The organism is Mesorhizobium sp. J18 (assembly GCF_007829525.1).
In the GTDB taxonomy this organism is placed as follows: Bacteria; Pseudomonadota; Alphaproteobacteria; order Rhizobiales; family Rhizobiaceae; genus VLJP01.
Genome location: NZ_VLJP01000002.1, coordinates 1 through 57,671 on the forward strand (window position 1 = coordinate 1; position 57,671 = coordinate 57,671).

Sequence of the window (57,671 nt, forward strand, 5' to 3'; positions counted from 1 at the left end):
CCCCAACCAGCAATGCCGCCCGCGCTGGCGCCGCGACCATCATTGCACTAACAATCAAATTGGACCCGTCCGTGGGGGCCGATCAACCAGCCTGAGCTTCCAGGGCCAGTGCCGCGAGGCATTCGAGTACTATGCCAAGGTCCTGGGCGGAAAGATCACCGCCGCCATGCCCTACGGCGATGCGCCTCCCGGTATGCCGATAACGGATGAGAAGTACAAGACCTGGCTGATGCACTGCTGGCTCGATGTGGGGGACCAGGCACTGATGGGCGCCGACATGGACACCGGATGGGCACCCAACGTCGACAAACCCAAGAATGGTTTCGACGTCACGCTGCACACCGAGGACAAGGCCGAAGCCCAACGCTGGTTCGATCAACTCTCCGAAGGCGGCAAGGCTGTCATGCCATTCGGCGAGACCTTCTGGTCTCCCGGCTTCGGCTCTCTGATCGACAGGTTTGGGGTCCCTTGGATGATCAACGTCATTCCATCGGCTGACTGGAGGCCGTCGCAGGGCTGATCCCGTGCCCAAGCCGATAGAAGAATGCAACTGGATATCTGCGGCGTCGGTGGCGCCGCGCGTTCTTTGGGCGTTAACGAGGTCGTCACGGAACGGCTGCTGTTGGTAACTTCGTTACAACAAAGGACGGGCGAGTTTCGGCCCCCAGGCTGCCAATCAGCAACACGCCGCTTTCCAAACGTTCGGACCCAAACGCTGCCTTCCAGGAAAAAAGTCCACACCAGAGCCGGGGCACTGGCCGAACGGCGCCGGCTGCCGATGTTCAAGGGTCGAGTTCAACTCATCGCCTACTTCCACTGTGGCACACCGCCCGATCCGCTCACATTCAATCCTCCGTTGCTATCTCGGGCCTATGAGGCAGTGGGCGGTCGCGACCATGGCGAGGATCGCCGGTCCGTACTGTTATGATGATGACGGATAGCTTCATCGGTATCGGAAAACCTGGATCCTTCCTTGGGCTGGGGCGGACCGCTTCTCCTGGCGCCGTCTGCGGTTTCGTCCCTGAGCTCATCCAGGTAATCCGCCCACCATTGCATCATCCTGACGCGCTCGTCCCAGTGCTCCGCGCGGGCATAGGCACGTCGAACGTCGTTGCTCTCGACGTGTGCCAGTTGGCGCTCTATGGCGTCCGGGTGCCACTTCCCGCACTCGTTCAGCAGGGTTGATGCCGTTGCCCGGAAGCCATGTGCCGTCACTTCTTCCTTGCCGTAGCCCATGCGACGCAGGGCGGCGTTGAGCGTGTTGTCGGAAATCGGACGCTTGATCGACCGCACGCTTGGAAACAGCAGCGTTCCGAAGCCGGAGATTTGTCTGAGCTCGGTCAGTACGCCGGCGGCCTGCCTCGAAAGCGGAACCCGGTGGGGTCGCCGCATCTTCGTGCGCGCGGCCGGGATGGTCCACACCGATTTCTCGAAGTCGAACTCGTTCCACGTGGCCATGCGCAGCTCGCCGGGCCGGGGGAATAGAAGTGCCATCAGCTGCAGACCAGCTCGTGTCGCCGGCAGTCCGTCGAACACGTCGATCGCGCGCAGCAAGCCACCCAGAGCCTCCGGATCGGTAATCGCGGCCCGCGGCGTGACTTTTGGCCTGATGAGCGCGTCCCTCAGCGCGTATGTCGGATCCGCATCGGCGCGTGCGGTCGCGACGGCGTATCGGAAGACGCTGCCGATCGTGGAGCGTAGGCGCCTCGCCGATTCGTAGCGGCCGCGTGCCTCCACGCTCCGAAGGGCGGCAAGGATCGTCGCCGCATCGATCTCCCGGATGCATTTGTCGCCGATCGCCGGATAGGCGAAGTCGAGCAGCCATCTGACCTTGCTTATCGTCGCGTCGGCGCGCCCCTCCTTCCTCAGCTTGCCGACATATTCCTCCGCGATCTCACGAAAGGTGTCCTTCGCCAGGCCGGCCTTGCGGAACTTGCGTTCCTCCGCGGGGTCGATGCCGGCCAGGAGCAGGCGCTTGGCGTCGTCACGCGCCTGACGAGCCTCGGCGAGAGAAATGAGAGGATAGCTGCCCAGCGCCAGAAGCTTCTGCTTGCCGCCGAACCGATAGGCGAGGCGCCAGAGCCGTGATCCGGAGGGCTGCACCCACAGCTGAAGGCCCCCGCCATCGGACAGCTTCCGAAGCTTGGGAGCGGGGCGGGCGTTTCGGCATTTCACGTCGGAGAGAGCCATTTGCGGAACCTCCCATGGCTGGTTTCGATACCATCAGGATGCCAGATACCAACTGAAACGCCATCCCTCTGCCTTTTTTGACCGAGTTTGACCGAGCCCGCCGGAACACGCCAGAATGCGCTGCCGGCCCGAGAAAAGAATGCGAATTCAGCAAGTTATGTGGTGCAAGGCGTAGCAGCTTCGGTGGAAGGGAATGTCGGGAGAAGAGGGGATGGTGCCCAGGGGCGGAATCGAACCACCGACACGCGGATTTTCAGTCCGCTGCTCTACCAACTGAGCTACCTGGGCCTTGAAAAGGGATGCAGCCGGCGGGCCCCACCCGAGCTTCGCCGGCGATGTTGGCAGGCGCCGGAAAGCGCGTGGGTTATAGCACGAGAATTGCGCCTGTCCAGCACTGTAAGGGATGATTTCAAGGTCTCTGAACACGTTGTGAAGGTGGCCCTTTTTGCCGATCTCCGGCTGACCGCGTCAGCACACCGCCTCAAAGGAGAAGGGACGAGTTCAATAGACGGGATGCCGCCTATCTCCGGCGCCTTGGCCCGAGAAGTTTGATGTGCCAGTGCGTGACGAGCAACTTGGCGAAGCGGAGGCCGGCCGGGAGCGCCGGCTTCCAGGAGGGGTGCACGTCCCGAACAGTATCGGACAGCCGCAAAAGGGGATTCCTGCCTTTTGATCCAATGCGCTGGTCTGACTACACGGTCAGAATCAAGATGTCCGGATGGAATTGGTTTCTCATCAAACAAAGAGCGCCGAGGCAGAGAGGCGTACCGACGGGTACGGCCGGGGTCTTGCTGTCCGGTAGGCACTATTCCGGAGGCTTCTCTCCGCCATTCTCATCGGCAGGCGGACCAGGAATCACATAGACCCCCGCSAGCCAACGGTTGAGGTCGATGTCCTTGCAGCGCTTGGAGCAAAAGGGATAGGTCTCGCGCGCTGAGGGTTTGCCGCATTCGGGGCAGGGGCGCCGAGGCCGCAACGGCGTTATCTTTTCGTGGTTGTTCTGTGTCATCGTTCTTGCATCGAAACAGGCTTTCCTGGTGGATCCTCTTTGTCTTTACCCGATCAAGCTCTTGGAATCTTAGGGGCAGCCGCTCCTCTGGCAAGTTTTGGCTGTGCGCGCGGCTGCGCTTTAGCACCGAAGTCTGCTCGCAGATCCGGCAAAAATTGCACGAATCTTTCGGGTCAATGCATTAACGCGAACCGGAGCGCCAGTTGGGATGCACTTTGTAGCCTTCGGCCGTAAGGAGGCCGACAGTTTCGTAAAGCGGAAGTCCCACGATGTTGCTGTAAGAGCCGACCAGCTTGACGACGAATGTCCCGGCCAGCCCCTGTATGCCGTAACCACCGGCCTTGTCACGCCATTCGCCGGAGGCGAGATAGGCGTCGATCTCCTCCCTCGAAAGGCGCTTGAAGCGCACGCGGCTTTCGACAAGTTTCTGCCGCAGCTTTCCCTTCGGTGTCGCCAGGCAAAGGCCGGTATAAACGCGATGCGACCGGCCCGAAAGCAGGCGCAGGCAACTCGATGCTTCTTCGATCATTTCCGCCTTTGGCAGGATGCGCCGACCGACCGCCACTACCGTGTCGGCGGCGAGAACAAAGGCTTCCGCACTGTCTTCCCCTTCGGCCTTCAATCTTTCAAGCGCCTTCTCCGCCTTGCTGCGTGAGAGCCGCTTGGCAAGCGAGCGGGGATGCTCCGCCTTCAGGGGAGTTTCGTCGACATCCGATGGCAGCAACCGATCGGGCTCGATCCAGGCCTGTTGCAGAAGCTCGATGCGCCGTGGCGAGCCGGAGGCAAGCACCAGTTTCTGGGGAGCGCTCATCGGTATCCTGTCGGAGTGAACAAGGGCGGGCGCCCTGGGTGACGCTATTTGAAGCGATAGGTGATGCGACCCTTGGTCAGGTCGTATGGGGTCATTTCCACCAGCACCTTGTCGCCCGTCAGGACGCGGATGCGGTTCTTGCGCATGCGACCTGCCGTATGGGCGATGATTTCATGTTCGTTTTCGAGCTTGACCCTGAACATGGCGTTGGGCAACAATTCCGTCACCACGCCTGGAAACTCCAAGACTTCTTCCTTCGGCATCCGATACCTTCGGTTTGAGAGACATATCCGGCCCCGGCCGGAATCCGCGCGGAACCTAGCCTATTGCCGCCCCTTTGTGAACAAACTTATTCGCTTTTGCCGGTCTTGGCGGATGTGAACCGCTCTGCGATCCGCGAAGCCAGCCGGTCGCGCACATCCCGATAGGCGGCAAGGATCTGCGCACGCGTGCCTGTCACCATGGTCGGGTCGGCCATCGGCCAGTATTCCACGTCCACTGCCATATGCCGTGTAAGCTCGAGTGCGGCATGATGTGCTTCCGGCGCCAGGGTGACGATGAGGTCGAAATAGGCATCGTCGAGCTCCTCGAGTGTCTTGGGGTGGTGCTCCCCCAGGGAGAGATTGACCTCGGCCAGGACAGCATCGACGAAGGGATCGCGTTCGCCGGCACGCACGCCCGCCGAAGCGAGAAAGACGGATTTCGGCAGTTGCTGCCGGGCAAGCACCTCGGCCATGGGCGAGCGTATGGCGTTCATGCCGCACAGAAACAGGATCGAGCGTGGAAGCGCAGTGGTCGCTGCTGGTGCCGGCCGCACATCCGGGGCAGCCTCGTCCGACAATCCGCGATTCATGCCTCAGCCCCGCCAATGAAGAACGCAGACCAATGTGAAAAGCCTGCGGGCAGTGTCGAAATCGACCTCGATCTTGCCTTTGAGCCGTTCCATCAATGTCTGTGAGCCTTCATTGTGGAGGCCCCGCCGGCCCATGTCGATCGCTTCGATCTGGCTCGGTGTGGCCGATCGGATCGCTTGATAATAGCTCTCGCATATAAGGAAATAGTCCTTCACGATGCGGCGGAACGGCGTCAGCGAGAGAATGTGCGTCACCACCGTGGTTCCGTCCTCGCGCGAAATGGCGAAGACGAGCCGCGAATCGACCAGCGAGAGCTTCAGCTTGTAAGGGCCGCCCAGCTCATCGCCGACTGGCCGGAAACTGTTCTCTTCCACCAGATCGAAAATTGCGACGGCGCGCTCGTGTTCGATATCCGGTGTCGAACGGCCGATGGATTCGTCGAGTTCGACATCGATGAGGCGCGCATTGTCTGAACGTCCCTCGGGCATGAAGCGGCGCTACAAATTGAGCCTTATGGCGACCGATCGACCGTGCGCGTCCAACCCTTCCGCCTCCGCAAGAGCCAGCGCGGCGGGCGCCAGCGCCTTCAGCTGGTCGGGGCCGAGCTTGAGGATCGAGCTCCGCTTGACAAAGTCCAGGACGGACAGGCCTGAAGAGAAACGGGCCGAGCGGGCTGTCGGCAGGACATGGTTCGAACCCCCCACATAGTCACCGATCACTTCCGGCGTATGGCGGCCGATAAAGACGGCGCCGGCATTGCGAATGCGTGACAGGAAGGATTCTGCGTCTTCAATGGCGAGCTCCAGATGCTCGGCCGCAATGCGGTCGACGAGAGGCACGGCGTCCACGATCCGCTTCATGACGATGATCGCACCGAAATCGCGCCAACTCGCCTCGGCAATCTCTCGCCGGGGCAGGTGCTTCAACTGCCTTTCGACGGCCTCCTCGACACGCCTGGCGAAGGTTTCATCGTCGGTTATGAGGATCGATTGCGCTGCGGTGTCGTGCTCGGCCTGGGCAAGCAGATCGGCGGCAATCCAGCCGGGATCGTTGTCGGCATCGGCCACGACCAGCACTTCCGAGGGACCAGCAATCATGTCTATCCCGACCTGGCCGAAAACCCGGCGCTTGGCGGCCGCCACATAGGCATTGCCGGGGCCGACGATCTTGTCTACGGGTTGAATGGTCTCGGTACCATAGGCAAGCGCGGCGACGGCCTGTGCACCGCCGACGCGGAATATTTCCGTCACACCCGCAATATCGGCGGCCACCAGCACGAGCGGATTGATGACGCCCTCCGGCGCCGGCACCACCATGGCAATCCGTTCAACGCCTGCAACATGCGCCGGTACGGCATTCATCAGCACCGAGCTCGGATAGCTCGCCGTCCCGCCAGGAACATAGAGACCGACCGCGCCGAGCGGGGTCCAGCGCGAACCGAGCTCGACCCCGATGGCGTCGATATAGCGGTCGTCTTGCGGCTTCTGCCGCTGGTGATGCGCCTTTATGCGGTCATGGGCGAGTTTCAGCGCGTCGAGCGTCTTCTTGTCCACCGTGGCATAGGCATCGTCGATCTCACGCCGCGTCACTTGCAAACCCAGTTGAGAGAGGTCGCAGCGATCGAAACGCAGCGAGTAGTCGGCGAGGGCGGCATCGCCTTCGGCGCGCACACGGGCGATGATGTCACGCACCGTTGCATCGACATCCTCCGAGACTTCACGTTTCATCGCCAACAATGCGGCGAAGCGATCCTCGAAACCGGCCTCTGATGCTAGAAGTCTGATCGGCATTTCTTGGCCCTTAATCTTTATGCGTCGGGCGCGAGGCTGTTTCCCACGCGGCGCCGAGGTCGGTCAGGCGCGCTTCTATGCATTCGACGTCCAGGCGGATCGTCGCGCCGCCGGAAAAGAGCAGTTCGATTGTTCCGGCAGGCATTTCGCCGGGTATGAAACGCAGCGCCAGGAGCGACAGGATATGGTCAGGCTTTTCGCGGTCGATGCCGGCCGCCTGCGCTGAAAGAACGCGGTCGAAATGCAGCACGCTCCGCCGTCTTTCGTTCGACCGATTGAAGAATTGCTGCTTCTTCTCCCAGACGAAACGATTCATGCCCCCTACGAAGCGTTTCTCCCGCGGCTGGAAGACCAGGTCGCCGGCTTTCATGACGGCGTCCTGCACATGCGCGGAAATGATCTTGAGGTCTTCCTCGTCGAGAGCCGCAAGCTTCAGAAGATCCATCGGGCCAGCCCTGGTTGCGCGATCTGCCTGCCCGTCTTGTTAGGCGCTCTCACTTTGCTGCGCAACCGAAAGAGCGCTGGCCAGAGCCGGTCAGACCGAGACGCGCTCGATAACCGCGCCGCAGCCGGAAAGTTTCTCCTCCAGCCGTTCGAATCCCCGGTCGAGATGATAGACGCGATTGACCTCCGTCTGCCCTTCTGCTGCAAGACCGGCAATAACGAGCGATACTGAAGCTCTGAGGTCCGTCGCCATGACAGGGGCGCCCTTGAGCTGCGGGACGCCTTCCACGATGGCCGTCTGGCCTGAAAGGGAGATCTTTGCGCCCAGCCGCACCAGCTCCTGAACATGCATGAAGCGGTTCTCGAAGATCGTTTCCGTGATGCGCGACCTGCCCTTGGCCATGGTCATCAGGCCCATGAACTGTGCTTGCAGGTCGGTTGGAAACCCCGGGAAGGGCTCCGTCGTCACGTCGACCGGCGCAATGCCATTGCCGTTTCGCGTCACGCGAATGCCGGAATTGATCTGCGTCACCTCCGCGCCGGTGCGGCGCACGACGTCGAGGGCCGTTTCGAGAAGGTCGGAGCGCGCGCCCTCAAGCAGCACATCGCCGCCGGTCATGGCGACGGCCATGGCATAGGTGCCGGTCTCGATACGGTCCGGAATGACGCGATGGCGTGCGCCGGAAAGCGAATCGACGCCCTGAATCCGGATCGTGGGCGTGCCGGCGCCGGTGATTCTGGCGCCCATCAGATTGAGGCAGTCGGCCAGGTTGACGATTTCCGGCTCGCAGGCGGCATTCTCCAGCACGGTCTCGCCCTTGGCGAGCGAGGCGGCCATCACCAGAACATGGGTGGCGCCGACGGAAACCTTGGGAAAGGTGAAACGGTTTCCGACGAGCCCCTTTGGAGCCTTGGCGACCACGTACCCGCTTTCGATGTCGATATTCGCGCCGAGTGCTCTCAGACCATCGATGAAAAGGTCGACCGGCCGTGTGCCGATGGCGCAGCCGCCGGGCAGGGAGACGCGCGCCTGGCGCATGCGGGCGAGCAGCGGGCCGATGACCCAGAAACTGGCGCGCATCTTGGAGACGAGTTCATAAGGCGCCGTGGTGTCGACGATGGTGTGGGCCGTGAAATGTATGGTGCGCGAATAACCTTTTTCCTGATTCTCCCGCCGGCCGTTGACTGAATAGTCCACGCCGTGATTGCCCAGAATACGGATCAGAAGCTCGACATCGGCCAGATGCGGCACATTCTCTAGCGTCAGTGTGTCGTCCGTCAGCAGGGAGGCAATCATCAGCGGCAATGCCGCGTTTTTTGCCCCCGAGATCGGTATCGTGCCGTTGAGCTTGGCCCCTCCGGAAATGCGTATGCGGTCCATGTAAAAAATCACTTTCCCGGGAATTGCCCGGTTCTTGGTGCGGCAATCCAGACGGCCCCTCTAGACGATGCATGTGGCCGGTTCAAGGAAATGCGTTCCAGAATGGGCTATAAGCGGTTGCGATTTTGTTGCTAATCTTCGTTCGCCGGCTTCTTTCCGGCTTTGCCAGGTTCCGTTTCGCCGTCGCGCAGCAGACCTTCCGGCCTTTCGTCGGCAGCGCCGGCCCGACGGGAACGCGCCTGCGCCTTACGGCGGGCCAGATTCGCACGCAGTTCGGCGGCAAGCCGCATCTTGCGTTGGTCTGCACTCCTGTCCTTGGTTTGCGATGGCGCCATCTGAGCCCTCCTTTGCAGTTGACCCCGCTGGCATCTGTGCCGCGCGCACCCGGCCCGGCGCAAGCATTCCAGCTTGTTCGGCGCACTTTGCCACAGAAGACAAAAGCGGTCACTGCGCGGCTTGCGCTCCGGCGATCCTTGTGGCAGAAGTCCGCCGCATCCCGACGGCGCTGCGGTAGCTCAGTGGTAGAGCACTCCCTTGGTAAGGGAGAGGTCGAGAGTTCAATCCTCTCTCGCAGCACCAGTTTCATCATTCACTGACAGACGACGTGCACGCGGCCGCCTCGGCGGCCCGCCGGCCTGCAGGCGAGCGCACCCTCTCTTTTCGTCACGGCCGGCGCTCGAGCAATAGTCCTCGGCGGCGGGCCTAGTGCGGGCGGCGGTGGCGGCGGCGGAGGTTCCGGAAACCGATAGATCGGCTGCGCATTCGCCGGCTCTACTGGCGTCGGAGCAATCGCGATCCTTGGCAGGGCGGACGTCCGCACCATTTTGACCCGATATTTGGGAACAACCGTCCCATCATAGGTACGTGTACAGGCCACAACGGCAAGCAGTGCTGCCCCGGCAAGCGAAACGCGAAGAAAAAGACTCCACATAGCAATCCGATATCGCCTTGGTAGGGCGAAATGAAGTCGGATCAGGATATGGCTGGTTCCTTGTGATCGCTCTTCAGCTGCACGAACGCATCTCGAAGGCGATCAAAGTAAGGAGGAAGGTGATGGCGCTACAGGATCGCGCCCTGTTCCACGAGACGTGACCTGACGCTTTCGATATCGATGCGCTGATTGCCGTCGACGCTGTCGGCGGCGGCAACGCCCGCCGCCTGGCCAGTGGCGAAGGCCGTGCCCATGACGCGGATCGACCCATAGGCCTCCGGGTCGGCGCCAATCACCCGGCCGCCATACCAGAGATTGTCTAGCGAGGCGGCACGGATGGCATCGTAGGGTACGTGGAAATAGCCGTCGCCACCGATCGAGGTATATATTGGCCTGCCAGCTTCGCCGTGCAGTTCCACGGGCCATGCCGCACGGGCGATGCCCTCTTTGCTCTGTCGTCCGGCAGCGACTTCGGCTCCGGTCAATTCCAGGCGGGCTTGCGGATGTCTTGTCTCGCGAATGCCGACCTGCGGACCGGTGGCAACGAGATAGGCATCCTCGAAGCCCGGCATTTCGCGCTTCAATAGCCCAACATATTCATGCGCCATGGCGCGACCGGCCATCTCGGCCCTGGTGAAGCTTTCGGACGTCAGGTCCTTGATGTCGAGATCGACTGTCATCCACCACATGTCGCGCGACACAGGCAGGCGGATGATGATGCCGCCGTCTGTGCGGTGGATCGGATAGGCGCCGCCCTCGTTATAACGGGCGATGACCTCCTGCAGGCGCTGGCGGTCGATTCTGAGGTCGGGCGCTATGCCCCCGATGCGGATGGGCAGGGTCAGCGCCTGCAGCCTGCCTTCATAGTCGCCGACGCGATAGGTTTCGCCGCCCAGCATGGCAAGGTTTGCATCGCCGCTGGCATCGACGAAAGCTTCCGCCACTACATGACGCCGCCCGTCCATGCCGGCCAGCGTGACGGCCTCGAGCCGTCGGCCGGTGCGGGTCGCTGCCGCAACGCGCGTATGCAGCACGACATCGATGCCGTAACGTGTGACCAGCCGGTCGAACGCGAATTTCAGGACTTCGGGATCAAGAAGCACGATCCAGTTGCCGGTTGTCTCGGACCGGTAGGGCTTGCCGTCAAGACCGAGCGCTCGCAGTTCCTCTACAACTTCCTGTGCGACGCCGCCCACTGCCTGCACCGGCTCTTTGCCTTGCTGGAACAAGCCGCAATAGGCCAACACCTGCGATGTGGTCGCTGCTCCGCCGAGGAAGCCGTATTTCTCGGCCAGACAGACGCGGGCTCCCGCTTTGGCCGCGCCGATCGCAGCTCCGATACCGGCTGCGCCGCCTCCGCAAACGACCACGTCATAATCGGCTTCGATGCGTCTCTTCATGTGCGCCAATTCAGGAAATAGCGTTCGGCCCGGCCGATGGCCCAGCTTATGATGAGGCCCATGACGGAAAGGATGGCCACGCCGGCGATAAGCTGATCCAGGGCGAAAAGCGAACCTGCCATCAGAATATAGGAGCCGATGCCGAATTCGGCGCCGATCATCTCGGCGGCGACTAGAAGCACGATGGCGATGGAGGCCGAAATGCGGAAGCCGGAAAGGATCGCCGGCAGCGCACCGGGAATGATGATCTTGCGCACGATCGAAAGCCATGAAAGCCCGAAGGACTGGCCCATGCGGATCAGATTGCGGTCCACATTGTCGACACCGCCATAGGTGGCGATCACGGTCGGAAAGAAGGTGCCGAAGAGAATGGTCGCCACCTTGGAGCCTTCACCGATGCCGAACCAGATGATGAAGAGCGGCAGAAGCGCGATCTTGGGGATCGGAAAGAGCGCGGAGACGAGCGGCAACAGGCCGGCGCGGGCAAGCGAGAAAAGTCCGATTGCAAGTCCGAAGGCGACCCCGAGCAGGCTTCCCAGCGTCCAGCCGAGGACAAGGCGATAAAGGCTGGCGCCGAGATGCTTCCACAGCATGCCCGTATGGACGAGGTCCATGAACGCGGCAAGCGCCGCTGACGGGGCCGGCAGGGCGATATCGCTGATGATCCCGCTGCGCGAACCGAGTTCCCAGAGAGCTATGATGACGGCGAAAACGATCGGCGAGACGATGCCGAGCTTCCGGTGGCGGAAGCCGCCACCACGGAACGGCACCGGGCGGGCATTGGCGGCATCGATCGGGCGCTGTATCGGGGAGCCGCCATGAGCAAGGTCATGCGACATCGGCAATCTCCAGGTCTGCCTGACGCGCTTCTTCACGCATTATCTGCCATACCTGACGTTGCAGCCGGTCCAACTCGGCAATGCGGTCGGGGCGTTCGGAAAGCGGCATGTCGATCTCGACCACTTCCCGGATGCGTCCTGGCCGGCGCGAAAGGACGATGATCCGGTGTCCGAGGCGTACAGCTTCGGCCAGATTATGGGTGACGTAACATGCGGAGAAGCGCTCGCGCGTCCACAATTCAACCAGATCATCCATGAGAAGCTCACGCGTCTGGCTGTCCAGGGCGGAAAGCGGCTCGTCCATCAGCATAACCGCCGGATTGACGCTCAGCGCTCTGGCAATAGCCACACGCTGCTTCATGCCGCCGGAAAGCTGGCGCGGCAGCGCCTTGCGGAAATCACTGAGCTTGGTGCGGGCGAGCACGTCGTCGATGATGGCCTTTGCGCGCTCTCCCCGAATGCCGTGGTCTTCCAGAACCAGGCTTACATTGCCCTCCACCGTGCGCCAGGGCAGAAGCGCGAAATCCTGGAAGATATAGGTCAGCGGGTTGAGCGAACCGGAAGGCGGGTCGCCGGCAAGCAGAACCTCGCCCGAATCCGGACGCTCCAGACCACCGATGAAACGCAGCAGCGTGGATTTTCCGCACCCCGACGGACCGATGATGCAGACGATCTCGCCATGCTTGAGGTTGAAGGAGATGCCTTCCAGCACCTCCGTCTCGCCGTAGGAATGGGTGATGTTGCGAAGGATGAGTTCCATTTCGCAGCCCCTTGCGGGCAATCGGCGCCCCGCCGGCTGGTGGAGCACCGATGGCCGATCAGAAGGTTTCGACGAAGCTGGTGTCGACGAGCTTGTCCATGGTCACCCCTTCCGGCACCAGACCTTCCGACTTGAACCATTCGAGCTGGTCTTCGATGCTCGCCACATTCATGCGGGCGTTCTCATTGAAACGCATGGCGCCGGCACGGATCTGCGGATCGGCCTTTTCCAGCGGTTGGTCGGTGTAGAGATATTTATGGATCGCCTTGACCAGTTCGGCCGTGTCCTCCTCGCTCATGGTCTTGTCGACGAAGGCGGCATTGTAGTCGGCAATGCCCTTGGAGAGCGCAGCCAGGAAGCGCTTCACCAGATCCTGCTTGTCGGTCGCGTTGGCTGTGGAAGTGAAGACGGTCGTGACCTGATAATTCGGGATATAGTCGGAGATGCTGCCGATCTCGACTACATCCGGACCGGAGGTCAGGTTGTCAGCGATGTTGGGCTGGATGGACCAGGCGTCGATCTGGCCGCTCTTCAGGGCAGCGATCACGGCGGGCACCTTCTGCAGCGGCTTCAGCTTGATCTCGGCGCGGTCAAAACCTTCCTTGTCAGCGATCTTGTGCGCCATGTAATGGAAGGAGGAACCGGTGGTGGTGATGCCGAAGGTGCGGCCCTTGAGGTCCGCCGGCGTCTTCACACCCTCGTCATGGGCCTTTTTGGATACGATGACCTTCTGGCCCTCGATATCGTCATATTCCTGCAGCGCACCGCCGACCACCTTGATGACGCCCTTGTCAGCGAGGCTGATCAGGCCACCCGAAATGGCTGTGAGGCCGAAATCGACGTCGCCCGAGGCGATCGCCACGGCCATGGGCTGGGCTGCCTGAAAGCTGACGAATTCCACTTCCAGACCCTGCTCGGCATAGTAGCCCCGCTCCTCGGCGATGATGCTCGGCGAGTGCGAAGCCAGCGAAAGGATGCCGACATTGATCTTGTCGGCGGCGACTGCCGGCGAAAGCGTCATCGCTCCGACAACTGCCGCCGCGGTGCTGGCGAGCGCCACCGTTCCGAATTTCCTGCGTGTAAGCTTGAGCATGATGTCCTCCCTGCTCCTTGGGTTTTTCCTGCTTCCCGCGTTTCTCCGGCGGGTATCGGATTCCGTGCCGCCTAAATTTTCAGCGTACCCAGAATGTGGTCGGAAAGGTGCCGGACGGCACCCTCCGCGTCATGCGCCAGGATGGCGCTCATGATTGCTTCATGTTTCTTCCTGCCGGCAGCAAGATCGATCCGGCCTTCCCGCAATTCGGCAAGGCGGAAGCGCCGGCTCTGATCGAACAGCCGCTTCTGTATGGCAATCAGTCGCGGCGAGCCGCAGACCGCGACCAGCTTGGCGTGGAATTCGCGATTGGCCTCATCCCATTCGAGGGCCAAGGATTCGGTATTCTCGCTCAATCTGTCCTCAGCCCGTGAAAGGGTGTGCAGGGCGGCCATGACCTCGCCTTCCCAGCGAACATCGCCATGCTCCATTGACCACCGCAGGCCGATGCATTCGATCTCGGCACGCAGGCGGGTGATATCCTCGAGATCGGCCGCCGTCGCTGATGCCACACGGAAACCGCGCTGCGCATTGGCTTCGACAAGGCCGTCGCTGGCAAGCAGCGTCAGCGCCTCGCGCAGGGAATGCGCGCTGCCGCCGTAACGCTGGCGCAGCTCCTCGATTTTCAGCTTTGTATCGGGTGCAAGAATGCCAAAGGAGATATCACGGCGAACCTGCTCCGCCAGCAGGCGCACCACCGTCGCACTGTCGTCCTTGCCAAACCCGAACAAATTTTTCTCCAATGCGGCGAAAAATCTTCAATATTTTTCGCTTAGTGCATCGGCAAGGCAGGAGTCAATGCCGGGGGTACTGACGTTAAGTTATGGCGAACGCCGCCATCCGGCTGTCGAATTCCGCGCGGATGCGCCTTGCAGCCTCCTCCTTCACCGGCCCATAGCCACGGATCTGCATCGGCAGCAGGAAGGTTTCCGCCAGCAGGTCCAGCCTGTCCGCCGAAAGGTTGGGCAACGCCTTCTCCACCTGTTCTTCGAACCAGCCGATCAGTTCGCGTTCCATCCGCCTCTCCGCAGTGTAGCCGAAGGGGTCGAATGGCGTGCCGCGCAGGCGCTTCAGCTTTGCAAGCACTCGGAAAGGCATCCTGATCCATGGCCCGAAACTGCGTTTCAGGGGCATTCCCCTCGCATCGCGGCCGGAGGCAAGCAAGGGTGGTGCGAGATGGTGCACGATGCGGAACTCGCCATCGAACTCCTCCTTGAGGCGCTCCGTGAAGCCAGTTTCCATATGCAGGCGGGCGACCTCATACTCGTCCTTGTAGGCCATGAGCTTGAAGAGCGAGCGGGCGACGGCTTCTGTCAGTTTCTCCGAACCGAATGGCGCTTCCGCGATACGGACTTTCTCGACCAGCCGCTTGTACCGGGCAGCATAGGCTGCGTCCTGATAATCCGTCAGGAAGGCTTCGCGACGGGTCACGATCTGGTCGAGCGTCCGGCGCGGCTCCGGCTTCGAGCCCAGCAGTCCGGCGAGGCGGTCCGGGTGTGCGAAGGCGACGCGGCCAAGCAGGAAGGCACGATGATTGGCCTCCACCGCCACCCCGTTCAGCTCGATTGCCTGCCGCAGTGCTTCCAGCGAGACCGGCACCAGCCCCATCTGCCAGGCGAAGCCGAGCATCATCACATTGGCAAAAACAGTATCGCCAAGCAGCTTTTCGGCAAGGGCATTGGCATCGACGGAAGCCACATTGCCCTTGCCGGCAGCATCCGAAATCGCCGCGAGCCTGCGTTCGACCGAAAGGCCGGCATCGCGTATGCGTACGACATCTCCGGTCGGCATTTCCGCCAGATTGAGCGCAGCCCTCATCCCTTCCCGATAAGCGGCCGAAGCCTTGGGCGAGGAGGAAACCACGATGTCGCAGCCGATCAGCGCATCTGCCGCGTTGCGGTCGATGCGTACCTGATTGATTTCCTGCGGGCTGGCGGCCAGCCGCACGAAGGAAAGCACCGGCCCGAATTTTTGCGCGAAGCCGGTGAAATCGAGCACCGAGGACCCCTTGGCCTCCAGGTGAGCAGCCATGGTCACCAATGCGCCGACCGTCACGACACCGGTGCCGCCGACACCGGTGATCAGGAGATCGTAGGGCTTGTCGAGCTCCGGTAGATCGGGATCGGGTAGCTCGGCTGCGAGAGCTGCAAGATCGACTTCCATGCCGGAGCGTTTCTTCCGTGTCGCGCCCTCGACGGTGACGAAGCTCGGGCAGAAGCCGTTGACGCAGGAGAAATCCTTGTTGCAGGAGGATTGGTTGATGCGCCGCTTACGCCCGAATTCGGTCTCGATAGGCTCGACCGAAAGGCAATTCGATTCTACCGAGCAATCGCCACAGCCTTCGCAGACGAGCTCGTTTATGACGACGAACTTCTTCGGGTCCTCCATCGTGCCGCGCTTGCGGCGCCGGCGCTTCTCCGTCGCGCAAGTCTGCTCGTAGATGAGCACCGAAACACCCTTCACCTCGCGCAACTCGCGCTGCACGGCATCCATCTCGCGCCTGTTATAGATGGTGGTGCCGACCGGCAGGTCTTTTGGGTCGAACTTGGCCGGATCATCCGAGACCAGCGCGATCCGCTCCACGCCTTCCGCCCGAACCGAATGAGCGATCGCTGCAACGCTTACCGGTCCGTCCACAGGCTGTCCGCCGGTCATGGCGACGGCGTCATTATAGAGGATCTTGTAAGTGATGTTCGTCCCGGCCGCGATTGCCTGGCGGATCGCCATCGAACCGGAATGATACCAGGTTCCCTCGCCGAGATTCTGGAAGATATGGCCGTTACCGGTGAAGCGCGACGAGGCCGCCCAGTTTACGCCTTCTCCGCCCATCTGGATCAGCGAACTCGTTTCGCGATCCATCCAGCTTGCCATGAAATGACAGCCGATGCCGGCGAGTGCCTTCGATCCTTCCGGGACCTTGGTTGAGGTATTGTGCGGGCAGCCGGAACAGAAATAGGGCGTGCGGGTCGCGCCCTCTACATTGATGGAGACGGCCGGGGCCTGCGTGATGGCCGCTGCCTTTTCCATGAAGCCCATGCCGGGAAAGATGCCTTCCAGGCGCTTCGCCACGATCGGCACGAGCAGGCGCGGGGAAAGCTCACCGGTCCAGGGCACCAGCCGCTCGCCGTTCTCGTCGTTCTTGCCGACCATGCGCCTAGGCTTATGGCCCGGCCAGTCGTAGAAATATTCCTTGAACTGGCTCTCGATGATGCCGCGCTTCTCCTCGATGACGAGGACCTCTTCCTTCTCGCGCACAAAGTCCAGCGCATCGCGTCGCGCCAGCGGCCAGACCATGCCGATCTTGTAGATGTCGATGCCGAGCTGGCGGCATTCCTTCTCGCCGACGCCGAGCAGGCGCAGCGCCTCCATCAGGTCGAGATGGCCCTTGCCTGTGGTGACGATGCCGAAGCGGGCATGCTTCACATCGTAGATATGGCGATCGATGGGATTGGCCTCGGCAAAGGCGAATACCGCATGCTTCTTCGCCTCCATGCGCTCTTCGATCTGCGGGCCTGGAAGGTCCGGCCATCGATAGTGAAGCCCACCGGGCGGCGGCGCGAAATCTGGCTTGGCGAAAATGCGATCCCCCTTCAGGTCGAAAGAGGCGGCCGATTCCACGGTCTCGGAGATTGCCTTGAAGCCGACCCACATGCCGGAAAAGCGCGAAAGGGCATAGCCGTATTCGCCGAACTCCAGATATTCCGAAACGCTCGCCGGATTGAGCGTCGGCATGAACCAGGCCATGAAGGCCACGTCCGACTGGTGCGGCATGGATGACGATACGCAGCCGTGATCGTCTCCAGCCACGACGAGTACGCCGCCATTGGGTGAGGAGCCATAGGCGTTGCCGTGCTTCAGCGCGTCGCCGGAGCGATCCACGCCCGGCCCCTTGCCGTACCAGAGGCCGAAGACGCCATCGACGGTGCGATCGGGATTGCTCTCGACCTGCTGCGAGCCAAGCATGGCGGTGGCCGCGAGATCCTCGTTGACGGCGGGCAGGAATTCGATGCGGTTTTCCTTGAGCAGCTTTCCCGCACGCCAAAGCTCCAGATCGACCCCTCCCAGCGGCGAGCCGCGATAGCCGGAGATGAAGCCGGCGGTATTCCGGCCCGCGGCGCGGTCGCGGCGAGCCTGGTCGAGCACGATGCGTACGAGGGCCTGTGTGCCGGTCATGAAGACGCGGCCCTTTTGTTGACTGTAGCGATCCTGAAGCTGGTAGCGGGCGAGTTCGCGAAGCGGCTTGTGCGCTGTCATGGCTGCCTCCCGGGTGGCTTTGAATATTCTAACCGAAAAGGCCGGGAAGAACTTGCCAGAACCGGGACATGAGAAGGCTCTCTTGAAATGATCTGCCGAAATGACATAGAAAAATGAGAAATCCTACCGAAGTAAAGCGCTGGCATGATACTGGAAGATCAGGATCGCCGCATTTTGGCGGTGCTGCAGAAGAATGGCCGCATCTCCAACCAGGAACTGGCCGATGCAGCAGGGATGTCGCCTTCGGCCTGTTGGCGGCGGGTCCGGTCGCTGGAGGCGGCAGGGATCATTCGACGCTATGCTGCGCTTGTGGACGAGGAAAAGGCGGGGTTGTCATATCACGCCATCGTGCATGTGACGCTGACCCGGCACGACCACGGCCATGTCGACACCTTCATTTCCGAGATTCGTAGCCGCAGCGAGGTGCTGGACTGTTTTGCCACGACCGGCGAGGCGGACTACCATTTGCGCGTGGTCTGCGTCGATCTTGCGGCCTACAACCGCTTTCTGGAAGGATTTCTCTTTCGTCTGCCTGGGATCGCGAATGTCCGCACCAATCTCGTGCTCAAGGACATCAAACACGAAAACGCCATCCCTCTCTGACAAAGCCGATTGAGCGGCGGCGTTGACAAATGGCCGCTGCATCTCTCTATCTCCCCGGCAATCAGGCAAGGAAAAGACGAAATGACCAATGTTGCCCTGACGGGACTGGCCCGCGACCTCGCGCGCCGAGCCGAGGAAGGCCGTCCTGTGCGTGTCGGTGTGATCGGATGCGGCGAGATGGGGACAGACCTCGTCACGCAGATCGCGCAGATGCGGGGCATCACGGTGGCGGCCATAGCCGACCGCAGCGGTTACCGCGCCCGGGAAGCGATGGAGATCGCCCGCCGCGACCCGGAGAGTGCCGCAGAAGCCGACACGTCTGCTGAGATCCTCGCAGTGATAGAGGCCGGCAAGACGGCCATCGTCTCCGACGCCGAGCGCGTCATCTCCTGTGACCTCGTGGATGTGGTGGTGGATGCGACAGGCAAGCCCGCTGCCGGTGCCGAGATCGGCATGGCGGCCATGGAGCATGGCAAGCATCTGGTCATGATGAATGTCGAGGCTGATGTGACCATCGGCGCCTATCTCCGGCAGGCGGCCGATCGGCTTGGCGTCGTCTATTCGGTCGGCGCCGGAGACGAGCCATCCTCCTGTATGGAACTGATCGAGCTGGTCTCTGCGCTTGGCTACACCATTGTCGCTGCCGGCAAGGGCAAGAACAATGCCTTCAATATCGATGCTACGCCCGACATGTATCGCGAGGAAGCCGAGCGGCGAAACATGAATCCGCGCATGCTGGTCGAGTTCGTCGACGGTTCCAAGACCATGGTCGAAATGGCGGCCATCGCCAATGCGACGGGACTCGTGCCCGACAAGCCGGGCATGCACGGCCCGGCCGCCACGCTGGATGAACTGCCGAAAGTGCTCTGTCCGGTGGCGGATGGCGGTGTCCTGGCCCGCAAGGGCGTCGTCGATTTCTCGATCGGCAAGGGCGTGGCGCCGGGCGTGTTCGTCATCGCCGAGATGGCCCATCCGCGCCTGCGCGAGCGCATGAACGACCTGAAGCTCGGGGAGGGGCCGTATTTCACCTTCTATCGGCCCTTCCACCTGACCAGTCTCGAGGTGCCGCTCACCTGCGCTCGGGTGGTTCTTTACGGCAAGGCCGATATGGTGCCTCTCGACAAGCCGGTGGCGGAAGTATGTGCGGTGGCCAAGCGCGACCTGAAGCCGGGCGAGACGCTCGACGCCATCGGTGAATATACCTACCGCTCCTGGATCATGACGGCAGGCGAAGCGCGCCAGGCCGAGGCGGTGCCTTGCGGCCTGCTTGAGGGAGGCAAGGTGTTGCGGGCTGTCGCGAAGGGCGAACTTCTCACCTATGCCAATGCGGCGCCGAAGGAAGGCTCCAAGCTTGTGGAGCTGCGCAGGAAGCAGGACGAGATGGTGTATGGGACGGAATGACGGGCTATGTCTTCTGTCTCGACGGTTGATGAAGGACGCCGGCGATGCGACGAAGCCACCGGTCCCCGCCCGCAGGGGGAAGCAGAAGGAAACTACTTCCCCAATTCCACCGACCGCCTCTTCGCCGCTTCAACCGCCTTCGTGACCAGATCAAGCAGACGGTTGTCGCCCATCAATACGCCGAGCGCAGCAGCTGTCGTACCGTTCGGGCTGGTCACCTGCTCGCGCAGCCTGCCGGGTTCTTCGTTGCTTTCCGCAGCAAGAGTGGCGGCACCGTAGACGGTCTGCATCGCAAGCAGCTTGGCCGTCTTGGCCGGGAGGCCGGCCTTCTCGCCGGCGGCTGTCAGGCATTCGATGAAATGAAATATATAGGCCGGCCCGGAGCCGGAAACCGCCGTCACGGCATCCATCAACTCCTCCCGTTCGATGGTGGTGACAGCTCCGCTCGTCGCCAGGAGTTCGTTTACGAAGGTCTTTGCCTCGTCCGAAACATTGGGGTTTGCGAAGACGACCATCATGCCCTTGCCGATGGCGGCCGGCGTATTGGGCATGCAGCGGATGACCGCCGCCTGCTGTCCGAGGATTTCTTCGAAGGTCGCAATGCCCGTTCCTGCCGCGACGCTGAGGAATGCCGTTCCGCTTTCGGTGAAGCGCCGATAGGCGGGAACGACATCGCGGATCACTTGCGGCTTGACGGCGAAGATCACGAGATCCGGCGTGGTTTCGCTGAGCGCCTCCGGGGTCGAGTGAACATTGACGCCAAGCTTTCCGGCGCGTTCCCTGAGCTCCGCCTTCGGCTCGACCACGCTGACGGTCGATGGCTCGAGCTTTTTGGCTGCCACCCAGCCCTTGAGCATGGCGTAGCCCATGTTGCCGCAGCCAACCAGAACGACCTTCCTGTTCATTCGCAATCTCCCTGTTTGCCGCCGCCACCAATACGCCTTGCGGCAAAGCTTGCAAGAAGGGCGAAGAAAATTCAGGGCGCGGTGACAGGCCGACCGCCGCTGAGGCTGAGACTTCCATCTGTTTCGGGAATGCGCCAAAAGGCGGCGTAATGGCGGGATCATGCGCCGATTTTCCAGGCAATATGCGAACCGATTCCTGCAAGTTTCAACAGAGGACAGGTGAATGGCCGAGATCATCGACGGAAAGAAGGTCGCCGCGGAGGTGATCGAGAAGGTGAAGAGGCAAACCACCGAGCTTGTCAGTTCCGGCACGAGGCCGGGGCTGGCGGTGGTAATCGTGGGCGAAGATCCCGCAAGCCAGGTCTATGTCGCTTCCAAGTCGAAGATGGCCAAGGAATGCGGCTTCCATTCCGTCCAGCATTCGCTTGAGGCCGATACGAGCGAGGAGAAGCTTGTTGCGCTCGTGGAGGAACTGAATAGCGACCCGGCGATCCACGGCATCCTCGTCCAGCTTCCGCTGCCGGATCGCATCGACGCAGGTCGGATCATTCAGACCATCGCTCCCGAAAAGGATGTGGATGGCTTTCATTTCATCAATGTAGGCAAGCTTGGCACCGGAGAAACGGAAACGGCTTTCGTTCCCTGCACGCCCACCGGCTGCATGCTCCTGATCGAGCGTGTGCGCGGCAAGGACCTTTCCGGTTTGAATGCCGTTGTCATCGGCCGTTCTAACATCGTCGGCAAGCCGATGGCCAATCTGCTGCTGGCGGCGAACGCGACCGTGACCATCGCACACAGCCGGACGAAGAACCTTGCCGAGATCGCCCGCAATGCGGACATTCTCGTCGCGGCGGTCGGACGGCCGGAAATGGTCAGGGGCGACTGGGTGAAGCCGGGAGCGACTGTCATCGATGTCGGCGTGAACCGTATTCCGGCGCCGGAGAGGGGTGAGGGCAAGACACGGTTGGTCGGCGACGTCGCTTTCACCGAAGCGGAAAAAATTGCCGGCGCCATTACGCCGGTACCCGGCGGGGTCGGACCGATGACGATCGCCATGCTCATGGCGAACACCTTGCGTTCGGCCGCGCAATCGGTCGGCAGGAAGTCTCCGGAGCTTTGATGCCAACGCCGGCAGCGACATCGCCGCGTCTTCCCGCAAGCTGCCAGTTCCTGTAGAAGCGCCCGCTATGGCCGACGCAATGCAGGGGGGCCGGCAGTTCGCGTTTCTGCTGGTCGACAAGTTCTCGATGTTCTCGCTGGCCGCCGCGATCGACACCTTTCGCGCGGCGAACCGCTTGCTCGGCCGCGACTATTACGGCTGGACGACGGTTTCAGCTGATGGCGAGGCTGTGATGGCCTCCAACGGCCTGCCGCTCAAGATTGACTATGCCATAGCCGATCTTCCGTCCGCCGACATCCTCTTCGTCTGTGTCGGACTGACGACCGAATTCCCGCAGAAGAGCAAGGTGCTGGGCGCGCTTCGCTCATGGGGCCGTCGCGGCGGCGCGCTCGGCGCCCTTTCGGTCGGCTCCCATGTCCTGGCCGAGGCGGGACAGCTCGACGGCCACCGCTGCACGATCCATTGGGAGAACCGGGCCGGCTTCAAGGAGCGTTTCCCGGAGATCGAGTGCACCGGCAACGTCTATGAGATCGACCGCAAGCGCTACACTTGTGCCGGCGGCACCACCTCGATCGACCTGATGCTGGAGATCGTGCGCTCGGATTTCGGACCGAACCTTGCCAATGAGGTTGCCAACCAGTTCCAGCATGAGCGTATCCGCTCGGCAGGTGATCGTCAGCGGGTCGGCCCGGAGCGCGACTTGACGGGAAAATCGGAGAAGCTGCGTAAGATCGTCGAATTGATGGCCGACAATCTCGATGAACCTTATTCCGCCGTCCAGCTCGCCAAGGCTGCCGGCCTTTCGGTACGCCAGGTGGAGCGGCTTTTCCTGCGTCATCTGAACATGACACCTGGCCGCTACTACATGCGACTGAGGTTGGAGCGCGCCCGCGAGCTCCTGCGGCAGACCAATATGCCGATCCTCGACATAGCGATCGCGACGGGGTTTACGTCGCATTCCTACTTCGCCCAGAGCTACCGGTTGCAGTTCGGGCGCCCTCCGAGCGAAGAGCGCCGGACGACATATTGACCCCTTGGTTGCCCTGCTGATTTTTCTGGCGATGCCCTGTTTCTCGAAGGAGAGGCGGCGCGTTCTCGATATTTGAAAGAAGTTCGGCCGAGCTCAAGAATCGCTTTGGATTATCTCGTTCGGATTCGTATGAGTTCCAATTATTAATAAAAGTAATATTTATCGAAGTCTCTTCGGTTGAATTCGATCAGGATGGATTGATATTATTTGGATCACGAAAATTTTCAATAAATAAAACTAATTTATATTAAGGCCATTGAACCTTAAGCAAACAGGTTCCAGTTCGATGCCATAATCCCGTCTGACTCGATTGGCAAGCTGCGCAGAAGCGGGCGAGGTTCACGAATAGGCTCAGAACATGAAGTCGATGGTAATCACCCTGCTCTCTGAACGCCTTCCGAACGAGCCGGGAGATTCCGCGGCATGAGGCCAAAAGACATGTCAAACAGGGATCCGGAGGTCGCCTACGAGGAGCCGAAGAGTACTCCTTCCGTTCTTGATAAGGTTTTTCATGCCGCTTTTGTCATAGCGCTTGGGATGCTTCTTTTCCTTGCCGGGTCGATCCTGACGATCGGCAACATATTTCCCGGTCCGCAGATCACGCGTGCTGTCGAGGGCGGCGCGGCGCTCTACACCAAGCTCACCCAGTACCGCGACGTCTATACCAGCGATCTGTGGTTCGAGGAGCGGCGCAAGGAGAAAGCCGTGACGGTCAACAAGTCCGGCCGCGCGATGAAAGGCGTCACGCTCTACACGTCGGGGGATCAGGCGGCTGCCTATCTGCTCGATATGGACGGAAAGGTGCTTCATAGCTGGAAGAAACCCTACAGTTCCGTGTGGACCAAACAGCCCGGCGGAGTGCAGAATCCGTTACCGGACGAGCATGTCTACTTCCGCAAGGCCCATGTCTTCCCGAATGGCGATCTGCTCGCTCTCTACGAAGGGTCCGGCGATACACCCTATGGCTATGGCCTGGTCAAGCTCGATCGCGATTCCAATGTGATCTGGAGCTACATGGGCTATGCCCATCATCAGTTCGACATTGCGCCGGACGGAAAGGTCTATGTTCTCACGCATGAACTGGTCAATGACGAGATCGACTATTTTGGCCATTTGGCCAGGCCGCGCCTGGAGGACTATCTCGTCATATTGTCTCCCGACGGAAGGGAGCTGAAAAAGATCCGGCTTTTAACCAGTTTTACCGAATCTCCCTTCAGGCAGATACTCTATACTGTTGCGGGGTTCGCGCTCGAAGATCCCCTTCACACGAACACGGTCGAATATATTGACGGTGAATCGGCCAGAAACTTCGCTTTCGGCAAGGAAGGGCAGGTTTTGCTGTCATTCCGGGAATTGCACAGCATCGCCGTTATTGATCCTGAAAGCGAGGAGATTACCTGGGCGACGCGAGGTCCATGGATCGGTCAGCACGATCCTGACATTCTCCCGAACGGGAACATTCTGCTGTTTGACAATTTTGGCAACCATCGGCGCCCTGAAGGCGTTTCCCGAGTCATCGAGTTCGATCCGAAGACCATGGAAATCGTCTGGCAATATGCCGGCACCGCGAAGGATCCGCTGGACAGCCACATCCGCTCCGACCAGCAGCGGCTGGCGAATGGTAACACGCTGATCACGGAATCGGATGGCGGGCGGATTGTGGAGGTGACGCCGGAGGGCGAGATCGTTTGGGAATATGTCAATCCGGTACGCGGGAAAAACAACAAGATCCCCATCGTCTCGTGGTCCGAAAGGCTGGATCCGTCCGAATTGGACCCCGCCCTGCTCGACGTGCCGCAGGCGCGGCTGGAATCGCAAATGGAGGCTTCCTTATGAAAAGACTTGCCGCAATCTGCAGTTTCGCAGTCGCTATATTGGCTCCTACGGCCGCATTTGCCTATGTCGGACCTGGAGCAGGTCTGAGCCTGCTTGGCGCGCTTTGGGCTCTGGTCGCTGCCATCGCCACGGCGGTTCTGTTCATCGTCGCCTGGCCGATCCGCAAGGCCATGCGGCGGCGCCAGAATTCGCGGGTATCGCAGCAGCAGGGACAGGACGAAAAACCGCCCCTTGAGTCCGTAGGGGGAAAACCGAGCGGACAGCGGCAGTAAGGCATGTCCATGGGCTTCTTCGACCTGCCTTCCCCCTTTCTCTCCCTGATCGACGGCTGGATCGGAACTTTTTTGCCGGCTTGGATCAGGTTGCTGCTGTGGGCCGCATTGGGGGCCTTTGTCTCCATGGAGCTGTATAGGCTCACCTCGCCGCAGAAGCGGATCGCCGCGATGAAGGTCGCGCTCCGGCAGGCCCAGGAACGTGTATCGAACTTTGATGGGGAGTTCGAGGACGCATGGCCGCATATCCGCAGGATGCTCTCCCTTGCCTTCCGCCGCGTGGCTCTCGTATTTCCGTCGACCATTCTGGCTTCCCTGCCGCTCCTCTTCGTGATCCTCTGGCTCSACAGCCACTACGGTAACATGTTCCCCCCTGAAAACGAGCCCGTCGAAGTGGCAGTTGCCGAAGGCTATGAAGGCCGCTGGATCAACAATGGCGGCAGTGCGCCCCGTGCCGAGATTCTGGATCGCGAGGGCACCCCCGTCGCCGAAGTGCCCGTGCAGAATCCCGTGCCTGTCATCCACAAGCGCCAATGGTGGAACCTGCTGATCGGAAATCCCGCCGGCTATCTGGACGATGCACTGCCGTTCGACCGCATCGACATCGCCCTGCCGCGTCAGGAGGTCCTACCCTTCGGACCGTCCTGGCTGCGTGGATGGGAGATACTCTTTCTCGGCTCGATGGTACTGTTCGCACTTCTTCTCAAACGCGTACGCGGCATCGCATGACCGGTACCGAAAGCACGGCGAAAGCGGGTGAGAGCCCTGCCGGTCTGGAGGTCGATGCCTGGACCGACAGGTTCGGCCGTCTGCTCGAACGTCACCGGGGCTTTTGGGTAAGGGTCGGCAATTGGGAAACGCGTCTGCTCGAAGATCAGCTTGACGGCGTGGTCATCGACAGGCCGATCTACATTGCGGGTCTTGCTCGCTCGGGCAGCACGATCCTGTTGGAGATGCTGGCCCGCCATTCCGACACCGCCACCCATCGCTATCGCGATTTCCCCATCGTGCCGGCGCCCTGGGCTTGGAGCTGGTTCGTCGACCGTGCAGGCAAGAAAGAGCATGTCCTGGCCGAGCGCGCCCACCGGGACCGCATCAAGGTGTCGCCGGAAAGCCCGGAAGCCTTCGAGGAAGTGCTATGGATGACCTTCTTCCCCGGACTGCATGACGGTTCGTGGAATGCCGCCCTTGATGAACACACGGACAATCCGGAATTCGAGGTTTTCTACCGCGACCATATCCGCAAGATGCTCCGGCTGCGCGGGGCCTCGCGCTACCTCGCCAAGGGCAACTATAATGTCACCCGGTTGCGCTATCTCAGGGAACTCTTCCCTGATGCGCGCTTCGTCATTCCGATCCGCGATCCTGTCTGGCATATCGCATCTCTGGTGAAACAGCACCGGCTCTTTGTTGCGGAGGAAAAGGCGGACGCGCGGGTGCGAGATCACATGCGCCGCAGCGGGCATTTCGAATTCGGCCTCGACCGCCAACCGATCAATGTCGGCGGAGCAGAAAGGGTGGCGGAGATTCGCGAGCTTTGGAGCAAGGGCGAGGAAGCCGCCGGCTATGCCGAGCTTTGGGCGTTGGTCTATGGTCACGTCGCTGACATGCTTGACCAGGGCCCGGCACTGGCGGACGCCACGCTGGTGATACGCTACGAAGATTTGTGCCGGTCTCCGGTGCGAGGTCTTTCAGACGTCCTCGACCATTGTGCCCTGGAAGACCAGGGGCTGCTCGCTGCCGCGCGCGACGAGATCAGCCCGCCAGATTATTACGAACCGTCCTTCACGGAAGCCGAGCGCGAGGATATCCGAAGCCGCACCGCCGAAGTGGCGGCGCGTTTCGGCTACGGCTGAATAAGCCGCTAATTGATGCCTCCGGTGTGCCGCGTAGGCGGCAAACCGTCCTCCTTGGCTCCTGTCGCGTGCAACATCATCACGGTTACGAACCAGAGCACCACCCCGAGTGCCAGAAGCACGCCGGCGATCACATACTGGATGGGATCGCGCCCGGTCCAGGGACCGACAAGGAAGGCGCAGGTGATAGCACCCACGACAGGCACCCATGTAGGCGCGCGGAAATGCTCGTGCTCCACCTTGTCCTTGCGTAATACCAGGACGGCTATATTCACTACGGTGAAGACACCGAGAAGCAAGAGTGCCGTCGTACCGCCGAGAGCGGGCACCGCGCCTACGAAAGTGATGAGCCCGAAAGCAAGCAGCGTGGTGAAGATGATCGCCACATAGGGCGTACGGCGTGCCTGATGCACCTTGCCGAGCGTCGGCGGCAGAACGCCCTCGCGGCTCATGCCATAGACGAGCCGGCTGGCCATGAGCATGTTTATGAGGGCGGAATTGGCCACGGCAAACATCGTGATGATGCCGAAGACCCCGATCGGAAAGCCAGGTGCGCCGGCTGAAACCACCTTGAGCAGCGGTGTCTCGCCTTCCCCGAGTTCGGCGGCCGGAACGAGGGTGATCGCTGATATGGACACCAGCACATAGATTGCGCCGGTTATGAGAAGGCCGGTGATCAGCACCTTGGGGAAGATCCTGGACGGATCCTTGGATTCTTCAGCCATGTTGACCGAATCCTCGAAGCCGACCATAGCGAAAAAGGCAAGCGTGGTTGCTCCTATGACGGACCAGAATATGCCCCTTTCGCTCATGGTCGAGAAATCGGTGATGCGGGAAACATCTCCTTGTCCGAGCCCTATCGCCCAGAGACCGATCACGATAATGATGAGAAGGCCGGTGAGTTCGACGCAGGTCAGAACCACATTTGCCTTCACGCTTTCCGACACGCCACGCAGATTGAGTGCCGCCACAAGAGCCATGAACACGAGGCCGATGGTGGTGATGACCGCTCCTTCGGAAGAAAGGCCGAAGCTTTGGGAGAAATTTGCCGCGAAGGCACGGGATGCGGTCGACGCCGAGGTGATGCCGGAACACATGACCGCGAAGGCGATGATGAAAGTGAAGAAATGTATGCCGAATGCCTTATGCGTATAAAGCGCGGCGCCGGCAGCCTTGGGATATTTGGTAACGAGTTCCAGATAGCTGAAGGCCGTGATCATGGCGACGGTAAAGGCGACGAGGAAAGGCAGCCACACTACGCCGCCAACCTGATTGGCGACCTGTCCAGTCAGGGCATAGATGCCTGTCCCGAGGATATCACCGACAATAAACAGAAGAAGAAGACCAGGGCCCATGACCCTGTGGAGACTGGGTTCGGCTTCCTGCGTTCTCTGTTTTCCTCTTTCGGTTGCGACATCGCTCATTGGATATTCCTTCCATGCGCCACGCCCGCAACCGATACTGAACAGACCTCGCAGAAATTGTCGAGTAGTAGAGCCGGTTTCCGCCGGAAACCACTCAGGATTGTAGCGGGCTGTCGCTTTTCTGTACCATCGGCCATGTAGCAGGAGGCGAACTCGCCCGTTCGGTCCTTCGTGAACGAGGCGCTTGCCGTTGTCGAGGTCCCGTCCGACCGGCGGCGGCCGCAGACATCTGGACGCTGTACACGACGCGCTGGAACTGATGCAACGATCTTCGCCCCGTCTTCCGCCCGATAAGCCTGATTCTCATCGGAGCCGGGTTCTTCACCTGGGGCAGATTCCGCCCTCGGGCTCACGGGGCCAATTAACAGCAAGACTGGGTGCTTTGTTTTCTACCAAGCGAGCAGTGGCGCGACCCACCCCGTCACTCAGCGGCATCTGCAGTTCATTCCCGCGCAAGCAATTCATCACGGATTTTGTTGCGGGTGGAGATCGGAATCGCATCAATGTCATAGAGACGATTGAGCCGTTCGAGGGCGGCGTCGATATCGTTCATCTGAACCAGAGCGGCAGTATAGGGGTAAGCAATGGCCTCCTTGAGGGCGTTGCGCGTACTGATCTCGATCAGGTCCTTGTCATAGAATTCTTCATAGGTGACGAGGCACTTTTCAAGCGCCTCAAGGCTGCCGTCGGTCTGGCATAGTTCCGACAGTGATTTTGTGGGTGGCTCGCGCAAATCGTTGCGGTCGGAGATATCGATAAGGTCCTCGGCATAAAGAGAATTGATCGAGGAAAGCGTTTCTTCGGTGCATTCGATACTGCTGGGTGTCTGCTCATGGACGACCGAGAAGATCTGCTTGACGGCCTCCTTCCGCACCTTGTTTCTGTCGGATATGCTGATCAGATCACGGGCGTAGCGGTCGTTCGCTTTTTTGAGGTCGGGCCTTTTCTCGGCAATTGCGGCCGGAACCGTGCATTTGGCGCCAGCAACAACATCCGGTTTCGAGGCGGCCGCATTGTTGTCGCCGGGCGCGGTGTAGCTTTTCGCAGCGAGCATTCCTGCAACGCGCAGATCGACGCGGCGGCTGGTTCCGTCCGCCGGCAGGGATGAGGTGTAGCGGATGGCATATTGGCCGGAAAGCTGGCTGCCGATGCTCGAATAAACCTCTGCCAATTGGCCGACTTCCGGCGCGGCCAGATAGCGTCCACCCGTTTCGCTGGCGATCTGCTTGAGCACAACCTCATCCATAGCGGTGCCCAGACCGATGACGAAGACCGGAACATTGATTTCGGCAGCACGCTTCAACGCCTGTTCCACCGTGGCCTTGCTGAGTGGCTTGCCGGTGCCGTCATCGTCCACGCCGTCGGAAAGCAGTACCACCGCCTTACGGCCCTTGCGATTTGCCACCAGTTCGAGCGACGTCAACAGTCCATCGTAAAGCGCCGTATCGCCGCGGGCGACAAGTCCGCCGATCGCCTCAACAACGCTGTCCTTCTCGGTCGTCATCGGAGCGAGCGTGGCGATCTGGCGCTGAAAGCTTACCAGTTGGACGGCATCATCTTCGCCGAGCTGGCCGACAAAATCCGCCGCTGCCTTCCGGGTGGCGTCCATGCGTTTCGACATCGAGCCCGAGACATCGACCGTCACCACGACGGACAATGGCGGCAACTGCGCCTCCACGGTCAACGGCTCCTGCTCGACCTCGTCCTCGCTGACCTTGAAGTCCCCGGCATCAAGCCCGGTGACTGGCTCGCCGTCCTTCAGCACGGTGGCAAAGATCGCAACATCCGGATAGTTGTCGGTGTTGATCTCGTTCAACACCAGCTCCGAACCATCGGCACTGCCTGCCGTTTCGACCCGCGGCTGCTCGGCTGCGTCTTGTGCAACAACAGCGCTAACCGATAGCGAGCACGAGAAAAGCACAAGACAAATCACCTGGACGATTTTGTTGATCATGATCCCGGTCGCTTACGGCGTTTGGACGATGGGCGTCACAATTGCCCAGCGACGATCAACCGTCAATCCCGCGGAAGCTCCGAACGCGACCGCAGTCCTGGGGTGTTGCGAGACGACAACGCCGCCACGGACACCGACCGTGACCGACCTCTGGAGTGCTGGTCTCAGAAAACGGCAGCGCCCTGGTCGGCGCGTGAGGCGAGTTGCCGGAAGGCGGCAAAGAGTTCGCGTCCCATGCCGAAATGATGCGGCGTGAGGTCGATCCTGTCCGGTTCACGAAAGGCAAGGTCGTCGGCACTGACCAGCACGTCGAGCGTGCCCGCATCGGCATCCAGGCGGATGATGTCGCCGGTGGTGATCTTGCTGATCGGCCCGCCGTCGAGCGCCTCCGGCGTGACATGGATTGCCGCGGGCACCTTGCCGCTGGCCCCGGACATGCGTCCGTCGGTCACCAGCGCGACGTGGAAGCCGCGATCCTGCAGGACGCCGAGCGCCGGCGTCAGCTTGTGCAGTTCCGGCATGCCGTTCGCCTTCGGCCCCTGGAAGCGGATGACGGCGACGAAGTCACGGTCGAGTTCTCCCGCCTTGAAGGCGGCTTGCAATTCCTCCTGCTCATGGAAAACGATCGCCGGCGCCTCGATCAGGCGGTGCTCCGGTTTGACGGCTGATACCTTTATGATCGCGTTGCCGAGATTGCCGGTCAACAGGCGGATGCCGCCCGTGGGCTGGAAGGCCTTGGTGACAGGAGCCAGAACTTTCTCGTCGCCGCTTTCGGCTGGCGCCGGCTCGCGCGCCACAGTGCCGTCAGGAGCAAGCTTGGCTTCGATCGCATAAGGCCGCAGTCCCTCGCCCCAGACCGTGCGGACGTCCTCGTGCAGATAACCGGCGTCCAGCAATTCGCGGATCAGGAAGCCGAGACCGCCCGCGGCATGGAAATGATTCACGTCGGCAAGCCCGTTCGGATAGACGCGCGCGAGCAGGGGCACGACATCCGAAATCTCCGCGATATCGGTCCAGGTAATGCGGATGCCGGCGGCTGCCGCCATGGCGATCAGATGAATGGTGTGATTGGTCGAACCGCCGGTCGCGTTGAGCCCGACAATGCCGTTGACGATGGAGCGTTCGTCTATCATGCGGCCGACCGGCGTATATTCATTGCCGAGCGCCGTAATGGCGAGCGCGCGCCTGGCGGCTTCCTTTGTCAAGGCGTCGCGAAGCGGTGTGTTCGGATTGACGAAAGAGGAGCCCGGCGTGTGCAGCCCCATCATTTCCATCAGCATCTGGTTTGAATTGGCCGTGCCGTAGAAGGTGCAGGTGCCGGGGCCATGGTAGGACTTCGATTCCGATTCCAGCAATGCGTCGCGGCCGACCTTGCCCTCGGCATAGAGCTGGCGGATCTTTGCCTTCTCGTCGTTGGGCAGGCCGCTCGTCATCGGGCCGGCCGGAATGAAGACGGCTGGCAGATGGCCGAATGTTAGCGCTGCCACGACCAGTCCCGGCACGATCTTGTCGCAGACGCCGAGATAGACCGCCGCGTCGAACATGTTGTGCGACAGCCCGATGGCGGCGGACATGGCGATGACGTCGCGCGAGAAGAGCGACAGTTCCATACCGGGCTGACCCTGAGTGATGCCGTCGCACATGGCGGGCACCCCTCCGGCCACCTGCGCCACGCCGCCCGCTTCCCTGGCCGCTTCCTTGATGAGGCGTGGAAAGGGCTCGAACGGCTGATGGGCCGACAGCATGTCATTATAGGAGGTGATGATGCCGATATTCGGTACCCGGTCGCCGGAAAGCGCCTCCTTGTCGGCCGGCGCGCAGGCGGCAAAGCCGTGGGCAAGATTGCCGCAGGAAAGTACGGCACGGTTCGCCACCGAACCCGCCGCGGCGTCGACCCTTGCCAGATAGGCTTCGCGGGCAGGGCGAGAGCGCTCGCGGATACGCTCGGTGACGGCTTCGATTTCTCGTCTGGCGGTCATGGCACAATGTCCTGTTTGGGCGCCCAGTAGACATGAACGGTCGTATCCGCACACTCGATCAGCGCGCGTATCGGAGGCGGCGGCTCTCTGTCGTCGTCAAGTGCGTCCTGAAGGACTTCTTTCTTGTCGTCGCCCTCGATATGCAGGGCGATGAAGCGGGCCCCGGCAAGCAGCCGCATGGAAAGGGTCAGTCGCGGTTCCCCCGCGCTGGCGGCATGGACCGGCAGGACCGCCGCCTCGCCATCTTTCGAAAGCAGGTCTTCGATATTGCCGGCATCAGGGAAGAATGATGCCGTATGCGCATCTGTTCCCATGCCGACAATGACCATGTCGATCGGCAGCGGGAGAGCGGCCATCAGATCATTGGCGCGCGCGGCGGCGTCCTCGACGCTGTCGGCTTCGTAATAGAGACCGGTGAAGGAAGCGCGTGCGGCCTCGTTCTGGAGCAGATTCTTCGTTACCAGGCGTTCATTGGAGCGTGAGGAGGAAAGGGGCACGAAGCGTTCGTCCACCAGGATCACCTGCACGCGCTCCCATTCGATCGGAATGCGCGAAAGGGAGCCGAAGAAGCGCACCGGGGTCGTGCCACCCGATACCGCGAGGACCGCCCTTCCGCGCGTTGCAATCGCTTCGGTCAGGATCTGGGCCACACCTTCGGCCAGCGTTTCGGCCAAGGCTTCGCTCGAGTCGAACCGATGCCACTGGAGATTGGTTCCGGCCATTGTTCAGACGCTGTCATGCCAGGTGCGGCCGTCCCTCTCGATGAGGGCGATCGCTCCCGAAGGACCCCATGTTCCGGCCGTGTAGCCCTGTACGGACTGGCCGTTGTCTTCCCATGCGGCAAGGATCGGATCGATCCAGCGCCAGGCAGCCTCGACCTCGTCGCGCCGCATGAAGAGGGTCTGGTTGCCGCGCACGACATCCATCAACAGCCGCTCATAGGCGTCCGGATTGCGCAGGCCGAAGGATTCGGCAAAGCTCATGTCCAGCGGCAGATGGCGAAGGCGCATGCCGCCGGGGCCGGGATCCTTGATCATCATCCATTGCTTGACCCCTTCGTCGGGTTGCAGGCGGATGACGAGCTGGTTGGCGAAGATCGTTCCGGCCGCGCTGTCGAAGATGGAATGGGGGACCGGCTTGAACTGGATCACGATCTCCGACACGCGCGCGGCGAGCCGCTTGCCTGTCCTCAGATAAAAGGGCACGCCGGCCCACCGCCAGTTGGCTATTTCGGCCTTTATGGCGACGAAGGTTTCCGTATTGCTCGTCCCGTCGCCCAGCTCGTCGATATAGCCCTTGACGGCGCCGCCGGCGGATGCCCCGGCGCGATACTGGCCGCGCACGGTGACCTGGCCGGCATTGCCGCCGTCGATCGGCTTCATTGCCCGCAGCACCTTCAGCTTCTCGTCTCGCACCGCATCGGCATCCATGGAGGAGGGTACTTCCATGGCGACAAGGCAGAGGAGTTGCAGCATATGGTTCTGCACCATGTCGCGCAGCGCGCCAGCCTTGTCGTAATAGTCGCCGCGCCCTTCAACGCCGACGGATTCCGCCACCGTGATCTGCACATGGTCGATATGGGCCGAATTCCAGAGCGGCTCGTAGAGTGCATTGGCGAAGCGCAGCGCCATGAGGTTCTGCACTGTCTCCTTGCCGAGATAGTGGTCGATGCGGAAGATGCGCTGCTCGTCGAAGACCCGGCCTATGACCTTGTTCAGTTCTTTTGCCGATTCCAGGCTGCGTCCGATGGGTTTCTCAACGATGATGCGCGATTCCGGCGTGACGAGGCCGTGCTCCTTCAGCTTCGTCGCGATCTCCCCGAAGAGGGAGGGGGCGACTGCCAGATAAAAGGCGCGGATGTTAGCGCTGTCACCGATCGTGGCTTTCAGCTCCTCGAAGCCTGCCCCCGAGCGGGCATCTGCCGAAACATAGGAAAGGCGTTCGAGGAACTTGTGGAGCTCCCCTTTATCTATGTCGGCAGCGGCGACATGCTCCGCGATCGCCCGTTCGGCAAAGCCGCGATATTCGTCGTCGCTCATAGGGGAGCGCGAAGCGCCGATGATGCGCGTTCCGCCCGAGAACTGGCCAGCCCGCTGGCGCTGATAAAGGGCCGGCAGGAGCTTGCGTTCCGCAAGATCCCCCGTCGCACCGAACACCACGAGGTCGAAAGGGTCCACCGGTATTGTCTGGCTCGTCATTCCAGCTCCGTTCTTTGGCACGGCTGTTCGAGCCCGCTATAATCTAATCGATTTAGCATAGCCAGCACCCGATTTCCCTTTGATGCGGCTTGACACCACAGGGTGTGACGGGCTTCTCGTAGCCGCGCCCCGGAGGATAGACTCGGGGATAATCATTACAAGCAGGAGGCAGTTCAATGGGCACACATCTTTCCCGTACGGTGGCGGAGGGCCGTGCCTTCATGCAAGTGGTAGACGGAAAGCCCGTGGATGCGCTTTCCGGCAGCCGCATCGACGTGGTGAGCCCGTCCGATGGCAAGGTATTTGCTTCCATCCCGGCCTCCGGAGAGGCTGATGTGGACCGCGCGGTCAAGGCGGCGCGTCGGGCATTCGACGAAGGCCCGTGGGGGCGCATGCCTGCTGTGGAGCGCGGCAGGTGCCTGACCCGGCTGTCGCAGCTTGTGGAGCAGAATGGCGACGAGCTTGCTGCTCTCGAATCGCGCGACACGGGCAAACCCATCCGGCAGGGCAAGGCCGATGTTACCGCCACCATCCGCTATTATGAATTCTATGGCGGCGCGGCCGACAAGATCCACGGCGACACCATTCCGTTCCTCGAAGGCTATACGGCGCTGACCTTGCGCGAGCCCCATGGCGTCGTGGCAGGCATCATACCGTGGAACTATCCGCTGCAGATCCTTGCCCGCGTTGCCGGTGCGGCGCTCGCCATGGGCAATACACTGGTGGTCAAGCCGGCCGAGGACGCCTCCCTGACGGCGATCCGCATCGCTGAACTGGCGCTCGAGGCAGGTGTGCCGGAGGGGGTGTTCAACGTCGTCACCGGCTATGGCCGCGAGGCGGGCGCCAGTCTTTCGGCCCATCCTCTTGTCGATTACGTGACCTTCACCGGCTCGACCATGACGGGCACGGCGATCCAGCAGGCAGCAGCTATCAACAATCGCGGCGTGACCATGGAACTCGGCGGCAAGTCTCCGCAGATCGTCTTCGCCGACGCCGATATCGAGGCGGCGCTGCCGGTGCTTGTTAACGCTATCATCCAGAATGGCGGCCAGACATGCTCTGCCGGAAGCCGCATCCTGATCGAGAAGCCGATCTACGAGAAGGTGGCCGCCGCGCTGGCGGAGCGTTTCTCGAGGCTGGTCGCAGGCCCGCACGACGCCGATCTCGATCTCGGGCCGTTGATCAACCCGAAGCAGAAGGAACGTGTGCAGGGTTTCGTGGCGGCGGCGGAAGAGGCCGGCATTTCCGTCTTGGCGCGCGGCTCGGTGGCGGCCGATGCGCCGGCCGGCGGCTTCTATCATGCACCCGTGCTGTTCGGGGAGGTGGACCGGGAATCGGCGCTCGCCAAGGAGGAGGTCTTCGGCCCGGTGCTTTCGCTGTTTCCGTTCGAGAACGAGGAAGACGCCGTGCGGTTGGCGAACGGCACGGATTATGGCCTTGTTGCCGGCGTCTGGACCCTGGACGGCGCGCGCCAGCATCGCGTGGCAAAGCGCGTGCGGGCAGGGCAGGTCTTCGTCAATGGCTACGGCGCCGGCGGCGGGATCGAGCTGCCTTTCGGCGGCTTCAAGAAATCCGGCCATGGCCGCGAGAAGGGCTTCGAGGCCCTTTACGACATGTCGGCGACGAAGACCGTTGTTTTCAATCATCAGTAAAGAAGCAGGAAAGCAGAAGAGCATGGCTCGACTTGATGGCAAGGTTGCCGTCATCACCGGCGCGGCGTCCGGTTTTGGCGAGGGTATGGCAAAGCGTTTCGCGGAGGAGGGTGCAAAGGTCGTCGTCGCCGACCTGAACAGCGCCGGCGCGCAGCGGGTCGCTGGCGAAATCGGCGATGCGGCCGTTGCAATCGCCGCCGACGTTTCGTTGAAGGCAGATGTCGAGGAGATGATATCGACCGCCACCGACCGTTTCGGCAGGCTCGATATCCTGGTCAACAATGCAGGCTATACCCATCGCAACGGCAGCATGACCGAGGTCGACGAGCAGACCTTCGACCTGATCACTGCCGTCAATATGAAAGCGATCTACTTCGCCGCGCTCGCCGCCATTCCGATCATGGAGGCCCAGGGCGGTGGATGCATCATCACTACGGCCTCCACGGCCGGCCTGCGCCCGCGTCCGGGCCTTACCTGGTATAATGCATCGAAGGGATGGGTCATCACGGCCACCAAGTCCATGGCGGTCGAGCTCGCGCCAAAGAAGATCCGCGTCAACTGCCTGTGCCCCGTCGCCGGCGAGACAGGGATGCTCGGTCTTTTCATGGGCGAGGACACGCCGGAAAAGCGGGCCCAGTTCCGGGCCTCGATCCCGCTTGGAAGGCTTTCGACGCCGCTCGACATAGCCAATGCCGCCCTTTGGCTGGCATCCGACGAGGCGGAATTCATCACCGGCGTGGCGCTGGAGGTGGATGGCGGCCGCTGCATCTGACGCAGACCCGAATAGGGATGGAACGGATTTCGTCCGAGGACCGTTACTTCCTCCTGACACACGAGAATTTTCCCCCGGCATGACTGCAGACCAGATCTTCATCTTCGGCCTCCTTGGTGCGGTTCTGGCGCTGCTGGTCTGGGGGAAGATCCGCTATGATCTGGTCGCCTTCGGCGCGCTTGTCGTTGCGGTGCTTGGCGGCGCGGTTCCAGCGGAGAAGGCCTTCGAGGGCTTCGGGCACGACGCGACGATCATCGTCGCGCTCGTGTTGATCGTCTCGCGTGCCATGATCAATGCCGGTGCGGTCGAACTGATCGCCAATTACGCGATATCAACGACCCGGCCATTGCCGGTCCATATCGGATTGATGTCCATCACCGGCGCTGCGCTCTCGGCGATCATCAACAATGTCGCCGCCATTGTCATCCTCATGTCGCTGGACATCGAGGCCGCCAAGAAGGCCGGGCGCTCGCCGTCGCTTTCTCTCATGCCGCTGTCCTACGCGACCATCCTCGGCGGCATGATCACCCTTATCGGCACTCCCTCCAATATCGTCATCGCGCAGTTCCGGGACCGCACGCTCGGCGACGCTTACGCCATGTTCGACTTTGCTCCCGTCGGGCTTGTCTGCGCTGTTGTCGGCATAGCCTTTGTCACGGCTATAGGCTGGCGGCTCATTCCGGAAGGAAAGCAACAGACACCCGTTGGCGAGCCCGAAAGCGATCTTTTCGTTGCCGAGGCCAAGGTCGCCGAAAAATCGCCGGTTGTCGGCAAGACGCCGGCAGAGCTTTACGAAGAAGGCGACGAAAAGGATGTGAGCATTCTCGGTCTCGTCCGGCAGGGAAAGCGATTGCCGGGCTTTGCTGCGGGTACGGTGATCCGCAAGGGCGATTTCCTTGTCCTCGAAGGTGATCCGAAATCCATCGAGGCTTTCATAGGCTCAAACAGGCTTTCCATGTCCACGGACGAGAAACAGGCGGGTCTCACGGACAAAGGCATGGCGCTGGTCGAGGCGATCGTGCCGGAGGGGGCACGTGCGGTCGGGCGCACCGCCGAAAATATGCGTCTGCGCTACCGGCAGGGCGTCGAGCTTTTGGGGGTATCCCGGCAGGGCAAGCGCTTCAGGGAGCGGGTTGGCAGACTGACGATCCAGAGCGGCGACGTCCTGCTGTTGCTCGGCCCCAGGGACCACGTCGAGGATGCGGCCGAGTGGCTGGGAGTCCTGCCGCTGGCCGAGCGTAGCCATGAGGTGATCCAGCGTCGGAAGGCATTGCTGGCGATAGGAATCTTCGTGTTGCTCATCGCCGCGGCAGCGCTGGGTTTCATCGCGCTTTCCATCGCCTTGTCGATCGCCGTCGCCGCCTATGCGTTGCTGAATATCGTCGGCCCGCGCGATATCTACGAATCCATCGAATGGCCGGTCATCGTGCTTTTGGGATCGCTGATACCCCTCGGCGCTGCCTTCGAGGACGCCGGCGGTACGCAACTCATCACAGGCGCGATTATCGGCCAGACGGAGGGCCTGCCGGTCTGGGTAATTCTCGCCGTGGTCATGGCTGTCACCATGATCTTGTCGGATTTCCTGAACAGCATCGTTACCGTTCTGATCGCCGCACCCATCGGCGTCAGCGTCGCCCAATCATTGAACGTGTCGCCCGATCCTTTCCTGATGGCGGTGGCAGTTGCCGGTACCTGCGGGATGCTGACGCCAATCGGCCACAAGAACAACGCCATCATCATGGGGCCGGGCGGTTATCGCTTCGGCGACTACTGGCGCATCGGCGCTCCGCTCGAGATCCTGATGATCGCGGTCGGCGTGCCGGCGATCCTCTTCTTTTGGCCGTTGTGACCGGTCAGAGCCGGTCGCGCAGCGCATACCAGTTGAGAGCGAGGAAAAGCAGGACCGAGCGGAAGCGCGTGCCGCCCGGAAATTGCGGAACTTTCAGCTCTTCCAGTAGCTTCAGCCTGTCGCGGTTGCCGGCAACGGCTTCCGCATAAAGCTTGCCGGTGAAGTTCGACAGCATCACGCCATGGCCCGAAAAGCCCCCGGCAGAGATCACATTCGGCATGACTTCCCGCACGAAGGGCTTGCGCGGCATGGTGATGCCGACATAGCCGCCCCAGGCATGCGTGATCTCGACATCCTTCAGCGCCGGATAAAGCTCGGCGATCTGCCGCCGGATCGCGTTCTTTATGTCGCCGGGCGTGCTGACGCTGTAGATCTCGCGCCCACCGAAAAGCAGCCGACCATCCTTCGATTTGCGGAAGTAGCGTACCACGAAGCGTGAATCGTCGACGCTCTCACCGCCGGGGATCACGGGGCTGTCCTTGCCGAGTGGCACGGTCGCTCCGATGAAGGAACCGATCGGCATGACATGGGCGGCACTGACTGGCTCCAGATTGCCGCCATAGGCATTGACGGCGACCAGACACTTGTCCGCGGTGATCGTGCCGCTCGCAGTTTCCACACGCACCTTGCCCTCGGAGGTCAGGCGGGTGACTTTCGTATTCTCGAAAAGCCTGGCGCCAGCCGCCGCCGCCACGCGGGCCGTTCCGATGACCAGTTTGAGCGGATGGATATGGCCGGTGCCGGTGTCGCGAACGCCGCCGAAATAGGCCCCGGTGCCGAGCCGTTCGGCCGTCTCTTCGCGATTCATGAAGGAGATATGCGGGTAACCGAAGCGCGAGGCCATGACGTCGGCGTGAGCCTTGTAGTCATCGACGAAGCGCCTCTTGTGCGCGACCGATATCTGGCCGGGCATATAGTCGATTTCGATGCCGTTGGTGCTGGCGAATTCCAGGAGATGGGCCTTGGCTTCCTCCGCCAGATCGAAAAGCGCCTTGGCGCGGGCGAAGCCGAACTCGGCCTCCAACTCTTCAGCCCAGGCGCGCTGGCCCGTGCCGAGTTGGCCGCCATTGCGGCCGGAGGCTCCGTCGCCGAAACGATGCGCCTCCACCAGCGCGACATCGGCGCCGGCCCTGGCGAGATGGACAGCCGCCGACAGGCCGGTGAAGCCACCGCCGACAATGACGACGTCAACTGTCAGATCGCCGTCAAGGGCAGGATAGGCCGGCCGTTCGCCGGCCGTCGCCTCGTACCAGGAATAGCCCGGAGAGATGGGAGATTGGTAGGCCATCGATCGGCAGCGTTAAACGTTCAGCAGCAGATATTCCCGCTCCCACGGGCTGATGACTTCCATGAAGGTCTCGAATTCCTGGCGCTTGATCGCGGCATAGGTTCCGACGAAGGATTCGCCCAGAATGGCCGCGAGCGAGGCGTCTTGCTCGAACAGGGCGACCGCTTCGAGGAGGCCGCGCGGCAATTCGATCCGGTCTTCGTTGACGGCCGAGCCCGATGGAGCATCCGGCTCGATCTTCTCCAATATGCCGGCGAGCCCTGCCGCGAGCGAGGCGGCAAGCGCCAGATACGGATTGGCGTCGGAGGAAGGTACGCGGTTTTCGATGCGCCGCGCGTTCGGATCCGAGCGCGGAACGCGGAAGGCCGTCGTACGGTTGTCATAGCCCCAGCGCGTATTGACCGGTGCTGATGCCGATGGCGTCAGCCGCCGGTATGAGTTGACATAGGGCGCCAGCATGACCAGCGCATTCGGTATATGGCGCTGCATGCCGCCGATGAAATGGCGGAAGGTATCTGTCTCCCGTCCTTCCGCATCGGAAAACACGTTGCGGCCAGTCTTGATGTCGATCACCGACTGGTGGATGTGCATGGCAGAGCCCGGCTGTCCCTGAATGGGCTTGGCCATGAAGGTGGCATAGGTGTCGTGTTTCAGCGCCGCTTCGCGGATGGTGCGCTTGAACAGGAAAACCTGATCAGCAAGCTCGACCGGATCTCCGTGCCGGAGATTGATCTCGAGCTGGCCCGCGCCTTCCTCGTGGATCAGCGTATCGATCTCCAGGCCTTGCGTCTCGGAGAAGTGATAGATGTCGTCGATCAGTTCGTCGAACTCGTTGACCCCGGCGATCGAATAGCCTTGTCCGCCCCCGATTGGACGGCCGGAGCGGCCGACAGGCGGCGTCAGCGGGTAATCGGGATCGGGGTTCTTGTGGACCAGGTAGAATTCGATCTCCGGTGCCACGATCGGCTTCAGGCCATGACCGGCATATTGCGCGATGACGCGCTTGAGCACGTTCCTTGGCGTGAATTCGACCGATCGCCCGTCCTGATGGACAAGATCACAGATAACCTGCGCCGTCGGGTCCGTTTCCCAGGGAACGACCGACAGCGTGGACAGGTCGGGAACAAGCTTGAGGTCGCCGTCATCCTCCGGATAGACGAAGCTGGCGCTGTTTTCGGGATAGTCTCCCGAAATCGTGGTCATGAAGACGGCGGACGGCAGCGCAAGCGAGGTGTTGGAGGTGAATTTCTTCGTCGGCATCATTTTGCCGCGGGCGACGCCTGCCTGATCAGGTGTTATGCATTCGATGTCCTCGATGCCGCGCCATTCAAGCCAGGCGCTGGCTTCCTTCCAGTTGCGAACGCCCCTCAGATTCTTGAGGAATGACGGTGTCTTAATCCGCCCCCCGCGGCCAGCACGGGCTTCCCTTTTCTTCTCCAGCATCAATCACCAGGATTGTTTTTCGATCCAGCGATTATAGTCGTGTGCGGTGACAGAAGGAAATAGCCAGTTCGGTCATTTGCTCGTCAGGAACCGTTATCATTTCAACTTGGTCTTTCGCGCCCAGGCCCGCGTTGCGCGCGGCTAACGGTACTCGGATCTAACAAACCAAAGCCCCGCGCCAAACCAGGCACGGGGCTTCTCGAAAACCGTCAGCAGACCGGCTATTTGCCGGTTCTGTTCGTAACAACCACCGGAATGAGGAGGTCGCCCCAGTTTCCATCGCCGCCATGGTGGCGGGCCGAGCGCACGAGCTCAACCGAGACACCAGCCTCGACGGCCCTCATGACGGCCTGGTTCAGCCGGTGCAAGTCATTGGCAAGCACGCGGATGGCGGATTGCTGGTCCGGGGTCATCGCCGAAGCCTGCTCTTCGGCACGTTCCTTGACCCTGGTTTTGGGGCGTTCTTCGGTCATGACCATGATCTTTCTCCTTCTGGAACCTGACTGCCTTACTCGGCAGCGGGCCTGAACTTCTCGCTTTCGGTCGGTTTGAACTGGTCGTGTTCGGTGGATTCCTTCATCGCGGTCGTCGACGATTGTCCGCCGGTGATCGCCATGGAAACCGCATCGAAATAGCCGGTACCGACCTCGCGCTGGTGCTTGGTAGCAGTGTAGCCGTGGGCTTCGGCCGCGAATTCCGCCTGTTGCAGTTCAGAATAGGCTGCCATCTGGCGGTCCTTGTAGCCGCGCGCCAGCTCGAACATGCCGTAGTTGAGCTGGTGGAAGCCGGCCAGCGTGATGAACTGGAACTTGTAGCCCATGGCGCCCAGTTCACGCTGGAACTTGGCGATCGTCGCATCGTCCAGGTTTTTCTTCCAGTTGAAGGAAGGCGAGCAGTTATAGGCGAGCAGCTTGTTCGGGTAATGCTTGCGCACGCCTTCGGCGAACTTGCGGGCCTGCTCCAGATCCGGTTTTGAGGTTTCGCACCAGATCAGATCGGCATAGGGCGCGTAGGCGATGGCGCGGGCGATGCACGGCTCCAGACCGTTCTTCACCTGATAGAAGCCTTCGACCGTGCGGCCGGCGTCATAGTCGACGAAAGGCCGGTCGCGCTCGTCGATATCGGAGGTCAAAAGCTTGGCGGCTTCGGCATCCGTGCGTGCCACGACCAGTGTCGGCACGCCCATGACGTCGGCGGCAAGGCGCGCAGCGGTGAGATTGCGGATATGCGCGGCTGTCGGAATCAGGACCTTGCCGCCCAGATGGCCGCACTTCTTCTCGGACGCAAGCTGGTCCTCGAAATGCACGCCGGCGGCGCCTGCCTCGATATAGGCCTTCATGATCTCGAAGGCGTTGAGCGGGCCGCCGAAACCAGCCTCGGCATCGGCGACGATGGGTGCGAACCAGGTCTCGACCGACAGGCCGTTGCCCTCTGCCGTCTCGATTTGGTCGGCGCGCTGCAATGTCCTATTGATGCGCTTGGCAAGCTCCGGCCCGGCATTGGCGGGATAGAGCGACTGGTCGGGATACATGGCCGAAGCCGTATTGGCGTCGGCTGCCACCTGCCAACCGGAGAGATAGATAGCTTTCAATCCGGCGCGCACCATCTGCATAGCCTGATTGCCTGAAAGCGCACCGAGTGCATTGACGAAGTCTTCCTCCTGGATGAGCTTCCAGAGGCGGTTCGCGCCCATCTCAGCCAATGAATACTTGATCTGGACCGAGCCGCGCAGACGCTTCACTTCCTCCGGGCCATAGGGGCGTTCGATCCCTTGGTAACGGCCTTCAGGGGCGGACGGAACAAGATTGTAAAAATCAGTCATATTTCTCTCCAGTCGCTGGTCAAAATATGCGAGCATGGCGAAGAAGCCATGCCAAACATGTGACAGATTTTACATTGCGCTGCGCAAACTTGGAGGGAAATCCAGAAAAACTGGCAGAAATTCGGGTCAGCTTGTATTGATTTCGACAGGTTCGAATTGTAAATTTGTAAAAATCGTAACGACCTTTCGATGTGTAAAACCGTGTAAAGGACGCCAGATGGCCGAGCAGAAGATTTTCGCCGGGCCGCGCATCAGGCGCATCCGCAATGCGAAGGGGCTGACCCAGACGGCGATGGCGGAAGGGCTCGGCATATCCCCTTCCTATCTTAATCTCATCGAGCGAAATCAGCGCCCTCTTACGGTGCAGCTCATCCTCAAGCTGGCTTCCGTCTACAAGGTCGAGCCGGAGGAACTGCAAGGCGAGGCAGGCGCATCGCTGTCAGCCTTGCGCGAGGTCTTCTCCGATCCTCTGCTTACAGGCGAGCTTCCGGGCGAGCAGGAACTGGTTGAAGTTGCGGAGGCCGCGCCCAACGCTGCTTCCGCACTGATCAAGCTCTACCGCGCCTATCGTGAGCAGGCCGAGCGCCTGACCGATCTTTCGCAACTGCTGGCGCGCGAAGGGCGAGCGACCACGGTCTCGGGTACTCGCTTGCCGATAGACGAGATCCGGGAGATTTTCGAGCGGCGCCCCAATCACTTTCCGTCTATCGAGGAGGAGGCCGAGGCGTTTTCTGCACTTCTGGCACCGGGCGACGACCTTGCTGGCGCCCTCAAGGGCTGGCTGAAACGGGAACACGGCATTGTCGTCAGGGTACTGCCGGTTGCGACAATGCCGAACTGGCGTCGCCGCTACGACCGCCATTCGCAGCGGCTTTTCATTTCCGAGCGTCTTTCGCCTTTCGACCAGTTGCGCGAGATCGCCATGGAGGCATGCCTGATGCGCATGCAGGTTGCAATTGCTGCCGAAATCCAGGCGCTGAAGCTTTCTTCGGACGAGGCCCGGCGTCTCGGGCGTTTCGAGCTTGCCCGCTATGCTGCCCATGCCTTGATGATGCCCTACCAGACTTTCCTGACAGCGGCACTGCGGGCCCGCTACGATGTGGATGTTCTACGCTCGCGCTTCAACGTGTCGTTCGAGCAGGCGGCGAACCGTCTGACAACCCTGGGGAGGCAGAACGCTGCGGGCATCCCGTTCTTCATGCTCGAGACCGACAATGCGGGCAACAGGTTCCGCAGGGCCGGCGCGCAAGGATTTCCACAGACACGTTTTGGGGGAGGATGCCCGAAATTGCCGGTCCATGCCGCTTTCGGGCAGCCGGGACAGATCCTCGTTGAGGTAGTGGAGATGCCGGATGGAGCCGAATTTCTCTGCATCGCCCGAACGCTGGAGGGACCGCAAGGGGCCTTCAATGAGCGTCCGCGGCGCACCGCGCTGCTGCTTGGCTGCGATATAAGCTTCCGGGACGAGATTGTTTATGGTGCGGCTTTGCCGGCCGGCCCGCCAGGTACGACGCCGGTTGGCCCGGCGTGCCGTGTGTGCGAACGCGCCGGCTGCCTGGCCCGTGCCGAGCCGCCGGTGACGCGGCCGCTCGGACTGGACGAAATGGTGACGGGCCTCTCGGCCTTCGATTTCCAATAAATCGAAGGCCGCTGCCGATCTCAGGCGATGTCGAGAACGATATTGCCGACTGTCCGGCCCTCCTCGACCGCTTCATGAGCGGCGGCGATATCGGCAAGCGGGAAGCGGGCGCCGATGGAATGCTTCAGGCTTCCCGCTTCGAGCATCGGAGTCAGATCCTTTATGGCCGCATCCCGTTCGGCCCACGTGAGCTCGTATACGACGAAGACCTGGAGCGTCAGGCTGTTCCAGAGCATGGCCGGGAAGGAGATATTGATGTCGCCGGCAAAATTCGATCCGTAGCAGGCCATCTTACCGTGCGACGTCAACACGCCTTCCGGCAGCAGGGAGGCCGTGGAGGAGAGGTCCATGTCGATAATGCCGTCCACGCCCTTGCCATTGGTGAGGTCGCGAATGGTTCGGGCGACATCCTTGGCCTTGTAGTTGATGACGAAATCGGCCCCGGCCTGTCGGGCATGTTCTGCGCGTTTGCCGGATGCGGTCGCCATGATGCGCGCGCCGCGCGCCTTGGCGATCTGGGTCGCATAGTGGCCGACGGCGGAGCCGCCTCCTGTGATCAGCAGCGTCTTGCCGCCGACATCGCCATGGAGGCGCACGGCATGCATGGCCGTAAGCGCCGGGATGCCAAGACAGGCGCCTTCGCCGAAGTTCAGTTTGTCAGGAAGGCGAATCGCCTGGCTTTCCGGCAGAGTGATGAATTCCGCCGCCGTTCCGAACGGGCGTTTCCATTGCCCGTTCCAGATCCAGACCCGTTCGCCGATGCGGCTATGGCTTACGCCGCTGCCGGTCGCTTCGATGACCCCGGCGCCGTCGCTATGCGGTATGATGCGCGGCGCGATCAGGGGCCTCCCGGCGCGGCTTTTCACGTCGGACGGATTGACGCCGGAAGCGTGCAGCCGGACCCTTACCTCGCCCTCTGCCGGTTCGAAGGCCTCCATCTCCCCGACCTTGAAGACGTCTCTTGCCGGCCCGTTTCGCTCATACCACGCGGCTTTCATGGATGCTCTCCTCCGAGAAAGGAACTGCTTATCAAAGGGCGGTGGTAACGGACAACAGGGTGTTGCCGTGTTACTGCGACGCCTTATCTGCGATCCGTAATGGAATGGAGAGCCGCATGAAAGCCATAAGCGTCAGGATCGAGGGCAGGGTGCAGGGCGTCGGCTATCGCGAATGGGCACGGCGTCAGGCCCAAAGCCTGGGTTTGGACGGCTGGATACGCAATGAGCCGGACGGATCAGTTGCCGCCATGGTGGTGGGTGAGGACGAAAATGTGGCCGAACTGGTCGAACGCTTTCGGTTGGGGCCTTCGCTTGCCTCTGTCTCTTCAGTGAAGGTCGCGGACACCACGATCCCGGCCGAAAGGAACGGCTTCCACATCGAGCGGTAAAACATGGCTGATCCAACCGGATGGCGATGCTGGATCATCCCAGAAGCTCCGGTTCGATTTAGCAGAATCGGTAGCGGCGCGAAGGCGCCTCCGGTTCGGCAGGAATGTCATGAGCGGGGCGGATACAACGGGAAAGAATGGTGCCGACGTCGTTTCCTCGGCCGAGGAGCGGACGGGCTTTCTCCTGGTCTTCCTCTCGGCGCTTTTCTGGAGCTTCGGCGGGGCGATCGGCCGTTTCCTCGAAACTGACGATAGCTGGATGGTCATATTCTGGCGCTCGCTCTGGGCGGCAGTTTTCCTCATCGGTTTCATGCTTTGGCGCGACGGCATGCGCGGCACGGTCGCGCTTTTCCGCGGCATGGGAATACCGGGCATTGCCGTCGCCACATGCTTCGCGGTCGCCTCGACCTCTTTCGTGGTCGCGCTGGGCTACACCACGGTCGCCAACATCCTTCTCATGCAGGCCGGCGTGCCGCTGCTGGCAGCCCTGATCTCGTGGGTGATTTTCCGCCAGAGGGTGAACTGGGCGACCTGGATCGCCATTGCTTGCGTGGTCCTCGGCGTCGGCATCATGGTCTCGGATTCGCTGCGCGGCGGCGTCAACATCATCGGCGACGGTCTGGCTTTGACCATTGCCATGGCCTTTGCCATCGCGACGGTCGTCACCCGGCGTTACGCGCATGTGCGCATGACGCCCGCCACCTGCCTCGGCACCTTGATCGCCTGCGCATTCGCCGCCACGCAGGCGGGAAGCTTCCAGCCCAGTGCCACGGATATGGTGTGGCTGTTCGCTTTCGGCGCCATCAATCTGGGGCTTGGAATGGCCCTCTTCGCTTCTGGCGCAAGGCTGATCGCCGCGCCGGTCGCTGCCCTTCTCGGTACCTTCGAACCCGTGCTCGGGCCGGTCTGGGTCTGGCTTATCCATGGCGAGATCCCGTCTGCCAGGACCGTCATTGGCGGCTGCGTGGTGGTGGCCGCGCTCATGGTCCATATCGCGATGGAGTTCCGCCGCCATGCACGCCCGGCGCGCCCTGGCGTGACGGGCCTGCCTTCGCCTCACTGAACCTTATTGACAAGGCCAACGGGTCCGGCGCAGGCTGATCCGCAACGGCAACGGTTCAGAAGGCGTATCTTGCGACATAAAGCGGGCGGAGTTCTCGAAGCTGGCGGCGGTTCGAAGCCACATGTCTTGGAAGAAGGTCCCGGCACAGCCGTCAGGAAACACGCTTTGGCGCCCGCAAAACCTTCCGGAGACTTCATTTCGGCCGACCACGAGGCTGAGTACCGCGCCTTCATCGCAGAGCATCCCGATCTTGAAGCGGTGGAGTTCCTGCTCGTTGATCCGAACGGTCTCATGCGCGGGAAATGGGCGCCCGGCGACAGCCTGGAAAAAGCCTTCCGGGAAGGCGTGAATTTCCCGATGTCGCTGCACGGGCTCGATGTCTGGGGCCGCGAGGTGGCCGAGACCGGCCTGCACATCGAAACGGGCGACAAGGACGGCTATTGCCGCGCCACCCGCGGATCGCTGGCGATCGTTCCCTGGGCGAAACGCAAGACGGCGCAGGTTCTGCTGCAGACATTCACGCCGGAAGGCAAGCCGTTCATGGCCTGTCCGCGCCAGGTGCTCAAGCAGAAGGTGGCGGAAGCCCATGCCAGGGGATTCTATCCGGTCACGGCCTTCGAATTGGAATTCTACCTGCTGGATCCGGATATTGACTGGGACGACGGCATGCCCGCGCCCGTAGGCGCGATGGCCGGACCGGATCGGCTGCGCATGTATGGCCTCGACGACCTGGCCGAGCATGCCGAACTGTTCGACATGATCCGCGACGCGGCCGACGCGCAGAACCTGCCGATCGACACCATCATCAAGGAAGCCGCTCCCGGTCAGTTCGAGGTCAATCTGAAGCACCGGGGCGATCCGCTTCGCGCCTGCGACGATGTCATCCTCCTGCGCCGCATCGTCATCGGCTGTGCCCGTGCGCATGGGCTTACGGCGACCTTCATGGCCAAGCCATTCATCGAATATGCAGGCAACGGCATGCACGTCCACACATCCATGCTGGACGAAAAAGGCAGGAACGTCTTCTCCGGCCCAGAAGGCCGCAGGAAGCTTGAAGCGGCTGTGGCCGGTCTGCTGGCGACCATGCCGGAGTCGCTCCTCCTCTTCATCAACACCTGGAATGGCTTTCGGCGCATAACGCCCGGTTCCTATGCGCCGACGCGAGCCGTCTGGGCCGAGAACAACCGCTCGGTAGCGATCCGCATTCCCGTTTCGACTGAGGAGAACCGCCGCGTCGAGCACCGCATCGCGGGAGCGGATGCCAATCCCTATCTTGTCATGGCGGCGATATTGCAAGGCATGATCGAAGGGATAGAAGGAGACGCCGTTCCGCCCCCGCCCGTCGAGGGCAATGCCTATGACGAGGACGGCGTCGCGCTGCCGGACGACATGGATGATGCCTTGCAGCTCATGGAAAGAAGCATCTTCGTCGATCGTGCCCTGGGCCCTTTGCTCGGCAAGGTCTATCGCGACCTCAAGCGCGCCGAGATCGTCGCATTCTGGAGCGAGATCACGCCGCTGGAGCGGACAACTTATTTATAGCCGCCGGAGTTGCAATTCGGTTCTTGTCGGGCCGCACCAACCTAAATAATGTCAGGCAAAATCCCTGCCGTGGAAAGCAACGAAAACGGGATTAGGGGTTCGTCGAACAGAGGAGAGTTCCAATGATACGCAAGGCATTTCTGCTTTCCGCGGCAAGCATGATTGCCGCATCGGTGGCGGCGGGTGCACAGGCCCAGGAACGGGTCGTGAATGTCTATAACTGGTCGGACTATATCGATGAGTCCGTCCTCGACGAGTTCACCAAGGAAACAGGCATCAAGGTCGTTTACGACGTTTTCGATTCCAACGAGATACTCGAGACAAAGCTGCTGGCCGGTGGCACCGGATACGATATCGTGGTTCCGACCGGCACTTTTCTGGCGCGCCAGATCCAGGCGGGTGTGTTCCAGAAGCTCGATAAATCCAAGCTGCCCAATATAGAGAATATGTGGGACGTGATTGCCGAGCGTCTCGCGAAATACGATCCGGGAAACGAATATTCCATCAATTACATGTGGGGCACGGTCGGCATCGGCTACAACACCAAGAAAGTTTCGGAAGCGCTCGGCATTGACGAGATCGACAGTTGGGACGTCGTGTTCAATCCGGACAATCTGGCGAAGCTGCAGAATTGCGGTGTGCACTTCCTGGATTCCCCGACCGATGTGGTGCCGTCGGTCCTGGGCTATCTCGGGCTTGACCCCGATAGCCATGATCCGGAAGTGCTCGCAAAGGCGGAAGAGGCTCTGCTAAAGGTCCGCCCTTATGTTCGGAAATTCCACTCCTCCGAATATATCAACGCGCTTGCCAACGGTGATATCTGCGTTGCCATCGGCTGGTCGGGCGATGTTTTCCAGGCGCGGGATCGGGCGGCGGAAGCCGATCGCGGAGTCGAGATCGCCTATGCCATTCCGAAGGAAGGCACTCAGATGTGGTTTGACCAGATGGCCATTCCCGCCGATGCGCCGCATGTCGAGGAAGCCCACGAATTCATCAATTTCATCATGAAACCGGAGGTGATCGCCAAAGCCTCCAACTATGTCTTCTACGCCAATGGCAACAAGGCGTCCGAGGAGTTCCTGGATCCCGAGGTCAGGGATGATCCGGCCATTTATCCCGATGAGGCGACGCTGGAGAAACTGTACACCACCACGCCTCTCGATCCGAAAACGCAGCGTGTGATGACGCGTCTGTGGACGAAGATTGTCACCGGTCAGTAGGAAACCGCCTTCGGCCCCGGCTTGTCGCCGGGGCCGTTGCTTCTTGCAAAGTCGGGGGCATGTATGAAGTCTCTAGGCAGCATCCGCAGAAGCTTCGCCCCATGGAACGATCCGGCGGCGAAACCCTATATTTCTTTCCGTGGCGTGACCAAGCGCTTTGGTGATTTCGTCGCCGTCGACGATCTTTCGCTGGATATCTATGAGAGGGAATTCTTTGCCCTGCTCGGAGCATCGGGTTGCGGCAAGACGACCCTGCTTCGCATGCTCGCCGGTTTCGAGGAACCTTCGTCGGGCCAGATCCTGCTAGATGGGCAGGACCTGTGCGGAATCCCGCCGCACAAACGTCCGGTCAACATGATGTTCCAGTCCTATGCGCTTTTTCCGCATATGACGGTGGAGGCGAATATCGCCTTCGGGCTGAAGCAGGACGGCATGCCGAAGCCCGATATCGAGAAGCGCGTCGGCGAGATGCTGCGCCTCGTCAAGCTTGAGCAGTTCGCCAAGCGCAAGCCGCACCAGCTTTCTGGCGGCCAACGGCAACGTGTGGCGCTTGCACGCTCGATCGCCAAGCGCCCGAAGGTGTTGCTGCTCGACGAACCTTTGGGCGCGCTCGACAAGAAGCTGCGCGAGGAAACGCAATTCGAATTGACCGATCTCCAATATGAATTGGGGATGACCTTCGTCATCGTCACGCATGACCAGGAGGAGGCGATGACAATGGCGGACCGCATCGCCATTATGGACAAGGGAAAGGTCCTTCAGGTCGCAACGCCTGCGGAAATCTACGAGGCGCCGAATTCGCGCTACGTGGCGGATTTCGTTGGCAGCGTGAACATGTTCGAAGGCAAGGTAGCGGAGAGAAGTGCGGGATCGATGCGGATCGCCGATGCTGGCGGCGCCCTCACCATCAAGGCGGACAATACGGCGGATGTGGCGAACGGTGACACCGTCTGGTTCGCGATCAGACCGGAAAAGCTCCGCGTTTCCTCCAAACGGCCCGCAGATGTGCCGAACGCCGTGGAGGGAGAGATCTGGGATATCGGTTATGTCGGTGACATGACGATCTATCATGTCAAGCTGGATGACGGCCGTATCGTCAAGGCAAGCACTGTCAACAGCCAACGGGTCGTCGAGGATCCGCTGACCTGGCACGACCGGGCGTGGATTTCCTTCGCGGCCGATGCCGGCGTTGTTCTGATAAGGTAGGTTGCGGCGATGGGACGTTTGGCAACGGCAATCGGCAGCAGGCTCGTGATTGCCGTTCCATATCTCTGGCTGCTGATCTTCTTCCTCGTCCCCTTCATCATCGTATTCAAGATTTCCCTTTCGACCACGGCGATAGCCATGCCGCCCTACACGCCGACCTTCGGCCTGGAAGGGGGAATCTCCGGACTTGTCGAAGGGCTCAAGGAACTGAGCGCAGACAACTACACCTGGCTGCTCGACGACCCGCTCTATATCAACGCCTATATATCCAGCCTCGTGATAGCGGCCGTATCCACGCTGATCACGCTTCTGGTCGGCTATCCGATTGCCTACGGCATGGCGAGGGCACCGACGGCCTTGCGGCCCGTGCTTGTGATGCTGGTCATTCTTCCCTTCTGGACCAGCTTCCTGATCCGCGTCTATGCCTGGATCGGCATACTGAAGCCCGAGGGACTGTTGAACCAGTTCCTGCTTTTCACCGGCATCATCGACAGTCCGCTGGTGATCCTGAACACCACGACGGCGATCTATATCGGCATTGTCTATTCCTATCTGCCTTTCATGGTGCTGCCGCTCTATGCGACGCTGGAGAAGATGGACTACTCGCTTATCGAAGCGGCGCAGGATCTCGGCTGTCCCCCGCTCACGGCCTTCTGGAAGATAACCTTTCCCCTGTCTCTGCCCGGCATCACGGCAGGCTGCATGCTGGTCTTCATCCCGGCGGTTGGAGAATTCGTCATCCCCGACCTGCTCGGCGGATCGCAGACGCTGATGATCGGCAAGACGCTGTGGAACGAGTTCTTTTCCAACCGCGACTGGCCGGTATCCTCGGCAGTCGCCATCATCCTGCTGTTGATCCTGGTCGTGCCGATCATGTTCTTCCAGCGGGCCCAGGCCAATGCCCGTGAGAAAGGGCTGTAACGATGCAGGGAAGCTGGAGCCGCTTCAATATCGTCTCGCTGATTCTCGGCTTCGCATTCCTCTACCTGCCGATCGTTCTGCTCGTCATCTTCTCCTTCAATGAATCCCGGCTGGTCACCGTATGGGCTGGTTTTTCGACACGCTGGTACGTTTCGTTGTTTTCCAACCAGGGATTGCTCGACGCCGCATGGGTGACGGCGCGCGTGGCTTTTATCTCCGCCACCGTGGCAACGGTTCTCGGCACCATGGCCGCGCTGGCATTGACCCGATACACGCGCTTTCGCGGGCGCTTGCTCTTTTCTGGCATGGTCTTTGCGCCGCTCGTCATGCCCGAGGTGATCACCGGCTTGTCGCTTCTGCTTCTGTTCGTCGCGGTCAATTTCGACCGTGGCTTTGCGACGGTCACGATCGCCCACATTACTTTTTCCATGTGTTTTGTCGCCGTGGTCGTGCAGTCGCGGCTCCTGACCTTCGATCGTTCACTAGAGGAGGCGGCGCTGGACCTTGGCGCCACGCCGGTCAAGGCCTTCTTCCAGGTCACCCTTCCCATCATCCTCCCGGCTGTGGTCGCCGGCTGGATGCTCGCTTTCACATTGTCGCTGGACGATCTGGTGATTGCGAGCTTCACTTCCGGTCCAGGCGCAACAACTCTGCCCATGAAGATCTACAGCCAGGTCCGGCTCGGCGTGACGCCGGAAATCAACGCCGTCTGCACGATCCTCATAGCCATCGTCACCATAGGCGTGATTACGGCAGCGATCGTCAACAAGAGGCGCGAAGTCCAGCGCCTGCGCGACGAACAGGCGGCGCGGCGGCTTTAATCAGCGCGGCGGCAGTCCGGGTAGAACCGGTGAGACGAACGGATCGCTCCATGAGCCGCCGACGAAGAATACGGCGCGCGCATCGTCCCCTGATTCCGTTGGAGCAGCGGGTGCTATGGTGCCGGAAAGCGCTATGCCGCGGCCGGCGAATGGGATGAGACCGCCAAGCGATATCACGCTTTTGCCGGAGCGGGCCTCGGCCTTGTCGATCCTTGCCACGCCCTTGGAAATCGTCGCCTTGATCTCGGCTCCTTCAATTGCGAGCGATCCGCCGGACACTTCTGACAGCGGAAAAAAGCCCCCCTTGGCATTGCGCGACAAAAAGGCTGCAAGCTCTATGCCTGGTATGGTGCCCTTCCCGAAGGTGCCGGAAACCGAGCCATCAGCGCTTTCGAGCACGCTGTTCCATTCCCGGCCTGTGCCCTTGAGGATGATGGAAAGCGTACCACTGCCTTGCGGGATGAACTCCTTTGCACCGAGCATGGCGGCGAGCTCGCTGCCTTTTATATCTTCGGCGCTCATCCGCAATTCGACCAGATTGTCACCGATCTGCCGGTCGACCCGCATACCGAACTGAATGTTGCCCCCAAAGGCCCGGGCATCCGAGATATCGAAAGCAGCCAATCCGTCCTTCACCTGGGCGGTGGCGGCAATGTCGGAAAGCTTGATCGAGCCGGCCGTCGCCGCTGCCGCCGATAGCCGCAAATCGAGATTGAATCCATTGGCTTCGGAAGTACTGATCGAGGTTTCCGCGGACTTTGGATCGGGCGGGAGCGGCGTGAAGGCGGCAAGGAAGGAGGGAAGATCCAGGCTCTTGAAGGCCAGCGTGCCCGTCACCTTCGGCGGCACCGGCGAAAATGCCATATCCAGGACCCCTGTACCGGAATTACCATCGAGGGCGAGCTGCGCATTCTCGAATTTGCCGCGTTTTCCGTTGCCGGTGAATTTCGCGGCCAAGGCAAAGGAGCCAACTGCATTGCTGGGATTGGCATCGAAGCCTGTCCATTCGAGAAGACGTCTCAACGAGGGCGACGAGAGCTTCAATTGACCGTCCGCAAACGGATCGGCCGAGACATTCGCAAGACCTTCGAAGGAAGCCGTCATTGGAGCCGCGCTCAGCGTCATTTTGATCGGCGTGTTGCCGCCGGCGAACAGAAGCAGAGGCTGTTCGGCACTTGCTTCGATGGTGACCCCTTCGCCATGCCATATCCCGGATGCGGAGAGCGTTGCGGGGCGGTTGAGCGCCGACCAGTTCAGCTTTGCGGAAAGGCCCGACACGATTTCACCCTTCTGGGCCGACCTGATTTTTCCGCCCTCGATTTCCACTGTGCCGAACGGATCGACGGGCAGGGATGATGTGTCCGGGCTCGAGGAATTGGCCGCGAGCAAGGAACGGGCGACATCCACCGATTGGGCGAGCTTGCCGCTTCGTGGAGTGGGCGGCAGAAGCAGCAGCCCACGGGTATTGGCGACAAGTATCGTCGGCCGCACGAAATAAATTCGTGTGAAGATGATTTCACCCCTCAGCGCGGCGAGGGCGGAAAGGTCTACATCCACGCGCTCGGCTTCGATGACGGGTGACCCGTTCGGCGCCCTCCGGTCGACGAAATCCACGTCGTGAAGCACAGCGCGAAAGGACGGCCAGACTTGTATTCGGGGCGATTGCCCCAGTTCTACCTGATAACCGCTCCAGATACTCAATTGACGCGCGATTCCGTCCCGCACGATCTGGGTGGAGGCGATAAGGGGCAGAGCCACGACCGCCACAATGATCAATACTATGGCCGCGCCGAGCGCCCACGTGCCTTTTTTGGCAGCCGATACTGGCATAAATCCTCACCGTGGGATGGGAAGAAGCCCCGATCCTTCGCCCATCATTCGGGATTTACCCGAGACACGTTTAATTTCAACCTTTTATGGCCGCGCGATGGCCAGACGCACAGATCATCTGTCGAAAGGGCATCTTGCTCCGCGCCGACGCAACATGCATAACCTCGTCGCCCAACCGGAGACCTGACATGCAGCAACCCGAGCCGCTTTGGATTCCTTCAGATGATCGGATAAACAACGCGCCCATGACAGCATTCATGCGCGAGGCGGCAAAGGCGTCCGGGCAGCAATTCGGCGACTACGAATCATTGCACAAGTGGTCGATCGAAGACAGGGAAGCCTTCTGGAGTCTGGTCTGGGATTTCTGCGGCATTGTCGGGGAAAAGGGCGAGCGTGTTCTCATCGACGGTGACAGGATGCCCGGTGCCTCCTTCTTTCCCGATGCGCGGCTCAATTTCGCAGAGAACCTTCTGCAGCATTCCGGCAGCGGCGACGCCATCGTCTTTCGCGGTGAGGACAAGGTGGAACGGCGCATGTCCTGGGACGAGTTGCGCGCGCTGGTTTCGCGCCTGCAGCAGCTTTTCAGGGCAGAAGGCGTGAAGGCCGGAGACCGGATAGCCGCCATGATGCCGAACATGCCCGAAACGGTGGCTGCCATGCTGGCTGCCACGTCGATCGGCGCCATCTGGTCCTCCTGCTCGCCCGATTTCGGTGTACAGGGCGTGCTTGACCGCTTCGGCCAGATCGAGCCGGTCATCTTCTTCGCGCCGGATGGCTACTGGTATAACGGCAAGTCCATCGAGGTGGCGGACAAGATCGCGGAGGTGGTCGAGAGGCTGCCGACAGTGAAACGTGCGATCATCGTCGATTATCTCGGCACTTCGGCCAATGTCGCGGAGGGAATCGAGCGCGCCCGCCCGCTTGAGACTGCAATCGAAGCTTATGAGGCGGGCGAGCCGGAATTCGAGCGCCTTCCCTTTGCCCATCCGCTCTATATCCTGTTCTCGTCGGGAACGACCGGCGTCCCGAAATGCATCGTGCATTCGGCCGGCGGCACGCTCATCCAGCATGTGAAGGAGCAGCGTCTCCACGCCGGGATCGTGAAGGGCGACCGCTTCTTCTATTTCACCACATGCGGCTGGATGATGTGGAACTGGCTGGTTTCGGGCCTTGCTTCCGGCGCTACGCTGCTGCTCTATGACGGCTCGCCCTTCTATCCGAACGGCAACGTCCTGTTCGACTTCGCCCAAAGCGAGAGGATGACCTATTTCGGCACTTCGGCGAAGTTTATCGATTCAGTCCGCAAGGCTGGGCTGGAGCCCATCAATACCCATGATCTTTCGACCGTGCGCGTGATCTCCTCGACAGGGTCGCCATTGGCGCCCGAAGGTTTCGAATTCGTCTATCGGGCGATCAAGAAGGACGTGCATCTGGCTTCGATTTCAGGTGGCACCGACATCGTCGCCTGTTTCGTGCTCGGAATACCGATCAAGCCCGTCTGGGTGGGCGAGATCCAGGGGCCGGGGCTCGGAATGGCCGTCGACGTATGGGACGACGAGGGCAGGCATATGCCCGAGGGCAAGGGTGAATTGGTCTGCACGCGTGCCTTTCCATCAATGCCCATCAGTTTCTGGAATGATCCGACTGGCGAGAAGTACCACTCGGCCTATTTCGATCGCTTCGATAATGTCTGGTGCCACGGCGATTTCGCCGAATGGACCGGACATGGCGGCATTGTCATTCATGGCCGGTCGGACGCGACCCTTAATCCCGGCGGCGTGAGAATAGGCACGGCGGAAATCTACAATCAGGTCGAGCAGTTGCCCGAAGTGCTGGAGGCGATCTGCATAGGACAGGATTGGGACGGTGACGTGCGCGTCGTGCTTTTCGTGAGGCTGGCAGAAGGCGTCACGCTGGATGAGGAACTGGAAAAGAAGATTCGCAACAAGATCCGTACGGGGGCCAGTCCTCGTCACGTGCCGGCGCGGATCGTGGCCGTGGCGGATATACCGCGGACCAAATCCGGCAAGATCACCGAACTTGCCGTGCGCGACGTGGTGCATGGGCGCGAGGTCAAGAACAAGGAGGCGCTGGCCAATCCCGAGGCGCTTGACCTTTTCCGAGACCTTCCGCAATTGCGGGAATAGCTTACCTCCCTGAACCTGGCGCTTTAAGAACCGTTCACGCGGCGTCGCGGTCGCGCATCAAAGTTCCCGTGAGCAGAATGACCGGGAGGATCGCAGTCGCGATGATGAGAAGGGCGGCGACGGCTCCGTCCTCGACCGCGCCCCGAGACGCGTTCTCGTAGACATTGGTGGCTAGCGTGTTGAAGCCGAAGGGTCTCAGCAGGATCGTGGCGGAAAGTTCCTTCACGGTATCGACGAAGACGAGTATGGCGGCTGTGGCGATCGCCGGCCGCAGTAGCGGCAGGAGGATGATGACGGCGCTGCCTGTGGATGTCTTGCCGAGGCTTCTCGCGGCTTCGTCAAGATTGGGCGGCAGTTTGTCCAGGCCGGAGCGGATCGTTCCTTCGGCAAGGGCGAGGAAGCGGATGGAGCAGGCCAGCACGATGGTTGCCGCCGAACCGGTCATCAGCAGCCCGGTCGAGAAGCCAAAATGCTGGCGGAAGAATGCATCTATTGCATTATCTGCATGTGCCAGAGCCAGCAGCAGCCCAAGACCGAGGATCGTCCCTGGCATCGCATAACCGATCGAGGCCAGCCGGACGACAAGCGCAGTCGCGTGGGAACGCGAGAGACGGAGCGCGTTTAGCAGGAAGAGTGCGGCCAAAACCGTTATCACAGCGGTGGAGGCGGCTGTCATGAGGCTGGTCAGGAAGGCTTCGGACAGCGCCGGTTCGGTGAGTTGGTAGAGCCGCTTTC

General features: G+C 61.1%; 50 protein-coding genes and 2 tRNA genes (1 of these 52 running past the window's edge). 22 read left to right on the plus strand and 30 right to left on the minus strand.

What is annotated here, in order from left to right; all coding sequences use genetic code 11:
- Nucleotides 1–58: 58 nt before the first annotated feature.
- Nucleotides 59–520 (plus strand): VOC family protein, encoded by a 462-nt coding sequence (locus tag L598_RS01505; protein ID WP_144859617.1) that lies wholly within the window; start codon nucleotides 59–61, stop codon nucleotides 518–520.
- 350 nt (nucleotides 521–870) lie between these two features.
- On the opposite strand, the gene L598_RS01510 is transcribed toward L598_RS01505, so the two are convergent.
- From L598_RS01510 to L598_RS01560, 11 genes are all read right to left on the minus strand, one after another.
- Entirely contained in the window at nucleotides 871–2,190 is a 1,320-nt protein-coding gene (locus tag L598_RS01510; protein ID WP_144859377.1) for an integrase arm-type DNA-binding domain-containing protein, read from the minus strand.
- Nucleotides 2,191–2,402: 212 nt separating this feature from the next.
- Nucleotides 2,403–2,478 (minus strand) — tRNA-Phe (locus tag L598_RS01515).
- Between the two features lie 517 nt (nucleotides 2,479–2,995).
- A complete protein-coding gene (gene yacG, locus L598_RS01520; protein ID WP_144859380.1) occupies nucleotides 2,996–3,199 on the minus strand; it encodes a DNA gyrase inhibitor YacG in 204 nt (67 codons plus the stop codon).
- A 181-nt stretch (nucleotides 3,200–3,380) separates the two neighbouring features.
- A complete protein-coding gene (locus L598_RS01525) occupies nucleotides 3,381–4,010 on the minus strand; it encodes a Maf-like protein (protein ID WP_144859383.1) in 630 nt (209 codons plus the stop codon).
- Nucleotides 4,011–4,054: 44 nt separating this feature from the next.
- Nucleotides 4,055–4,273 (minus strand): translation initiation factor IF-1, encoded by a 219-nt coding sequence (infA, locus tag L598_RS01530; RefSeq protein ID WP_006200926.1) that lies wholly within the window; start codon nucleotides 4,271–4,273, stop codon nucleotides 4,055–4,057.
- 86 nt (nucleotides 4,274–4,359) lie between these two features.
- Nucleotides 4,360–4,863, minus strand: coding sequence for a low molecular weight phosphatase family protein (locus L598_RS01535; protein ID WP_144859386.1), 504 nt, complete (start codon nucleotides 4,861–4,863; stop codon nucleotides 4,360–4,362).
- A gap of 3 nt (nucleotides 4,864–4,866) precedes the next feature.
- The gene (locus L598_RS01540) at nucleotides 4,867–5,352 is read right to left on the minus strand and encodes a UPF0262 family protein (RefSeq protein ID WP_144859389.1); all 486 of its coding nucleotides are present in this window, start codon (nucleotides 5,350–5,352) and stop codon (nucleotides 4,867–4,869) included.
- A gap of 9 nt (nucleotides 5,353–5,361) precedes the next feature.
- Entirely contained in the window at nucleotides 5,362–6,654 is a 1,293-nt protein-coding gene (hisD, locus tag L598_RS01545; protein ID WP_144859392.1) for a histidinol dehydrogenase, read from the minus strand.
- Nucleotides 6,655–6,664: 10 nt separating this feature from the next.
- Nucleotides 6,665–7,099: a DUF2948 family protein gene (locus tag L598_RS01550; protein WP_144859395.1), complete on the minus strand. Its 435-nt coding sequence runs from the start codon at nucleotides 7,097–7,099 to the stop codon at nucleotides 6,665–6,667.
- 90 nt (nucleotides 7,100–7,189) lie between these two features.
- Nucleotides 7,190–8,479 carry a UDP-N-acetylglucosamine 1-carboxyvinyltransferase gene (gene murA / locus L598_RS01555; RefSeq protein ID WP_144859398.1) on the minus strand — a complete coding sequence of 430 codons (1,290 nt, stop codon included), beginning with the start codon at nucleotides 8,477–8,479 and terminating at the stop codon, nucleotides 7,190–7,192.
- A 131-nt stretch (nucleotides 8,480–8,610) separates the two neighbouring features.
- On the minus strand, nucleotides 8,611–8,814 hold the full coding sequence (locus tag L598_RS01560; protein ID WP_144859401.1) for a hypothetical protein: 204 nt from the start codon (nucleotides 8,812–8,814) through the stop codon (nucleotides 8,611–8,613).
- Nucleotides 8,815–8,983: 169 nt separating this feature from the next.
- Here L598_RS01560 and L598_RS01565 point away from each other — a divergent pair.
- A tRNA-Thr gene (locus tag L598_RS01565) sits at nucleotides 8,984–9,058 on the plus strand.
- Between the two features lie 480 nt (nucleotides 9,059–9,538).
- Here the strand turns inward: L598_RS01565 and L598_RS01570 are convergent.
- The 6 genes from L598_RS01570 to L598_RS01595 all read right to left on the minus strand — a co-directional run bounded on the left by L598_RS01570 (nucleotide 9,539) and on the right by L598_RS01595 (nucleotide 17,756).
- The gene (locus L598_RS01570; RefSeq protein ID WP_144859405.1) at nucleotides 9,539–10,810 is read right to left on the minus strand and encodes an FAD-dependent oxidoreductase; all 1,272 of its coding nucleotides are present in this window, start codon (nucleotides 10,808–10,810) and stop codon (nucleotides 9,539–9,541) included.
- Entirely contained in the window at nucleotides 10,807–11,649 is an 843-nt protein-coding gene (locus tag L598_RS01575; RefSeq protein WP_144859408.1) for an ABC transporter permease, read from the minus strand. The genes L598_RS01570 and L598_RS01575 overlap by 4 nt, the downstream gene beginning before the upstream one ends.
- Nucleotides 11,639–12,409, minus strand: coding sequence for an ABC transporter ATP-binding protein (locus L598_RS01580; protein ID WP_144859411.1), 771 nt, complete (start codon nucleotides 12,407–12,409; stop codon nucleotides 11,639–11,641). Before L598_RS01580 ends, L598_RS01575 begins: the two co-directional genes overlap by 11 nt.
- 58 nt (nucleotides 12,410–12,467) lie before the next feature.
- The gene (locus L598_RS01585; protein WP_144859413.1) at nucleotides 12,468–13,502 is read right to left on the minus strand and encodes an ABC transporter substrate-binding protein; all 1,035 of its coding nucleotides are present in this window, start codon (nucleotides 13,500–13,502) and stop codon (nucleotides 12,468–12,470) included.
- A 71-nt stretch (nucleotides 13,503–13,573) separates the two neighbouring features.
- Nucleotides 13,574–14,233: an FCD domain-containing protein gene (locus L598_RS01590; RefSeq protein WP_144859416.1), complete on the minus strand. Its 660-nt coding sequence runs from the start codon at nucleotides 14,231–14,233 to the stop codon at nucleotides 13,574–13,576.
- An 85-nt stretch (nucleotides 14,234–14,318) separates the two neighbouring features.
- Nucleotides 14,319–17,756 carry an indolepyruvate ferredoxin oxidoreductase family protein gene (locus L598_RS01595; RefSeq protein WP_144859419.1) on the minus strand — a complete coding sequence of 1,146 codons (3,438 nt, stop codon included), beginning with the start codon at nucleotides 17,754–17,756 and terminating at the stop codon, nucleotides 14,319–14,321.
- A gap of 147 nt (nucleotides 17,757–17,903) precedes the next feature.
- Here L598_RS01595 and L598_RS01600 point away from each other — a divergent pair, with 147 nt between their 5' ends.
- The gene (locus tag L598_RS01600; protein ID WP_186444904.1) at nucleotides 17,904–18,359 is read left to right on the plus strand and encodes an Lrp/AsnC family transcriptional regulator; all 456 of its coding nucleotides are present in this window, start codon (nucleotides 17,904–17,906) and stop codon (nucleotides 18,357–18,359) included.
- 81 nt (nucleotides 18,360–18,440) lie between these two features.
- Nucleotides 18,441–19,760, plus strand: coding sequence for an NAD(P)H-dependent oxidoreductase (locus L598_RS01605; protein ID WP_144859425.1), 1,320 nt, complete (start codon nucleotides 18,441–18,443; stop codon nucleotides 19,758–19,760).
- A 92-nt stretch (nucleotides 19,761–19,852) separates the two neighbouring features.
- On the opposite strand, the gene proC is transcribed toward L598_RS01605, so the two are convergent.
- Complete coding sequence (gene proC, locus L598_RS01610; protein ID WP_144859428.1) at nucleotides 19,853–20,665, minus strand: pyrroline-5-carboxylate reductase; 813 nt, start codon at nucleotides 20,663–20,665, stop codon at nucleotides 19,853–19,855.
- Nucleotides 20,666–20,888: 223 nt separating this feature from the next.
- Between proC and folD the strand changes: the two genes are divergently transcribed.
- The 6 genes from folD to L598_RS01640 all read left to right on the plus strand — a co-directional run bounded on the left by folD (nucleotide 20,889) and on the right by L598_RS01640 (nucleotide 26,779).
- A complete protein-coding gene (folD, locus tag L598_RS01615; RefSeq protein ID WP_144859431.1) occupies nucleotides 20,889–21,785 on the plus strand; it encodes a bifunctional methylenetetrahydrofolate dehydrogenase/methenyltetrahydrofolate cyclohydrolase FolD in 897 nt (298 codons plus the stop codon).
- 67 nt (nucleotides 21,786–21,852) lie between these two features.
- On the plus strand, nucleotides 21,853–22,815 hold the full coding sequence (locus L598_RS01620) for a GlxA family transcriptional regulator (RefSeq protein ID WP_144859434.1): 963 nt from the start codon (nucleotides 21,853–21,855) through the stop codon (nucleotides 22,813–22,815).
- Between the two features lie 438 nt (nucleotides 22,816–23,253).
- Nucleotides 23,254–24,651 (plus strand): arylsulfotransferase family protein, encoded by a 1,398-nt coding sequence (locus L598_RS01625; RefSeq protein WP_144859437.1) that lies wholly within the window; start codon nucleotides 23,254–23,256, stop codon nucleotides 24,649–24,651.
- Complete coding sequence (locus tag L598_RS01630; RefSeq protein ID WP_186444899.1) at nucleotides 24,648–24,923, plus strand: hypothetical protein; 276 nt, start codon at nucleotides 24,648–24,650, stop codon at nucleotides 24,921–24,923. The genes L598_RS01625 and L598_RS01630 overlap by 4 nt, the downstream gene beginning before the upstream one ends.
- Nucleotides 24,924–24,926: 3 nt before the next feature.
- On the plus strand, nucleotides 24,927–25,652 hold the full coding sequence (locus L598_RS01635; RefSeq protein ID WP_144859440.1) for a hypothetical protein: 726 nt from the start codon (nucleotides 24,927–24,929) through the stop codon (nucleotides 25,650–25,652).
- The gene (locus L598_RS01640) at nucleotides 25,649–26,779 is read left to right on the plus strand and encodes a sulfotransferase (protein ID WP_144859443.1); all 1,131 of its coding nucleotides are present in this window, start codon (nucleotides 25,649–25,651) and stop codon (nucleotides 26,777–26,779) included. Before L598_RS01635 ends, L598_RS01640 begins: the two co-directional genes overlap by 4 nt.
- Nucleotides 26,780–26,787: 8 nt before the next feature.
- Here L598_RS01640 and L598_RS01645 read toward each other — a convergent pair whose 3' ends face one another.
- The 5 genes from L598_RS01645 to zwf form a co-directional block, all read right to left on the minus strand.
- Entirely contained in the window at nucleotides 26,788–28,203 is a 1,416-nt protein-coding gene (locus L598_RS01645; protein WP_246658579.1) for an APC family permease, read from the minus strand.
- A 442-nt stretch (nucleotides 28,204–28,645) separates the two neighbouring features.
- On the minus strand, nucleotides 28,646–30,019 hold the full coding sequence (locus tag L598_RS01650; RefSeq protein WP_186444900.1) for a VWA domain-containing protein: 1,374 nt from the start codon (nucleotides 30,017–30,019) through the stop codon (nucleotides 28,646–28,648).
- Nucleotides 30,020–30,321: 302 nt separating this feature from the next.
- Nucleotides 30,322–32,136: a phosphogluconate dehydratase gene (gene edd, locus L598_RS01655; protein ID WP_144859449.1), complete on the minus strand. Its 1,815-nt coding sequence runs from the start codon at nucleotides 32,134–32,136 to the stop codon at nucleotides 30,322–30,324.
- Nucleotides 32,133–32,858: a 6-phosphogluconolactonase gene (pgl, locus tag L598_RS01660; protein ID WP_144859452.1), complete on the minus strand. Its 726-nt coding sequence runs from the start codon at nucleotides 32,856–32,858 to the stop codon at nucleotides 32,133–32,135. Before pgl ends, edd begins: the two co-directional genes overlap by 4 nt.
- Before the next feature lie 3 nt (nucleotides 32,859–32,861).
- On the minus strand, nucleotides 32,862–34,334 hold the full coding sequence (gene zwf, locus L598_RS01665; RefSeq protein ID WP_144859455.1) for a glucose-6-phosphate dehydrogenase: 1,473 nt from the start codon (nucleotides 34,332–34,334) through the stop codon (nucleotides 32,862–32,864).
- 176 nt (nucleotides 34,335–34,510) lie between these two features.
- Here zwf and L598_RS01670 point away from each other — a divergent pair, with 176 nt between their 5' ends.
- The 3 genes from L598_RS01670 (at nucleotide 34,511) to L598_RS01680 (ending at nucleotide 38,607) form a co-directional block, all read left to right on the plus strand.
- Nucleotides 34,511–35,986 (plus strand): aldehyde dehydrogenase family protein, encoded by a 1,476-nt coding sequence (locus tag L598_RS01670; protein ID WP_144859458.1) that lies wholly within the window; start codon nucleotides 34,511–34,513, stop codon nucleotides 35,984–35,986.
- A 22-nt stretch (nucleotides 35,987–36,008) separates the two neighbouring features.
- Entirely contained in the window at nucleotides 36,009–36,758 is a 750-nt protein-coding gene (locus tag L598_RS01675; RefSeq protein ID WP_144859461.1) for an SDR family oxidoreductase, read from the plus strand.
- Nucleotides 36,759–36,837: 79 nt separating this feature from the next.
- Nucleotides 36,838–38,607, plus strand: coding sequence for an SLC13 family permease (locus tag L598_RS01680; protein WP_144859464.1), 1,770 nt, complete (start codon nucleotides 36,838–36,840; stop codon nucleotides 38,605–38,607).
- A gap of 4 nt (nucleotides 38,608–38,611) precedes the next feature.
- On the opposite strand, the gene L598_RS01685 is transcribed toward L598_RS01680, so the two are convergent.
- From L598_RS01685 to aceA, 4 genes are all read right to left on the minus strand, one after another.
- A complete protein-coding gene (locus tag L598_RS01685; RefSeq protein ID WP_144859467.1) occupies nucleotides 38,612–39,895 on the minus strand; it encodes an FAD-binding oxidoreductase in 1,284 nt (427 codons plus the stop codon).
- A gap of 12 nt (nucleotides 39,896–39,907) precedes the next feature.
- Nucleotides 39,908–41,338, minus strand: a complete 1,431-nt coding sequence (locus tag L598_RS01690) for a glutamine synthetase family protein (RefSeq protein WP_144859470.1) — start codon at nucleotides 41,336–41,338, stop codon at nucleotides 39,908–39,910.
- Nucleotides 41,339–41,559: 221 nt separating this feature from the next.
- Nucleotides 41,560–41,811, minus strand: coding sequence for a hypothetical protein (locus L598_RS01695; RefSeq protein ID WP_144859623.1), 252 nt, complete (start codon nucleotides 41,809–41,811; stop codon nucleotides 41,560–41,562).
- 35 nt (nucleotides 41,812–41,846) lie between these two features.
- A complete protein-coding gene (aceA, locus tag L598_RS01700) occupies nucleotides 41,847–43,160 on the minus strand; it encodes an isocitrate lyase (protein ID WP_144859473.1) in 1,314 nt (437 codons plus the stop codon).
- A 217-nt stretch (nucleotides 43,161–43,377) separates the two neighbouring features.
- On the opposite strand from aceA, the gene L598_RS01705 reads away from it, so the two are divergent.
- Nucleotides 43,378–44,799, plus strand: a complete 1,422-nt coding sequence (locus L598_RS01705; RefSeq protein WP_144859476.1) for an XRE family transcriptional regulator — start codon at nucleotides 43,378–43,380, stop codon at nucleotides 44,797–44,799.
- Between the two features lie 20 nt (nucleotides 44,800–44,819).
- On the opposite strand, the gene L598_RS01710 is transcribed toward L598_RS01705, so the two are convergent.
- Entirely contained in the window at nucleotides 44,820–45,797 is a 978-nt protein-coding gene (locus L598_RS01710) for an NADPH:quinone reductase (protein ID WP_144859479.1), read from the minus strand.
- 116 nt (nucleotides 45,798–45,913) lie between these two features.
- Between L598_RS01710 and L598_RS01715 the strand changes: the two genes are divergently transcribed.
- From L598_RS01715 to L598_RS01745, 7 genes are all read left to right on the plus strand, one after another.
- Entirely contained in the window at nucleotides 45,914–46,186 is a 273-nt protein-coding gene (locus tag L598_RS01715) for an acylphosphatase (protein WP_246658580.1), read from the plus strand.
- A gap of 109 nt (nucleotides 46,187–46,295) precedes the next feature.
- Nucleotides 46,296–47,249, plus strand: a complete 954-nt coding sequence (locus L598_RS01720; protein WP_144859485.1) for a DMT family transporter — start codon at nucleotides 46,296–46,298, stop codon at nucleotides 47,247–47,249.
- 165 nt (nucleotides 47,250–47,414) lie between these two features.
- Nucleotides 47,415–48,791: a glutamine synthetase family protein gene (locus tag L598_RS01725; RefSeq protein WP_144859489.1), complete on the plus strand. Its 1,377-nt coding sequence runs from the start codon at nucleotides 47,415–47,417 to the stop codon at nucleotides 48,789–48,791.
- A gap of 158 nt (nucleotides 48,792–48,949) precedes the next feature.
- Nucleotides 48,950–50,011 (plus strand): polyamine ABC transporter substrate-binding protein, encoded by a 1,062-nt coding sequence (locus tag L598_RS01730; RefSeq protein WP_281407354.1) that lies wholly within the window; start codon nucleotides 48,950–48,952, stop codon nucleotides 50,009–50,011.
- A 63-nt stretch (nucleotides 50,012–50,074) separates the two neighbouring features.
- Complete coding sequence (gene potA / locus L598_RS01735) at nucleotides 50,075–51,217, plus strand: polyamine ABC transporter ATP-binding protein (protein WP_144859501.1); 1,143 nt, start codon at nucleotides 50,075–50,077, stop codon at nucleotides 51,215–51,217.
- 9 nt (nucleotides 51,218–51,226) lie between these two features.
- The gene (locus L598_RS01740; protein WP_144859505.1) at nucleotides 51,227–52,138 is read left to right on the plus strand and encodes an ABC transporter permease subunit; all 912 of its coding nucleotides are present in this window, start codon (nucleotides 51,227–51,229) and stop codon (nucleotides 52,136–52,138) included.
- A gap of 2 nt (nucleotides 52,139–52,140) precedes the next feature.
- Complete coding sequence (locus L598_RS01745; RefSeq protein WP_144859508.1) at nucleotides 52,141–52,959, plus strand: ABC transporter permease subunit; 819 nt, start codon at nucleotides 52,141–52,143, stop codon at nucleotides 52,957–52,959.
- Here the strand turns inward: L598_RS01745 and L598_RS01750 are convergent, their stop codons facing one another.
- Nucleotides 52,960–54,789: an AsmA-like C-terminal region-containing protein gene (locus tag L598_RS01750; RefSeq protein WP_144859511.1), complete on the minus strand. Its 1,830-nt coding sequence runs from the start codon at nucleotides 54,787–54,789 to the stop codon at nucleotides 52,960–52,962. It lies immediately after the preceding gene.
- A gap of 188 nt (nucleotides 54,790–54,977) precedes the next feature.
- Here L598_RS01750 and L598_RS01755 point away from each other — a divergent pair, with 188 nt between their 5' ends.
- Nucleotides 54,978–56,936 carry an acetoacetate--CoA ligase gene (locus L598_RS01755; RefSeq protein WP_144859514.1) on the plus strand — a complete coding sequence of 653 codons (1,959 nt, stop codon included), beginning with the start codon at nucleotides 54,978–54,980 and terminating at the stop codon, nucleotides 56,934–56,936.
- Between the two features lie 34 nt (nucleotides 56,937–56,970).
- Here the strand turns inward: L598_RS01755 and L598_RS01760 are convergent, their stop codons facing one another.
- A protein-coding gene (locus L598_RS01760; protein ID WP_246658584.1) for an iron ABC transporter permease crosses the window boundary here: on the minus strand, nucleotides 56,971–57,671 show its 3' portion. Its footprint extends 745 nt past the window's final position; 701 of the gene's 1,446 nt are visible here — the last part of the coding sequence; its start codon lies beyond the right edge, outside the window; the stop codon is at nucleotides 56,971–56,973.

Coding starts and splice junctions, on each gene's coding strand:
- L598_RS01510 (WP_144859377.1), bottom strand. CDS start 2,190: ATGGCTCTCTCCGACGTGAAATGCCGAAACGCCCGCCCCGCTCCCAAG.
- L598_RS01525 (WP_144859383.1), bottom strand. CDS start 4,010: ATGAGCGCTCCCCAGAAACTGGTGCTTGCCTCCGGCTCGCCACGGCGC.
- infA (WP_006200926.1), bottom strand. CDS start 4,273: ATGCCGAAGGAAGAAGTCTTGGAGTTTCCAGGCGTGGTGACGGAATTG.
- L598_RS01535 (WP_144859386.1), bottom strand. CDS start 4,863: ATGAATCGCGGATTGTCGGACGAGGCTGCCCCGGATGTGCGGCCGGCA.
- L598_RS01540 (WP_144859389.1), bottom strand. CDS start 5,352: ATGCCCGAGGGACGTTCAGACAATGCGCGCCTCATCGATGTCGAACTC.
- hisD (WP_144859392.1), bottom strand. CDS start 6,654: ATGCCGATCAGACTTCTAGCATCAGAGGCCGGTTTCGAGGATCGCTTC.
- L598_RS01550 (WP_144859395.1), bottom strand. CDS start 7,099: ATGGATCTTCTGAAGCTTGCGGCTCTCGACGAGGAAGACCTCAAGATC.
- murA (WP_144859398.1), bottom strand. CDS start 8,479: ATGGACCGCATACGCATTTCCGGAGGGGCCAAGCTCAACGGCACGATA.
- L598_RS01560 (WP_144859401.1), bottom strand. CDS start 8,814: ATGGCGCCATCGCAAACCAAGGACAGGAGTGCAGACCAACGCAAGATG.
- L598_RS01570 (WP_144859405.1), bottom strand. CDS start 10,810: ATGAAGAGACGCATCGAAGCCGATTATGACGTGGTCGTTTGCGGAGGC.
- L598_RS01575 (WP_144859408.1), bottom strand. CDS start 11,649: ATGTCGCATGACCTTGCTCATGGCGGCTCCCCGATACAGCGCCCGATC.
- L598_RS01580 (WP_144859411.1), bottom strand. CDS start 12,409: ATGGAACTCATCCTTCGCAACATCACCCATTCCTACGGCGAGACGGAG.
- L598_RS01585 (WP_144859413.1), bottom strand. CDS start 13,502: ATGCTCAAGCTTACACGCAGGAAATTCGGAACGGTGGCGCTCGCCAGC.
- L598_RS01595 (WP_144859419.1), bottom strand. CDS start 17,756: ATGACAGCGCACAAGCCGCTTCGCGAACTCGCCCGCTACCAGCTTCAG.
- L598_RS01605 (WP_144859425.1), top strand. CDS start 18,441: ATGACCAATGTTGCCCTGACGGGACTGGCCCGCGACCTCGCGCGCCGA.
- proC (WP_144859428.1), bottom strand. CDS start 20,665: ATGAACAGGAAGGTCGTTCTGGTTGGCTGCGGCAACATGGGCTACGCC.
- folD (WP_144859431.1), top strand. CDS start 20,889: ATGGCCGAGATCATCGACGGAAAGAAGGTCGCCGCGGAGGTGATCGAG.
- L598_RS01620 (WP_144859434.1), top strand. CDS start 21,853: ATGGCCGACGCAATGCAGGGGGGCCGGCAGTTCGCGTTTCTGCTGGTC.
- L598_RS01625 (WP_144859437.1), top strand. CDS start 23,254: ATGTCAAACAGGGATCCGGAGGTCGCCTACGAGGAGCCGAAGAGTACT.
- L598_RS01630 (WP_186444899.1), top strand. CDS start 24,648: ATGAAAAGACTTGCCGCAATCTGCAGTTTCGCAGTCGCTATATTGGCT.
- L598_RS01640 (WP_144859443.1), top strand. CDS start 25,649: ATGACCGGTACCGAAAGCACGGCGAAAGCGGGTGAGAGCCCTGCCGGT.
- L598_RS01645 (WP_246658579.1), bottom strand. CDS start 28,203: ATGAGCGATGTCGCAACCGAAAGAGGAAAACAGAGAACGCAGGAAGCC.
- edd (WP_144859449.1), bottom strand. CDS start 32,136: ATGACCGCCAGACGAGAAATCGAAGCCGTCACCGAGCGTATCCGCGAG.
- pgl (WP_144859452.1), bottom strand. CDS start 32,858: ATGGCCGGAACCAATCTCCAGTGGCATCGGTTCGACTCGAGCGAAGCC.
- zwf (WP_144859455.1), bottom strand. CDS start 34,334: ATGACGAGCCAGACAATACCGGTGGACCCTTTCGACCTCGTGGTGTTC.
- L598_RS01670 (WP_144859458.1), top strand. CDS start 34,511: ATGGGCACACATCTTTCCCGTACGGTGGCGGAGGGCCGTGCCTTCATG.
- L598_RS01675 (WP_144859461.1), top strand. CDS start 36,009: ATGGCTCGACTTGATGGCAAGGTTGCCGTCATCACCGGCGCGGCGTCC.
- L598_RS01680 (WP_144859464.1), top strand. CDS start 36,838: ATGACTGCAGACCAGATCTTCATCTTCGGCCTCCTTGGTGCGGTTCTG.
- L598_RS01685 (WP_144859467.1), bottom strand. CDS start 39,895: ATGGCCTACCAATCTCCCATCTCTCCGGGCTATTCCTGGTACGAGGCG.
- L598_RS01690 (WP_144859470.1), bottom strand. CDS start 41,338: ATGCTGGAGAAGAAAAGGGAAGCCCGTGCTGGCCGCGGGGGGCGGATT.
- L598_RS01695 (WP_144859623.1), bottom strand. CDS start 41,811: ATGACCGAAGAACGCCCCAAAACCAGGGTCAAGGAACGTGCCGAAGAG.
- aceA (WP_144859473.1), bottom strand. CDS start 43,160: ATGACTGATTTTTACAATCTTGTTCCGTCCGCCCCTGAAGGCCGTTAC.
- L598_RS01705 (WP_144859476.1), top strand. CDS start 43,378: ATGGCCGAGCAGAAGATTTTCGCCGGGCCGCGCATCAGGCGCATCCGC.
- L598_RS01710 (WP_144859479.1), bottom strand. CDS start 45,797: ATGAAAGCCGCGTGGTATGAGCGAAACGGGCCGGCAAGAGACGTCTTC.
- L598_RS01715 (WP_246658580.1), top strand. CDS start 45,914: ATGAAAGCCATAAGCGTCAGGATCGAGGGCAGGGTGCAGGGCGTCGGC.
- L598_RS01720 (WP_144859485.1), top strand. CDS start 46,296: ATGAGCGGGGCGGATACAACGGGAAAGAATGGTGCCGACGTCGTTTCC.
- L598_RS01730 (WP_281407354.1), top strand. CDS start 48,950: ATGATTGCCGCATCGGTGGCGGCGGGTGCACAGGCCCAGGAACGGGTC.
- potA (WP_144859501.1), top strand. CDS start 50,075: ATGAAGTCTCTAGGCAGCATCCGCAGAAGCTTCGCCCCATGGAACGAT.
- L598_RS01740 (WP_144859505.1), top strand. CDS start 51,227: ATGGGACGTTTGGCAACGGCAATCGGCAGCAGGCTCGTGATTGCCGTT.
- L598_RS01745 (WP_144859508.1), top strand. CDS start 52,141: ATGCAGGGAAGCTGGAGCCGCTTCAATATCGTCTCGCTGATTCTCGGC.
- L598_RS01750 (WP_144859511.1), bottom strand. CDS start 54,789: ATGCCAGTATCGGCTGCCAAAAAAGGCACGTGGGCGCTCGGCGCGGCC.
- L598_RS01755 (WP_144859514.1), top strand. CDS start 54,978: ATGCAGCAACCCGAGCCGCTTTGGATTCCTTCAGATGATCGGATAAAC.